General features: G+C 68.8%; 54 protein-coding genes and 1 pseudogene (1 of these 55 cut by a window edge). 37 read left to right on the forward strand and 18 right to left on the reverse strand.

From position 1 onward, the window contains the following. The 22 genes and pseudogenes from ACUH78_RS13430 to ACUH78_RS13535 all read left to right on the forward strand — a co-directional run. Positions 1-524: pseudogene (locus ACUH78_RS13430) on the forward strand (hypothetical protein); the annotation flags it as partial. Further along, positions 517-1,707 carry a Ni/Fe-hydrogenase cytochrome b subunit gene (gene hybB / locus ACUH78_RS13435; protein WP_418364466.1) on the forward strand — a complete coding sequence of 397 codons (1,191 nt, stop codon included), beginning with the start codon at positions 517-519 and terminating at the stop codon, positions 1,705-1,707. The pseudogene ACUH78_RS13430 and the gene hybB, both read left to right, overlap by 8 nt. Before the next feature lie 13 nt (positions 1,708-1,720). Continuing rightward, positions 1,721-3,433, forward strand: coding sequence for a nickel-dependent hydrogenase large subunit (locus tag ACUH78_RS13440; protein WP_445333711.1), 1,713 nt, complete (start codon positions 1,721-1,723; stop codon positions 3,431-3,433). 10 nt (positions 3,434-3,443) lie between these two features. Continuing rightward, positions 3,444-4,028: a hydrogenase maturation protease gene (locus ACUH78_RS13445; protein ID WP_445333712.1), complete on the forward strand. Its 585-nt coding sequence runs from the start codon at positions 3,444-3,446 to the stop codon at positions 4,026-4,028. Then, positions 4,028-4,321 (forward strand): HypC/HybG/HupF family hydrogenase formation chaperone, encoded by a 294-nt coding sequence (locus ACUH78_RS13450; protein ID WP_418364463.1) that lies wholly within the window; start codon positions 4,028-4,030, stop codon positions 4,319-4,321. Before ACUH78_RS13445 ends, ACUH78_RS13450 begins: the two co-directional genes overlap by 1 nt. Beyond that, positions 4,318-4,881, forward strand: coding sequence for a [NiFe]-hydrogenase assembly chaperone HybE (hybE, locus tag ACUH78_RS13455; protein ID WP_445333713.1), 564 nt, complete (start codon positions 4,318-4,320; stop codon positions 4,879-4,881). Before ACUH78_RS13450 ends, hybE begins: the two co-directional genes overlap by 4 nt. A gap of 5 nt (positions 4,882-4,886) precedes the next feature. Continuing rightward, on the forward strand, positions 4,887-5,969 hold the full coding sequence (locus ACUH78_RS13460; protein ID WP_445333714.1) for a hypothetical protein: 1,083 nt from the start codon (positions 4,887-4,889) through the stop codon (positions 5,967-5,969). Further along, positions 5,962-6,303 (forward strand): hydrogenase maturation nickel metallochaperone HypA, encoded by a 342-nt coding sequence (gene hypA / locus ACUH78_RS13465; RefSeq protein ID WP_418364460.1) that lies wholly within the window; start codon positions 5,962-5,964, stop codon positions 6,301-6,303. Before ACUH78_RS13460 ends, hypA begins: the two co-directional genes overlap by 8 nt. A gap of 131 nt (positions 6,304-6,434) precedes the next feature. After that, entirely contained in the window at positions 6,435-7,442 is a 1,008-nt protein-coding gene (gene hypB / locus ACUH78_RS13470; protein WP_445333715.1) for a hydrogenase nickel incorporation protein HypB, read from the forward strand. Next, on the forward strand, positions 7,439-8,614 hold the full coding sequence (locus tag ACUH78_RS13475; RefSeq protein WP_445333716.1) for a Kae1-like domain-containing protein: 1,176 nt from the start codon (positions 7,439-7,441) through the stop codon (positions 8,612-8,614). The genes hypB and ACUH78_RS13475 overlap by 4 nt, the downstream gene beginning before the upstream one ends. A gap of 2 nt (positions 8,615-8,616) precedes the next feature. Beyond that, the gene (locus ACUH78_RS13480) at positions 8,617-8,883 is read left to right on the forward strand and encodes a HypC/HybG/HupF family hydrogenase formation chaperone (RefSeq protein ID WP_445333717.1); all 267 of its coding nucleotides are present in this window, start codon (positions 8,617-8,619) and stop codon (positions 8,881-8,883) included. A 37-nt stretch (positions 8,884-8,920) separates the two neighbouring features. Then, a complete protein-coding gene (gene hypD / locus ACUH78_RS13485) occupies positions 8,921-10,099 on the forward strand; it encodes a hydrogenase formation protein HypD (protein ID WP_445333718.1) in 1,179 nt (392 codons plus the stop codon). Then, entirely contained in the window at positions 10,096-11,157 is a 1,062-nt protein-coding gene (gene hypE / locus ACUH78_RS13490; protein WP_435751421.1) for a hydrogenase expression/formation protein HypE, read from the forward strand. Before hypD ends, hypE begins: the two co-directional genes overlap by 4 nt. Then, complete coding sequence (locus ACUH78_RS13495; protein ID WP_445333719.1) at positions 11,157-12,959, forward strand: hydrogenase maturation protein; 1,803 nt, start codon at positions 11,157-11,159, stop codon at positions 12,957-12,959. Before hypE ends, ACUH78_RS13495 begins: the two co-directional genes overlap by 1 nt. A 17-nt stretch (positions 12,960-12,976) precedes the next feature. Next, positions 12,977-14,485, forward strand: a complete 1,509-nt coding sequence (locus tag ACUH78_RS13500; RefSeq protein ID WP_445333720.1) for a sigma-54-dependent transcriptional regulator — start codon at positions 12,977-12,979, stop codon at positions 14,483-14,485. Further along, a complete protein-coding gene (locus ACUH78_RS13505) occupies positions 14,482-15,480 on the forward strand; it encodes an NADH-quinone oxidoreductase subunit B family protein (RefSeq protein ID WP_435751418.1) in 999 nt (332 codons plus the stop codon). Before ACUH78_RS13500 ends, ACUH78_RS13505 begins: the two co-directional genes overlap by 4 nt. Before the next feature lie 10 nt (positions 15,481-15,490). Beyond that, positions 15,491-16,969 carry a nickel-dependent hydrogenase large subunit gene (locus ACUH78_RS13510; protein WP_445333721.1) on the forward strand — a complete coding sequence of 493 codons (1,479 nt, stop codon included), beginning with the start codon at positions 15,491-15,493 and terminating at the stop codon, positions 16,967-16,969. A 35-nt stretch (positions 16,970-17,004) separates the two neighbouring features. Beyond that, on the forward strand, positions 17,005-18,405 hold the full coding sequence (locus tag ACUH78_RS13515; protein ID WP_445333722.1) for a sensor histidine kinase: 1,401 nt from the start codon (positions 17,005-17,007) through the stop codon (positions 18,403-18,405). A 154-nt stretch (positions 18,406-18,559) separates the two neighbouring features. Further along, complete coding sequence (locus tag ACUH78_RS13520; protein WP_435751416.1) at positions 18,560-19,150, forward strand: HupE/UreJ family protein; 591 nt, start codon at positions 18,560-18,562, stop codon at positions 19,148-19,150. A gap of 263 nt (positions 19,151-19,413) precedes the next feature. Beyond that, positions 19,414-20,217, forward strand: coding sequence for an amino acid ABC transporter substrate-binding protein (locus ACUH78_RS13525; RefSeq protein WP_445333723.1), 804 nt, complete (start codon positions 19,414-19,416; stop codon positions 20,215-20,217). Positions 20,218-20,300: 83 nt separating this feature from the next. Further along, entirely contained in the window at positions 20,301-20,951 is a 651-nt protein-coding gene (locus tag ACUH78_RS13530; protein ID WP_445333724.1) for an amino acid ABC transporter permease, read from the forward strand. Positions 20,952-20,973: 22 nt separating this feature from the next. Continuing rightward, entirely contained in the window at positions 20,974-21,726 is a 753-nt protein-coding gene (locus ACUH78_RS13535; protein WP_418364627.1) for an amino acid ABC transporter ATP-binding protein, read from the forward strand. Between the two features lie 35 nt (positions 21,727-21,761). Here the strand turns inward: ACUH78_RS13535 and ACUH78_RS13540 are convergent, their stop codons facing one another. From ACUH78_RS13540 to ACUH78_RS13550, 3 genes are all read right to left on the reverse strand, one after another. Then, positions 21,762-22,841 (reverse strand): TolB-like translocation protein, encoded by a 1,080-nt coding sequence (locus tag ACUH78_RS13540; protein ID WP_445333745.1) that lies wholly within the window; start codon positions 22,839-22,841, stop codon positions 21,762-21,764. Continuing rightward, the gene (locus tag ACUH78_RS13545; RefSeq protein ID WP_418364446.1) at positions 22,735-24,066 is read right to left on the reverse strand and encodes a DEAD/DEAH box helicase; all 1,332 of its coding nucleotides are present in this window, start codon (positions 24,064-24,066) and stop codon (positions 22,735-22,737) included. Before ACUH78_RS13545 ends, ACUH78_RS13540 begins: the two co-directional genes overlap by 107 nt. A gap of 555 nt (positions 24,067-24,621) precedes the next feature. Then, complete coding sequence (locus ACUH78_RS13550; RefSeq protein WP_510497566.1) at positions 24,622-24,897, reverse strand: HU family DNA-binding protein; 276 nt, start codon at positions 24,895-24,897, stop codon at positions 24,622-24,624. A gap of 221 nt (positions 24,898-25,118) precedes the next feature. Here ACUH78_RS13550 and ACUH78_RS13555 point away from each other — a divergent pair, with 221 nt between their 5' ends. Further along, entirely contained in the window at positions 25,119-26,282 is a 1,164-nt protein-coding gene (locus tag ACUH78_RS13555) for a hypothetical protein (protein WP_418364445.1), read from the forward strand. Positions 26,283-26,300: 18 nt separating this feature from the next. On the opposite strand, the gene ACUH78_RS13560 is transcribed toward ACUH78_RS13555, so the two are convergent. Then, entirely contained in the window at positions 26,301-26,798 is a 498-nt protein-coding gene (locus ACUH78_RS13560) for a flavin reductase family protein (RefSeq protein ID WP_418364444.1), read from the reverse strand. Positions 26,799-26,927: 129 nt separating this feature from the next. Here ACUH78_RS13560 and mutY point away from each other — a divergent pair, with 129 nt between their 5' ends. Then, a complete protein-coding gene (mutY, locus tag ACUH78_RS13565; RefSeq protein ID WP_418364626.1) occupies positions 26,928-27,992 on the forward strand; it encodes an A/G-specific adenine glycosylase in 1,065 nt (354 codons plus the stop codon). Between the two features lie 16 nt (positions 27,993-28,008). Here mutY and ACUH78_RS13570 read toward each other — a convergent pair whose 3' ends face one another. From ACUH78_RS13570 to gdhA, 9 genes are all read right to left on the reverse strand, one after another. Next, on the reverse strand, positions 28,009-28,611 hold the full coding sequence (locus tag ACUH78_RS13570) for an LON peptidase substrate-binding domain-containing protein (RefSeq protein ID WP_418364443.1): 603 nt from the start codon (positions 28,609-28,611) through the stop codon (positions 28,009-28,011). A 31-nt stretch (positions 28,612-28,642) separates the two neighbouring features. Then, complete coding sequence (locus ACUH78_RS13575) at positions 28,643-29,278, reverse strand: flavin prenyltransferase UbiX (protein ID WP_418364442.1); 636 nt, start codon at positions 29,276-29,278, stop codon at positions 28,643-28,645. A 4-nt stretch (positions 29,279-29,282) separates the two neighbouring features. Beyond that, on the reverse strand, positions 29,283-30,440 hold the full coding sequence (locus ACUH78_RS13580; protein WP_445333725.1) for an ABC transporter substrate-binding protein: 1,158 nt from the start codon (positions 30,438-30,440) through the stop codon (positions 29,283-29,285). A 100-nt stretch (positions 30,441-30,540) separates the two neighbouring features. Then, the gene (locus tag ACUH78_RS13585) at positions 30,541-30,771 is read right to left on the reverse strand and encodes a hypothetical protein (RefSeq protein WP_418364440.1); all 231 of its coding nucleotides are present in this window, start codon (positions 30,769-30,771) and stop codon (positions 30,541-30,543) included. A gap of 78 nt (positions 30,772-30,849) precedes the next feature. Further along, positions 30,850-31,791 (reverse strand): branched-chain amino acid ABC transporter permease, encoded by a 942-nt coding sequence (locus tag ACUH78_RS13590; RefSeq protein WP_445333726.1) that lies wholly within the window; start codon positions 31,789-31,791, stop codon positions 30,850-30,852. Between the two features lie 44 nt (positions 31,792-31,835). Continuing rightward, positions 31,836-32,711, reverse strand: a complete 876-nt coding sequence (locus ACUH78_RS13595; RefSeq protein ID WP_418364438.1) for a branched-chain amino acid ABC transporter permease — start codon at positions 32,709-32,711, stop codon at positions 31,836-31,838. Positions 32,712-32,768: 57 nt separating this feature from the next. Continuing rightward, the gene (locus ACUH78_RS13600; RefSeq protein WP_445333727.1) at positions 32,769-34,922 is read right to left on the reverse strand and encodes a hypothetical protein; all 2,154 of its coding nucleotides are present in this window, start codon (positions 34,920-34,922) and stop codon (positions 32,769-32,771) included. Between the two features lie 141 nt (positions 34,923-35,063). Next, positions 35,064-35,705, reverse strand: coding sequence for an MBL fold metallo-hydrolase (locus ACUH78_RS13605; RefSeq protein WP_418364436.1), 642 nt, complete (start codon positions 35,703-35,705; stop codon positions 35,064-35,066). A 166-nt stretch (positions 35,706-35,871) separates the two neighbouring features. Then, positions 35,872-37,215 carry an NADP-specific glutamate dehydrogenase gene (gdhA, locus tag ACUH78_RS13610; RefSeq protein WP_418364435.1) on the reverse strand — a complete coding sequence of 448 codons (1,344 nt, stop codon included), beginning with the start codon at positions 37,213-37,215 and terminating at the stop codon, positions 35,872-35,874. 270 nt (positions 37,216-37,485) lie between these two features. Between gdhA and lysM the strand changes: the two genes are divergently transcribed. The 7 genes from lysM (at position 37,486) to ACUH78_RS13645 (ending at position 43,660) form a co-directional block, all read left to right on the forward strand. After that, the gene (lysM, locus tag ACUH78_RS13615) at positions 37,486-37,968 is read left to right on the forward strand and encodes a peptidoglycan-binding protein LysM (RefSeq protein ID WP_418364434.1); all 483 of its coding nucleotides are present in this window, start codon (positions 37,486-37,488) and stop codon (positions 37,966-37,968) included. 95 nt (positions 37,969-38,063) lie between these two features. Further along, entirely contained in the window at positions 38,064-38,486 is a 423-nt protein-coding gene (locus tag ACUH78_RS13620; protein ID WP_445333728.1) for an acyl-CoA thioesterase, read from the forward strand. A 31-nt stretch (positions 38,487-38,517) separates the two neighbouring features. After that, positions 38,518-39,879 (forward strand): TIGR03862 family flavoprotein, encoded by a 1,362-nt coding sequence (locus tag ACUH78_RS13625; protein ID WP_445333729.1) that lies wholly within the window; start codon positions 38,518-38,520, stop codon positions 39,877-39,879. 27 nt (positions 39,880-39,906) lie between these two features. Next, complete coding sequence (locus ACUH78_RS13630) at positions 39,907-40,539, forward strand: trimeric intracellular cation channel family protein (protein ID WP_418364431.1); 633 nt, start codon at positions 39,907-39,909, stop codon at positions 40,537-40,539. 68 nt (positions 40,540-40,607) lie between these two features. Beyond that, on the forward strand, positions 40,608-42,026 hold the full coding sequence (trhP, locus tag ACUH78_RS13635) for a prephenate-dependent tRNA uridine(34) hydroxylase TrhP (protein ID WP_445333730.1): 1,419 nt from the start codon (positions 40,608-40,610) through the stop codon (positions 42,024-42,026). A 46-nt stretch (positions 42,027-42,072) separates the two neighbouring features. Next, a complete protein-coding gene (locus ACUH78_RS13640) occupies positions 42,073-42,744 on the forward strand; it encodes a DsbA family oxidoreductase (protein WP_418364429.1) in 672 nt (223 codons plus the stop codon). A 67-nt stretch (positions 42,745-42,811) separates the two neighbouring features. Next, a complete protein-coding gene (locus ACUH78_RS13645; RefSeq protein ID WP_418364428.1) occupies positions 42,812-43,660 on the forward strand; it encodes an EcsC family protein in 849 nt (282 codons plus the stop codon). Between the two features lie 68 nt (positions 43,661-43,728). On the opposite strand, the gene ACUH78_RS13650 is transcribed toward ACUH78_RS13645, so the two are convergent. Next, the gene (locus tag ACUH78_RS13650) at positions 43,729-46,296 is read right to left on the reverse strand and encodes an EAL domain-containing protein (protein WP_445333731.1); all 2,568 of its coding nucleotides are present in this window, start codon (positions 46,294-46,296) and stop codon (positions 43,729-43,731) included. Between the two features lie 171 nt (positions 46,297-46,467). Between ACUH78_RS13650 and ACUH78_RS13655 the strand changes: the two genes are divergently transcribed. The 4 genes from ACUH78_RS13655 (at position 46,468) to ACUH78_RS13670 (ending at position 50,500) form a co-directional block, all read left to right on the forward strand. Further along, the gene (locus ACUH78_RS13655; RefSeq protein WP_445333732.1) at positions 46,468-47,649 is read left to right on the forward strand and encodes a glycosyltransferase; all 1,182 of its coding nucleotides are present in this window, start codon (positions 46,468-46,470) and stop codon (positions 47,647-47,649) included. A 93-nt stretch (positions 47,650-47,742) separates the two neighbouring features. Beyond that, the gene (locus ACUH78_RS13660; RefSeq protein WP_418364425.1) at positions 47,743-47,946 is read left to right on the forward strand and encodes a heavy-metal-associated domain-containing protein; all 204 of its coding nucleotides are present in this window, start codon (positions 47,743-47,745) and stop codon (positions 47,944-47,946) included. Positions 47,947-48,051: 105 nt separating this feature from the next. Beyond that, positions 48,052-49,455, forward strand: coding sequence for a 3'-5' exonuclease family protein (locus ACUH78_RS13665; RefSeq protein ID WP_445333733.1), 1,404 nt, complete (start codon positions 48,052-48,054; stop codon positions 49,453-49,455). A gap of 124 nt (positions 49,456-49,579) precedes the next feature. Then, on the forward strand, positions 49,580-50,500 hold the full coding sequence (locus ACUH78_RS13670; RefSeq protein ID WP_418364423.1) for a DMT family transporter: 921 nt from the start codon (positions 49,580-49,582) through the stop codon (positions 50,498-50,500). Positions 50,501-50,618: 118 nt separating this feature from the next. Here the strand turns inward: ACUH78_RS13670 and ACUH78_RS13675 are convergent, their stop codons facing one another. Genes ACUH78_RS13675 through ACUH78_RS13690 form a run of 4 tightly spaced genes read right to left on the reverse strand, consistent with a single transcriptional unit; the run spans position 50,619 to position 53,586 of the window. Beyond that, positions 50,619-51,959 (reverse strand): DASH family cryptochrome, encoded by a 1,341-nt coding sequence (locus tag ACUH78_RS13675; RefSeq protein ID WP_445333734.1) that lies wholly within the window; start codon positions 51,957-51,959, stop codon positions 50,619-50,621. Beyond that, positions 51,959-52,213: a DUF2256 domain-containing protein gene (locus ACUH78_RS13680; protein WP_445333735.1), complete on the reverse strand. Its 255-nt coding sequence runs from the start codon at positions 52,211-52,213 to the stop codon at positions 51,959-51,961. Before ACUH78_RS13680 ends, ACUH78_RS13675 begins: the two co-directional genes overlap by 1 nt. Then, a complete protein-coding gene (locus ACUH78_RS13685) occupies positions 52,128-52,601 on the reverse strand; it encodes a deoxyribodipyrimidine photo-lyase (RefSeq protein WP_445333736.1) in 474 nt (157 codons plus the stop codon). Before ACUH78_RS13685 ends, ACUH78_RS13680 begins: the two co-directional genes overlap by 86 nt. Next, the gene (locus tag ACUH78_RS13690; RefSeq protein ID WP_445333737.1) at positions 52,570-53,586 is read right to left on the reverse strand and encodes an NAD(P)/FAD-dependent oxidoreductase; all 1,017 of its coding nucleotides are present in this window, start codon (positions 53,584-53,586) and stop codon (positions 52,570-52,572) included. The genes ACUH78_RS13685 and ACUH78_RS13690 overlap by 32 nt, the downstream gene beginning before the upstream one ends. Before the next feature lie 229 nt (positions 53,587-53,815). Here ACUH78_RS13690 and ACUH78_RS13695 point away from each other — a divergent pair, with 229 nt between their 5' ends. Together ACUH78_RS13695 and ACUH78_RS13700 are read left to right on the forward strand one after the other, a co-directional pair. Beyond that, complete coding sequence (locus tag ACUH78_RS13695; protein ID WP_418364421.1) at positions 53,816-54,274, forward strand: DUF3429 domain-containing protein; 459 nt, start codon at positions 53,816-53,818, stop codon at positions 54,272-54,274. Positions 54,275-54,315: 41 nt separating this feature from the next. Further along, positions 54,316-55,483: the 5' portion of an ABC1 kinase family protein gene (locus ACUH78_RS13700; protein WP_445333738.1), read on the forward strand. 218 nt of this gene lie beyond the right edge of the window; only the first 1,168 of its 1,386 coding nucleotides appear in the window; the start codon lies at positions 54,316-54,318; its stop codon lies beyond the right edge, outside the window.

The following is a 55,483-nucleotide window of genomic DNA, read 5'->3' on the forward strand; positions in this document are numbered from 1 at the left end:
CTGCGCCGCGGCTATCCGGTCGCGTACAAGCCGGTGGCCTAACTAAACGGCATTGCCTGCCCGAGGGCAAGTACGCCGCCTGCGCAGAGGTCTGCCCCACCGGCGCGACGCTGTTTGGCAAGGTCTCCTCGCTCAAGGCCGAGGCCCACCGCCGGCTCGCGCTCGAGGAAGGCGCCGCCACCGTATGGCCGCGCGGCAACCTCGACACCGCCGACCAGCCCGCCTGGGAAGGCCCGGCGCCGCACTATGTGCAGCACGTCTATGGCGAGAAGGAAGTCGGCGGCACGCAGATGTTCAAGCTCTCCGCGGTCGCCTTTGACAAGCTCGGCCACAAGCCGCTGCCCGAACGCTCCTTCTCGTCCCAGTCCGAAACCCTCCAGCACACGCTCTACGGCGGCCTCGTGCTGCCGCTCGCCGTGCTCGGCGTGATGAGCTGGGTGGCCAAGCGCAACGTGAAGCACGACGACGAAATTCACGACGACCCGATGCACGACACCCAAGACGGGGGCAAGCGCCATGAGTAATCACACCCACGCCGCGCCCGCACCGGTCGGCGGCCGGCTGCTGACGCCGGTGACCTTCACCTGCGGCGTGCTGATCCTCGCCGCGCTCGCCATCCTCGCCGTGCGATTCATCTACGGCCTGGGCGAGGTCACCCACCTCAACGACGGCTACCCCTGGGGCATCTGGGTGGTGGCCGACGTGGTGATCGGCTCCGCCTTCGCCTGCGGCGGCTTCTCGATCGCGATGCTGGTGTACATCTTCAACAAGGGCGAATATCACCCCCTGGTTCGTCCGGCCCTGCTCGCCAGCCTGTTCGGCTACACCCTGGCCGGCGTCGGCGTGATCTTCGACCTCGGCCGCTGGTGGAATTTCTGGCACATCCTCAGCCCGAGCTACGCGTCGCCCAACTCGGTGATGTTCGAAGTGGCGCTGTGCATCTCGCTCTACATCATCGTGATGTGGATCGAGTTCTCGCCGGCCTTCCTCGAGAAGTGGGGCATGAAGGACGCGCGCCGCAAGCTGAACAAGGTGATGTTCTTCTTCATCGCCCTGGGCACCGTGCTGCCGATGATGCACCAGAGCTCGCTGGGTTCGCTGCTGATCGTGTTCGGCACCCAGATCCATCCGCTGTGGCAGACCATGCTGCTGCCACTGATCTTCCTGCTCTCGGCGATCACGATCGGCTATGCGGTGGTGCTGTTCGAGTCCTGCCTGGCCGCGGCCGGCTACCGACGCTCGATCGAGATGCACCTGCTGACCCCGCTGGCGAAGATCATGCTTGGCGTGCTGGCGGTTTTCATGATCGTGCGCTTCGGCGATCTCATCGTGCGCGGCGCGCTCGGCCACGCCTTCACCGCCGACTTCCGCGCGTTCATGTTCTGGCTCGAGACCGCCTGCTTCCTGTCGCCCTTCGTGCTGCTGCGCACCGAGGCCCAGCGCCGCAACCCGGCCCGGCTCTTCGTCGGTGGTGCGCTGCTGATGATGGGTGGGGTGCTGCTGCGCATCAACGCCTTCCTCATCGGCTACGACACCGGCGAGGGCTGGTCCTACTTCCCGTCCGTTTCCGAGCTGCTCGTCACCTTCGGCATGTTCGCCATCGAAGTGCTCGGCTACATCGTCATCACCCGCCGCTTCCCGGTTCTGCCGCGCGAAGACGCGCCTCACACCCCTGCCGCCGCAGCCCTGCGCGCCGCCACCCGCTAAGGAGACCCAGCACATGAGCCAACGTATCGTCATCGACCCTGTCACCCGCATCGAAGGCCACCTGCGGGTGGACGTGGAGGTCGCCGACGGCCGTGTCGCCAAGGCCTGGGCCTCGGGACAGATGTGGCGCGGCGTCGAGAACATCCTGACCGGTCGCGACCCGCGCGACGCGTGGGCGATCACCCAGCGCATCTGCGGCGTGTGCACCACGGTGCACGCGATCTGCTCGGTGCGTGCGGTGGAGAACGCGCTGAAGCTGGAGATCCCGCTCAACGCCAACTACATCCGCAACCTGATCATCCTCGCCCACGCCATCCACGACCACATCGTGCACTTCTACCACCTGTCGGCCCTCGACTGGGTGGATGTCACCAGCGCGCTCAAGGCCGATCCGGCCAAGGCTGCTGCGCTGGCAGAGAGCCTGTCGACCTGGTCGGGCAACTCGAAGCACGAGTTCGCCAAGGTCAAGGAGCGCCTGTCGGGCTTCGTCGGCACCGGCCAACTCGGCATCTTCACCAACGGCTACTGGGGCCACCCCGCCATGAAGCTGCCGCCCGAGGTGAACCTGATCGCGGTGTCGCACTACCTGCAGGCGCTGGAAGTGCAGCGCTACGCCAACAAGATCGTCTCCATCCTCGGCTCCAAGACCCCCCATATCCAGAACCTTGCGGTCGGCGGCGTGGCCAACCCGCTCGCTGTCGATGCGCAGTCGGTACTGACCGTCGAGCGCCTCATGGCGATCAAGGGCTGGATCGACAAGCTGGACGACTTCGTCAAGAACGTCTACCTGGTCGACGTCGCGGCGATCGGCGCCTTCTACCCCGAGTGGACCCAGATCGGCCGCGGCATCGTCGACTACCTCGCCGCCCCGGACATCCCGCTCGACGGCAAGGGCGAGACCTTTGCGCTGCCCGGTGGCCACATCGCCAACGGCGATCTGGGCCAGTTCACCGAGATCCGCAGCTTCGCCGACGAATACCTGCTCAAGGGTGTCAGCGAGGCGGTCAAGCACTCCTGGTACGAGTACAAGGCGGGTGACGCTGCCACGCTGCACCCCTACGACGGCGAAACCTCGCCGAAGTACACCGACTTCCAGGACGAGGGCAAGTATTCCTGGCTGAAGGCGCCGACCCTGTACGGCAAGCCGATGCAGGTCGGCCCGCTGGCGCGCGTGCTGACCATGCTCGCCGCCGGTCACGAGCCCACGACGAAGTACGCCACCGCCACGCTCGAGCGCGTGTCGTCCATCGCCGGCATCCAGGTCGGCCTGGACGCCCTGCACTCCACCATCGGCCGCCACGCCGCGCGCGCAGTGTCGTGCGCGGTGCAGGTCGATGAACTCGCGAAACAGTGGGACCTGCTCCTCGCCAACATGGCCAAGGGCGACCTCGACACCTTCAACGCTCCGAGCTTCCCGCGCGGCGAGCAGCGCGGCATGGGCTTCCATGAAGCACCGCGTGGCATCCTGTCGCACTGGGTGGTGATCGAGGACGGCAAGATCAAGAACTACCAGTGCGTCGTGCCCACGACCTGGAACGCGGCGCCACGCAACGAGAAGGATGAGCCGGGCGCGTACGAAGCCTGCCTTGTCGACACGCCGGTCGCCGTGCCGGATCAGCCGCTGGAGGTGTTGCGCACGGTGCACTCCTTCGACCCCTGCCTCGCCTGCGCGGTACATGTGCTCGACACCGAGCAGGCCGAGGTCGTACGGGTCAAGGCTGCCTGAGGGGAACGCCATGCAAGCCGAGACGGACGCGAGACAGGCTCACAACCCGCCGGCCGAGGCCAGCCACGTCACCCCGGCCACGGCGGGCAGCAGTGCCGGCGCCCACGGGCGCGCCGTGCTGCTCGGGGTCGGCAACATCCTGCTCTCCGACGAGGGCGTGGGGGTGCGTCTGGTGGAGCGCCTGATGGTCGGCCACCGCATACCCACCGGCCTGCAGGTGCTGGACGGCGGCACCTGCGCGATGGAGATGCTCGAGGATCTCGAGCACCTGGATCTGCTCGTGATCGCCGACTGCGTGCGCAGCGGCCGCAGCCCGGGCAGCGTCGTGGTGCTGCGCGACGACGAGGTGCCGACCTTCTTCCGCACCAAGCTCTCGCCGCACCAGGTCGGACTGGCGGATGTGCTCGCGACCCTGCAGTTCGTCGGTCGCGCACCGCGGCGCACCGTGGTGGTCGGCGTCGAACCGCAGTCGCTCGCCACCGGCATAACCCTGTCCGCGCCCGTGCGGGCCGCCCTGGCCGAGGCGGAGGCTGAACTGCTCGACGCGCTGGCAGGCGGCGGCTACGGCCTGGAAGCCCTGCGGGAGGCTGCCTGATGTGCCTCTCCGTGCCGATGCAGATCCTCGCCCTCGAGGCCGACGGCGACATCGCCGTGGTCGGCCGTGGTGATCGGCGGGAGCGGGCGAACATGATGCTGCTCGGCCCGCAACCGGTCGGCACCTGGGTGCTGGTGTCGCTCGGCTTCGCCAAGGAGGTGGTCGCCGAGGAAGAGCGCGCGCTGATCGAAGAGGCGCTGGCTGCACTGGCTGCCTCGCTCGACGGCGACTACCACCCGGAAGACTTTTTCAGCGACCTCGATCGCGAACGCAGCCGGAGCGCCGCCACATGATGGAGCAACTGCGCCGCCCAGCGCGTACACCCCCACCCGCTTTGCACGCGCAGGCCTGGGACACGTCGCCCATGGCCGCGGTGCAGCAGTGGTTCGAAAGCGTGCTCGCCGAGCGCATGTCCGGCCTGCCCTTCCTGAATCCGGCGCTCTCGGTCCATGCCTTCGATTTCCGGCGCGTGGAGGGCGACTGGCTGGGCGGCGTAGTCACTCCGTGGAGTGTTCAACTGATGCTGCTGCCTGGCGGCGGCGAGCTGTGGACGGACACGCCCGCGGGCAGCCGGAGCCTGGTGACGCTGCCGGTCGGCACCCTGCCCTTCATCGCGGACGAAGGCGACGCCCGCCTTCCCGCGTTCCAGTACTTCCCCCTGCTCAACACCGTCACCGGGATCGCGGACGACCAAGCCGCACGCGCGCTGGTGCAGGATGCCCTGGCCACCGCCTGCCAACCGCCTGCCGCAGCCACCGGCCCGGCCCCGGCGGACACGCCCGCATCCTCATCACCGGTCGATACGAGCCGCCGCCGCTTCCTGCGCTTTGGCGGCACACCCGCGGGGCGCTGACGACGATGGCCACGGCTGCCTCGATCGATGCGGGCGCGCTGGAGGTGCACGCGCGGCTCGGCCCCAAAGGCCTGGAAGCCCTGCACCTGCGCAACACGCGCCCGGTCGCCGTGCGCGCACTCGAGGGCAGGTCACCGGCCGATGTGCTCGCGCGTGTCCCGCGCCTGTTCTCACTGTGCGCCATGGCCCAGACGGCCGCTGCGCGCGCCGCCCTCGACGCGGCCGGCTGCGGGCAAGGCGACACCGTCCCGACGCCGGGCCGGATACACGACGAGCTCGTGGTCGCGGCCGAGACCGCGCAGGAACACCTGTGGCGCCTGATGCTTGACTGGCCGGCCCTGCTCGCCCTGCCCGCCGCGCAGCGCACCGAATGGCGCACCCGCTTCACCGCGATATACCGCCGACTCACGACCATGCGCCAGGAGGGACAGGGCGCGCCCGACACCGAACTCTCCGCACTTGCACACGAGATCGCAGCCCCCCTGCTGGATGCGGTCGGCGGCGAACTCGACCCGGCCCTCACGACCGCCCAGGCCACCCCGCTGCTACCCATGCTGGGCGCACGCGCATGCGTCGAGCAGTTCGACTTCGGCCGCGCCTTCTCGCGGGCGCCGGAGCTCGACGGCGCCGCCCACGAAACCGGGGTGCTCGCACGCCACGCGGCCGATACCGAAACCGCCGCCCGCCTGCGGCAGGGCCAGCGCATCCGGGCACGGATCGCGGCGCGAATCGCGGATCTGCGCGAATGCGGGCAGGTGCTGTCCGCCTCGCCACGCCCGGATCGCACGCGCATCGACGCCTTCTCCCCGACGCCCGGCACCGGCCTGTCCTGCGTGGCCAGCGCGCGCGGGCTGCTGATTCACCGTGTACGCGTGGACGAAACCACCTCGGGGCCGCGGGTCATTGAGTACTCCGTGATTGCGCCGACGGAATGGAACTTCCACCCCCGGGGCGCCTTCGTCCGCGAAGCCCTGGCCGCGCCGCAGGGAACCCCGGCTGCACTCGAACGCAGGCTCCGCGCACTGGCTCTCGCGCTCGATCCCTGCGTGGCGGTAAGCTGGGCCATCGAGGAGAAACTGCATGCATGAGATGTCGCTGGCCGAGGGCGTACGCACGATCATCGAGGAATCGGCTGCCGCGAACGGGTTCGAAAAGGTGCGCAGCGTCGTGCTCGAGATCGGCGCGCTCGCCTCCGTCGAGGTCGACGCGCTGCGCTTCTGTCTCGACGTGGTACTGCAGGGCACGGCGGCCGAGGGCGCGCGCATCGAGGTCGAGCCGGTCGCCGGGGCCGGCTGGTGCCTGGCCTGCGCGAAGACCGTGCCCATGCACGAGATCTACGACGCCTGCCCCGCCTGCGGCGGCTACCAGGTTCAGCTGACCGCGGGGAAGGAGATGCGCGTCAAGGCGCTGGAGGTGGATTGACGCTAGCCTGCGCAGCAATCGAAACATCACCGCGGGCGAGAGACGCCCGTAAGGCAGCGACCGCACCCTACAGCCCCCCCTCGAGGGGAGCGGGCGCGGACGTTTTTGAATGGACACTGGAGTTTCTGAAGATGTGCACCGTTTGTGGATGTGGTACCGGTGAAACCCGGATCGGCGCGCTGGGCGGCGGCAGGCGCGGTGGACATGGCCGACCCGCGCACAGGCCGACACGCGCCTGGCGCGCGCTCGACACGGCCACTGCGGCCACAGCCACAGACGTGAAGCGCTCCGACCTGCACCACGCCGATGTCCCCCACGCCGACCTCCACCACACCGACGAGCCCCCCGCCGACACCCCGCAGGCCGGCAAAACGGTCGCAGACGACGCCCACATCCACCACGGCCATCACCACCTGCACTTCGGAACCGGGCCCGCACATGCACACGCACCGGGCCTGAGCCAGGCACAGATGGTGAAGATCGAGCGCGACATCCTCGGCAAGAACGACGCCCGCGCCGACCAGAACCGCGCCTGGCTGCGCGCGCACGGCATCTTCGCGCTGAACCTGGTGTCCAGCCCGGGCTCGGGCAAGACCTCGCTGCTGGTGAGCACGCTCGAGGCGCTGGCCGGACGGATTCCGGCAGCGGTGATCGAAGGCGACCAGCAGACCGAATTCGACGCCGAACGCATCCGCGCCACCGGTGTGCCCGCGCTGCAGATCAACACCGGCAAGGGCTGTCATCTCGACGCCGACATGGTCGCCCGCGCGCTGCCGCGCATGGGGCTCACCGACGGCAGCCTGCTGCTGATCGAGAACGTCGGCAACCTGGTGTGCCCGGCCGCCTTCGACCTCGGCGAAGCGCACAAGGTCGCCATCCTGTCTGTGACCGAGGGCGAGGACAAACCGCTGAAGTACCCCGACATGTTCGCCGCTGCGAGTGTGATGCTGCTCAACAAGGTCGACCTGCTGCCCTATCTGCGCTTCGACGCGCAGCGTGCCATCGAGTACGCGCTGCGGGTGAACCCTGCCCTGCGCGTGATCCGCAGCTCGGCCACCACCGGCGAAGGCCTGGACGAATGGCTGGCGTGGATCGAGGCCGGCCTGGGCGCCGCACGCGCCACCGCGCCGCAGGCATGAAGCTCGCGCTGAACGAGCGGGCGCAGCAGCTGCCCATCCTCGCGCTGGGGGCGTGGTTCAAGCACGCCTCCTGCCTGCTCGAAACGGACGGCGCGGCCTTCGGTCCCAACCTCGGCGACCTCGACAACGCCGACGCCTGTCGCCGCGTCGCCCCCGCGGCCGAGGCGCTGATCGCGCAAGCGGGCGGGCCGCTGCGCGCCATCGCTCACGACCTGCACCCCGACTTCCACTCCACCCGCGTCGCCACCGAACTTGCCGCCCGGCTCGGCGCGCCGGCGATCGGCGTCCAGCATCACCATGCCCACGTCGGCGCCGTGCTCGCCGAGCATGGCCGCTTCAACGCACGGCCGGTGCTCGGCCTCGCCCTGGATGGCGTCGGTCTGGGCACCGACGGCGAGGCCTGGGGCGGCGAACTGCTGTGGGTGGCGGGCAGCGAGTTCGTGCGCCTCGGCCACCTTCGCCCGCTGCATCTGCCCGGCGGCGACCGCGCCGCGCGCGAACCCTGGCGCATGGCGGCGGCGCTGCTGCACGCCTGCGGGCGTGGCGACGAAATCCCGCGCCGCTTCGCCCACCAGCCCGCGGCGGCCATGCTGGGCCATGTGCTGGCACGCCCCGCGCTGTCTCCGGCGACCTCCAGCCTGGGCCGCCACTTCGACGCCGCGGCGGGCCTGCTCGGCATCTGCGAGGTCATGCAGATGGAGGCCGAGGCCGCCATCGCCCTGGAGCAGCTCGCCAGCCGCGCAAGCGCCCCAGCGGTGGCGCGCACCGACTGGCAGCTCAACACCCGCAGCACTGCAGACGGTGGCGCCACGCAGGCCGTGCAGCCCGGAACGCCTCCCAAGGGCATCACCCTCGAACTCGACCTGCACCCCCTGCTGCTGCGCCTCGCCGACGAGCACGACGCAGTGCGCGGCGCCGCCCGCTTCCAGGCCACGCTGGCCGCCGCGCTGGCCGACTGGGTCGCCGCCGGGCGCCAACTGACCGGCTGTGACACCGTGGTATTGTCCGGCGGCTGCCTGCACAACCGCCTGCTCTCGGACGCGCTGCACGCCAGCCTGCCGGCGAGCGGCCTGCAGGTGCTCGGCGCCCGCCAGCTGTCGCCCGGCGATGCCGGGCTCGCGCTCGGCCAGGCCTGGGTCGCCATGCATCATCTCGCCGCAAAGGAAACCTGAGCATGTGTCTCGCCATCCCCGCCCGCATCGTCGAACTGCTGCCCGACGACCAGTGCCGCGTCGAACTCGGCGGCGTGCGCAAGGACATCTCGCTCGCGCTCGTCGATGGCGCGGCCGTCGGCGACTACGTGATCGTGCATGTCGGCTACGCCCTGACCCGCCTCGATCCCGAGGAGGCCGCACAGACCCTGGCACTGTTCGCCGAGGCGGGGATCGACCCCGAGGCCGCATTCGCAGACGACGCCACAGCAGCGGCCACTGCGCAATGAGGGCGCAGGGCAAGCCCATGAAGCACGAGGCGATACGATGAAGTACGTGGACGAATTCCGCGACGGCACGCTCGCCGCGGGGCTGGCGCGGGCGATCGCGCGCGAGGCCGACACCGGCCGCGACTACGCCTTCATGGAGTTCTGCGGCGGCCACACCCACGCCATCTCGCGCTACGGCGTCACCGACCTGCTGCCGCCCAACGTGCGCATGATCCACGGCCCCGGCTGCCCGGTGTGCGTGCTGCCGATCGGCCGCGTGGACATGGCGATCCGGCTCGCGCTCTCGCGCCCCGAGGTGATCCTGTGCACCTACGGCGACTGCCTGCGCGTACCCGCCTCCGACGGCCTGTCGCTGCTCAAGGCCAAGGCCCGGGGCGCCGACGTGCGCATGGTCTATTCCGCCGCCGACGCGCTCGCGCTTGCCGCACGCGAGCCGGCGCGCGAGGTGGTTTTCTTCGCGATCGGCTTCGAGACCACCACGCCACCCACCGCGCTGGTGCTGCGCCAGGCCGCGGCACAGGGCGTTACCAACTTCAGCGTGATCTGCAACCACGTGCTCACGCCGTCGGCAATCTCCACCATCCTCGAGTCGCCCGAGGTGCGCCGGCTCGGCACCGTGCCGCTGGACGGCTTCATCGGCCCTGCCCACGTGTCCACCATCATCGGCAGCCAGCCCTACGCGTTCTTCGCCGAGGAGTATCGCAAGCCGGTGGTGATCGCCGGCTTCGAGCCGCTCGACGTGATGCAGGCTATCCGCATGCTGGTGCGCCAGGTCAACGAAGGCCGCGCCGAGGTCGAGAACGAGTTCACGCGCGCGGTGGTGCCGGACGGCAACCTCAAGGCCAAGACCCTGGTCGCCGAGACCTTCGAGCTGCGGCGCAGCTTCGAATGGCGCGGCCTGGGCCTGGTGCCCTACTCCGCACTGCGCATCCGCGCCGCCCTCGCGCCCTGGGACGCGGAGGCGAAGTTCGGCCTCGACTACCGCCCGGTGCCGGACAACCGCGCGTGCGAATGCGGCGCGATCCTGCGCGGCGTGAAGAAGCCGACCGACTGCAAGCTGTTCGGCACCGTGTGCACCCCGGAAACGCCTATGGGCTCGTGCATGGTGTCCTCCGAGGGCGCCTGCGCCGCACACTACAACTACGGGCGCTTCCGCGACGTGCCGGTGCGCGTCGTCGGCGCCGCACCCCTGAACGCAAACCAGGAAACTGCATGAACACCGTCAAACCCGGCTACGTCCGCCCGCTGGACCTGCGCAACGGCCGCGTCGATCTGGGCTTCGGCGCCGGCGGGCGGGCGATGGCGCAGCTGATCTCCGAACTCTTCGCGCGCGCCTTCGCCAACGACTTCCTCGCCCGCGGCGACGACGGCGCCGTGCTGCCCGCGCCGGCACCGGGCGAGCGCCTGGTGATGGCGACCGACGCCCACGTGGTGAGCCCGCTGTTCTTTCCCGGCGGCGACATTGGCAGCCTGTCGGTGCACGGCACGGTGAACGACCTCGCGGTGATGGGCGCGCGCCCGCTCTACCTGGCCGCCAGCTTCATCCTCGAGGAAGGCTATGCGCTCGCCGAACTCGCCCGCATCGTCGATTCGATGGCCGCCGCCGCACGCGCGGCCGGAGTCATGGTGGTGACCGGCGACACCAAGGTGGTCGAGCAGGGCAAGGGCGACGGGGTCTTCATCACCACAACCGGGGTGGGCGCGCTGCCGGCCGGGCGCGATCCGGGCGGCGCACGTGCGCGGCCCGGCGACGTGGTGCTGCTGTCCGGGCGCATCGGCGACCACGGCATGGCGATCATGGCGCAGCGCGAATCGCTGGCCTTCGACTCCGAGATCGTCTCCGACAGTGCGGCACTCAACGGCCTCATCGAGGCGCTCTATGCCGCGGTGCCGGCCGAGGCGGTGCACGTGCTGCGCGACCCCACCCGCGGCGGCCTGGCGACCACGCTCAACGAGATCGCCACGCAGTCGGGCGTGGGCATGGAGCTCGACGAGGCGGCGATCCCGGTATCGTCCCAGGTGCACGCGGCCTGCGAACTGCTCGGCCTGGACCCGCTCTACGTCGCCAACGAGGGCAAGCTGGTCGTGCTGTGTGCGCCCGAGCACGCCGAGGCCGCGCTCGCCGCATTGCGTGCCCACCCGCTCGGCGCCGAGGCCACAAGGATCGGTGCCGCCACCGCCGACCCGCAGCACTTCGTGCAGATCCGCACCGGCTTCGGCGGGCGACGCATGGTGGACTGGCTCGCCGGCGAGCAACTGCCGAGGATCTGCTGATGGCCGCGGCGCTGCGCATCCTGCTCCTCACCCACAGCTTCAACGGCCTGGCCCAGCGCCTGTTCGCCGAGCTCGGCGCCGACGGTCACGAAGTCTCGGTGGAGTTCGACATCGCCGACAGCGTGACCGAGGAAGCAGTGGCGCTGTTCGCGCCCGACGTGATCGTGGCGCCCTTCCTCAAGCGTGCGGTGCCCGAATCGGTCTGGCGCCGCCACCTCACCCTGATCGTGCATCCGGGCATCGTCGGCGACCGCGGCCCCTCCGCGCTCGACTGGGCGATCCAGGAAGCCGAGGCTGAGGGTGGCGACAAGCGGTGGGGCGTCACCGTGCTGCAGGCCGAGGCCGAGATGGACGCCGGTCCGGTGTGGGCGAGCCGTGAGTTCCCGCTGCGCGCAGCGGCCAAGGCCGACGTCTATCGCAACGAGACCACCGCCGGCGCGCTTGCCACGGTGCGCGAGGCGCTCGCCCGCGTGCCCGACTGGCGCGCGGGTCGCTGGCAGCCGCGCCCGCTGGCGGAAATCAGCGATGCGCGCGGCCGCCTGCGCCCGCTGATGTGCCAGGCCGATCGCGCGCTCGACTGGGCGCGCATGGGCAGCGCCGAGATCCTCGCCCGCATCCGCGCCGCCGACGGCTTCCCCGGCGTGGCCGACGCGCTCTTCGATCAAGCCTGTCATCTCTTTGACGCCCACCCCGGGCGCCGGCCGGCCGGCTGCGAGCACGCCGCGCCCGGCACGCTGCTCGCCCGCCGCGACGGTGCATTGCTGCGCGCCACGGCGGACGGCGCGGTGTGGATCGGCCACGTGCGCCGCGCCGACAGCCCGCATCCGTTCAAGCTCCCAGCCACGCTCGCCTTCGCCACCGAGGCAGCCACGCTGCCGGAACTGCCCGCCACGCTGATGGCGCCGCCCGGCGCCGATCCGGCGACGCTCGGCTACCGCGAGCTCGCCTACCGCGAGACGGACGATGGCGCGCTCGGCGTGCTGTCCTTCGCGTTCTACAACGGTGCGATGTCCACTGCGCAGTGCCGCCGCCTGCTCGCCGCAATCGCGTTTGCCCGCAGCCGCCCGACGCGGGTGCTGGTGCTCGACGGCGGCGCCGGCTTCTGGTCCAACGGCATCCACCTCAACACCATCGAGGCGGCGCCCTCGCCGGCCGACGAGTCCTGGGCCAACATCGAGGCCATCGACGACGTCTGCCTGGCGCTGCTCGGCCTCACCGACCGCCTCACCGTCGCCGCGCTGCGCGGCAACGCCGGCGCCGGCGGCTGCTTTCTCGCCCTCGCCTGCGACCTTGTATGGGCGCGCGAAGGGGTGGTGATGAACCCGCACTACAAGAACATGGGCAACCTGTTCGGCTCCGAGTACTGGACCTACCTGCTGCCGCGCCGGGTGGGCGAGGAGGCCGCGCGCGCGATCATGCGCAACCGCCTGCCGCTGCTCGCCCGAGGGGCCGCGGCGCAAGGGCTGATCGACGACTGCTTCGGTAGCGACCGCACCGACTTCGCCGCGGCGGTGGAGGCGCGTGCACGCGCGCTCGCCACCGACCCGGCGCTCGCCGCACGCATCGCCGACAAGGCCGGCCGCCGCGCCGCCGACGAGGCCGAGAAGCCGCTCGCCGCCTATCGCGCCGCCGAGCTCGACATGATGCGGCGCAATTTCTACGGCTTCGACCCGAGCTACCATGTGGCGCGTTTCCACTTCGTGCTCAAGAGCGCGCAGTCGTGGACGCCGCGCCACCTCGCCCGCCACCGCGACCTGGGCTGGCAGATCCCGCGGCCCCGGGAAACGATCCTCACCCCCTGAAGGAAGCTGCGCCCTCCATGCCCACCCCGACCCTGCCCACCGTTCTCGTCGTCGATGATGAGCTGCGCTCGCAGGAGGCCTTGCGCCGCACGCTGGACGAGGACTTCGAGGTGTTCACCGCCTCATCGGCCGACGAGGCGCTGGAGATCCTGTCGCGGGAGTGGATCCAGATCGTGCTCAGCGACCAGCGCATGCCCGGCACCTCGGGCGTAGCGCTACTGCGCGAGGTACGCGAGCGCTGGCCGGACGCGGTGCGCATCATCATCTCCGGCTACACCGACTCCGAGGACATCATCGCCGGCATCAACGAGGCCGGTATCTTCCAGTACTTGCTCAAGCCCTGGCAGCCCGAGCAGTTGCTGCTGACCCTGCGCAACGCCGCGCAGATGCAGCGCCTGCAGGCCGAGAACGAGCGCCTGGGGCTGGACCTCAAGGTGGCGGCGCCGGTGCTGCGCCAGCGCGTCGCCGGCAAGCGCGAGGCGGTGCGCGACCGCCAGCGCGGCGGTGCCCTGCTGCGCGCGCCCGACTCGCCGATGAACGCCATCTGCGCCCTGGTCGACAAGGTCGCCGGCTACGACATCCCGGTGCTGCTGACCGGCGAGTCCGGCACCGGCAAGGAACTGCTCGCACGCGCGCTGCACTATGGCAGCCCGCGTGAGAACAACGCCTTCATCGTGGAAAACTGCGGCGCCCTGCCCGACACCCTGCTCGAGTCCGAGCTCTTCGGCGCCCGCCGCGGCGCCTACACCGGCGCCACCGAGGATCGCGAGGGCTTGTTCCGCCAGGCCAGCGGCGGCTCCATCCTGCTCGACGAGATCGGCGAAACCTCGGCCGCCTTCCAGGTCAAGCTACTGCGCGTGCTGCAGGAGGGCGAGGTGCGGCCGGTGGGTGCGCCACGACCGGTGCCGGTGGATGTGCGCGTGATTGCCGCCACCAACCGCAACCTTGAGGAAGAGGTGCGCGCCGGCCGTTTCCGCGAGGATCTCTACTACCGCCTCGCCGCGATCACCGTACGCGTGCCGCCGCTGCGCGAACGGCCGATGGACATCCCGCTGATCGCGCAGCATTACCTGCAGGACAACGCGGCCGCGCTGGGGCTCGCACTCGAACCACTCGACGACGAGATCCTCGGCCGCCTGCGCGCCTACCGCTGGCCCGGCAACGTGCGCGAGCTGCGCAACGAGGTGCTGCGCATGATCGCGCTCGCCGAAGGCCCTCGCCTGTCGGCCGCGCACCTGTCGCCGCGCGTACTGCATGCCGCAGCCGAGGAGGACGAGGCCACGCTGTCCTGGCTGGGCGGCCTGGAAGGTGACCTGCGCAGCCGGCTCGATGCGCTCGAGGCGCGCATCGTACACGCCTGCCTGATCCGCCACCGCTGGAACAAGACCCGCACGGCCGCCGAGCTCGGCCTGTCGCGCGTCGGCCTGCGCAGCAAGCTCGCGCGCTGGGGCCTGGACGACCGGGCAGACTCCGCCGAGGGCAGCGAGGAAACCGATGCAACGGATGCCGCGGGAGCCGCGCAATGAACCTGCTCTGGCTGCAATCCGGCGGCTGCGGCGGGTGCACGATGTCGCTGCTGTGCCACGACGCCGGCGATCTAGTGGGCACGCTGGGGGCGGGCGGCATCGAGCTGCTGTGGCATCCCTCCCTGTCCGAACAGACCTGCGTGGAGGCGACCGACCTTCTGGAAGCCTGCGCCGAAGGCCGCCAGCGGGTCGACATCCTGTGCGTGGAGGGCGCGCTGCTGCGCGGCCCCAATGGCAGCGGCCGATTCCACCTGCTCGCCGGCACAGGCAAGCCGATGATCGAATGGGTCAGCGCCCTCGCCGCACGCGCACGCCATGTGGTGGCGGTGGGCAGCTGCGCGGCCTTCGGCGGCATGACGAGTTCGGGCCTGAACCCCACCGACGCCTGCGGCCTGCAGTACGACGGCGACCTGCCCGGCGGCCTGCTTGGCGCGGACTGGCGCTCGCAGGCGGGGCTGCCGGTGATCAACGTTGCCGGCTGCCCCACCCACCCCGGCTGGGTGGTGGAAACCCTGCTCGGGCTGGCTGCGGACGCCTTCGAGGCGGCAGACTTCGACCCCCTCGGCCGCCCCCGCTTCTATGCCGACAAGCTCGTCCATCATGGCTGCAGCCGCAACGAGTACTACGAGTTCAAGGCAAGCGCAGCGGAGCTTTCCCAGCTCGGCTGCCTGATGGAAAACCTGGGCTGCATGGGCACCCAGGCACACGCCGACTGCAACACCCGGCTGTGGAACGGCGCGGGCTCCTGCCCCGAGGGCGGCTTTGCCTGCATCGGCTGCACCGAACCCGGCTTCGAAGACCCGGGCCACCCCTTCCACCAGACGCCCAAGGTGGCGGGCATCCCGATCGGCCTGCCCGCGGACATGCCCAAGGCCTGGTTCGTCGCGCTCGCCGCGCTGTCCAAGTCGGCGACCCCGCGCCGGGTAAGGGAGAATGCTCGTTCCGACCACCCGGTCGTGCCGCCCGCGATTCGCGGCAACGGGCGGAAATACTGACGGAGATTGCATGCGCCGCATCGTGCTCGGCCCCTTCAATCGCGTCGAAGGCGACCTGGAGGTGAGCCTCGAAGTCGCAGACGGGCACGTGCGCAGCGCGCAGGTGACCGCACCGCTATACCGCGGCTTCGAGAACGTGCTGCTTGGCAAGACGCCGCTCGACGCGTTGGTGTTCGTGCCGCGCATCTGTGGCATCTGCTCGGTGTCGCAATCCGCCGCGGCCGCTGCCGCGCTGCGTGCGGCGATGGGCATCGTGCCTGCCCCCAACGGCGAGCTCGTTTCGGCGCTGGTGCTGGCCGCCGAGAACCTCGCCGACCATGTCACCCACTTCTATCTGTTCTTCATGCCCGATTTTGCGCGCGAAGCCTACCGCACGCAGAACTGGCATGCCGCCGCCCGCGCCCGCTTCGAAGCCGTGAAGGGAAGCGCGACCGCCGAGGTGCTGCCGGCACGCGCCGCCTTTCTCGAGCTCACCGGCACGCTGGCGGGCAAATGGCCACATACGCTGGCCCTGCAGCCCGGGGGCAGCACGCGTACGGTGGCCAAGAACGACAAGCTGCGCCTGCTCGCGCTGCTGCGCCGCTTCCGCCTGTTTCTAGAGCAGCGCCTGCTGGGCGACAGCCTCGAAGCCTTCGCCGCGCTCGACTCCGAAGCGGCGTTGTGGCGTTGGGCCGATGCGCGCACCGCACACGAGGGCGATTTCCGCCATTTCCTGCACATCGCACGCGCCCTCTCGCTCGCATCGCTCGGCCGCGCTGGCGATCGCTTCCTGTCCTTCGGCGCCTACCCCCTGAACGGGCAAGCGCTGTTCGCGTCCGGCACCTGGCAAGAGGGCATGGCAGCGCCGCTCGACCCGCAGGCGATCACCGAGGACGGACGCCACGCCTGGCTGCGGGACGACCCGGGCAGGCACTCCCCAGGCGCGCCCCCCACAGGCGCACACCCCTTCTCTGCGCGCACCGAACCGGTCGCCGACAAGGAGGGTGCCTACTCCTGGTGCAAGGCGCCGCGGCTCGACGGCCAGACACTCGAATGCGGCGCGCTCGCACGCCAGTTGATCGACGGCCACCCGCTGGTCCGCGACCTGGTCGCCCGGGGCGGCGGCAACGTGCTCAGCCGCGTCACCGCTCGTACGCTGGAGCTCGCCCGCGTACTGCCCGCGATGGAGCACTGGGTCCAGGCCATCGTGCCCGGCGAACCTTTCTGCATGCAAGGCGAGATGCCCGAGCAGACGCGCGGCGCGGGGCTGGTCGAGGCCGCGCGCGGCTCGCTCGGCCACTGGCTGGTGGTGAACAAGGGCGTGATCGCGAACTACCAGATCATCGCCCCCACCACCTGGAATTTCTCGCCGCGCGACGGCGCCGGCCAGCCCGGCGCGCTGGAACAGGCGCTCGCCGGCACGCCGGTCGGCGAGGATGAGCGCGTGCCGCTCGCCGTCCAGCACATCGTGCGCTCCTTCGATCCGTGCATGTCGTGCACGGTGCATTGACCGAACCGCCCGTCTGCCCGACCGGAGACCCGATCATGTCCCAGGACGACAGCCCGACCCCGCCGCTGCAGCACACCGCCCACCCCGGCGAACTCGTCGGCGTGAGCGAGGACGTGTGGCTGGAGGTCATCGACAAGATGGACGAGGTGTACTCCGACCTGCTGCAGTACGAGGTCGCGCTCGAGCAGAAGAACGCCAAGCTCGAAGAGTCACAGCAGTTCATCTTCTCGGTGCTCACCTCAATGTCCGACATCATGCTGGTGTGCGACCGCAACGGCGTGATCCAGGACGCGAACCGCTCGCTCGAGGCCTTCTGCGGGCGCAGCATCGACGACCTGCGCGGCACGCCGATGATGGAACTGTTCGCGGATCCGCAAGCCGCCGCCGAGGCGCGCCGACGCCTGCTCGAACAAGGTCCCAGGGAAGTGCATGACTGCGAGCTGCCGCTGCGCGCGCGTGACGGCAGCGCCGTGCCGGTGTCGCTGAACTGTACGCCGCGCTTCAGCGCCGTCGGCAAGTCGCTCGGCATGGTCATCACCGGGCGGCCGGTTGGGGAGCTGCGTCGTGCCTACGAGGCGCTGCATCAGGCACATGAAGATCTCAAGCGCACCCAGCAGCAGTTGCTCCATGCCGAGAAGATGGCCTCGCTCGGACGCCTGGTTGCAGGCGTCGCGCACGAACTCAACAACCCGATCAGCTTCGTCCTCGGCAACGTGCATGCGCTACGCCGCTACGCCGAGCGCCTCTCCGAATATATCGGCCACATTCACGGCGGCGCCGGTGCCAAGGAGATCGACGAGGCGCGACGTACGCTGCGCATCGACCGCATCCTCGCCGACCTGCCCTCGCTGATCGAGGGCACCCTCGAAGGCGCCGAGCGCACGCGGGCGATCGTCGACGGTCTGAAACGCTTCTCCGTGATGGACCGCGACGAGGCCGAAGACTTCGATCTGGTCGCGGTCATCGAGCGCGCAGTGCGCTGGGTGTGCAAGGCCGCACGCGAGAGCTTCCGCATCGAACTCGCGTTACCGCGGTCCATACCGCTGCACGGATCGTCCGGGCGCATCCAGCAGGTCGTCACCAACCTGATCGAGAACGCCTGGGACGCCGCCACCCAGGGCGACGGCCCGCCCACCCTTCGCATCGGCGCCACGCTCCGCGAGGGCCAGGTGGAACTGCGCTTTCACGACAACGGGCCGGGTATCCCCGAGACGGTGATCGGCCGCATCTTCGACCCCTTCTTCACCACCAAGCCGGTAGGCAAGGGCACCGGGCTCGGGCTGTCGATCAGCTATGGCATCGTCGAGCGCCATGGCGGGCAACTGCTGGCCGAAAATGCCCCGCAGGGCGGCGCGGTCCTGGTGCTGACACTGCCCCTGGCTCGAACGCAGGACAAGAGCACGCCTGGTCAATCGGCTGCCGGTGACGCCCAGTAACCGGAAAGCATTCGACCATCTCTTGAACACTGCAGACCCTGCAGCCTGCGGATTCCAGGTCCGACGCAGACCTGGCACGCATCTTGATAGCAGTCATGCGTCCTCGCTGACTCAGCCTTGTTCCTCGACCGCACGCCGCAAAGGAATCACACTCATGCACGCCACCTGTCGCAACTTCGTCCGGCCGCTGACCCTCCTGGCCCTCCTCTCGGCTACCGCACCGGTATTCGCCCACCCTGGCCACGACGCTGCCAGCCTCGCAAGCGGCCTCTCCCACCCGATCGGCGGTCTGGACCACCTGCTCGCAATGCTGGCCGTCGGCCTGTTCGCCGCCCTCCAGCAGAAGCGCGCACGCTGGATGCTCCCTGCCAGCTTCGTGCTGGCGATGCTCGCCGGCGCAACCCTCTCGGCCCTCGCCATCGAATTGCCTGCAGTGGAAGCAGGCATCGCCGCCTCGGTGCTGGTCCTCGGCCTGCTGATCGCCTTCCTGGCCCGCCTGCCGCTCCCCGCCGCGCTTCCGCTGGTCGCCGGCTTCGCGCTTTTCCACGGCCATGCACACCACGCCGAAATGGGCGATGGCTCGGTGCTCGCGTACACCCTTGGCTTCGCCCTCGCCACCGCCGCCCTTCACCTGATCGGCTTTGCGCTCGCCCGACTCGTTCCGGACAGCGCGCTCGGCCGCACGGTGCTGCGCATCAGCGGCGGCGCCATCGCCGGCACCGGCGCCCTGCTGTTTGGCGCCTGAGACCGCCTTCGGGCGCCCAAAATCGGGAGCAGGGCCTCTCTCTCACCCCCTCGGCCAACCGGTCTTGCGCTCACCCGCCACCCGCTTCCACGGGTGGCGGGTTTCTTTTATGTCTGCACGCAGCCGTGGCGCAGTGGTTGCCCGATCACGGCTTCACGGGGAGAATCGCGCCTTTGCGTGCCGCGCCGCAGCGTACGGTCGGTTCACGGGCGCACGCCCATGCGGGTGCAGGCGCTCTTTCCCAGTCCTTTCCGAGTCGGATCATGAACAAATTCTCTTCCCTGCTGATGCTCTCCCTCACCGCCGGCGCCCTGCTGACCGGTTGCGGCAACAACGACAGCGCCCCCGCCGCGCAGTCCGCCGCCCCCGCGCCGACCGCCCCCACGAAGATCGTCATCGGCCTCGACGACAACTTCCCGCCGATGGGTTTCCGCAACGAGAAGAACGAACTCGTCGGCTTCGACATCGACCTCGCCAAGGAAGCCGCCAAGCGCCTCGGTATCGAAGTCGAGTTCAAGCCGATCGACTGGAGCGCCAAGGAGGCGGAGCTGAATGGCAAGCGCGTCGACGCGCTGTGGAACGGCCTCACCATCACCGAAGAACGCCGGAAGAACATCGGCTTCACCACCGCCTACATGGAAAACCACCAGATCATCGTGGTGCCCGCCAACTCGGCGGTGAAGACCAAGGCCGACCTCGCCGACAAGATCATCGGCATCCAGGACGGCAGCAGCGCGATCGACGCGGTGCAGAAGGACCCGATCGCGGCTTCCTTCAAGGAGCTGAAGAAGTTCGGCGACAACGTCACCGCGCTGATGGACCTGACCACCGGCCGCCTGGACGCCGTGGTGCTGGACGAGGTCGTGGGCCGCTACTACACCGCCAAGAAGCCCGGCGACTACGTGGTGCTCGACGACCACTTCGGCACCGAGGAGTACGGCGTCGGCACGCGCAAGGACGACACCGAGTTGCTGGCCAGGCTGCAGAAGGCGATGGACGACATGAAGGCCGACGGCAGCGCGGCGCGCATCTCCACCGAGTGGTTCGGCAAGGACATCATCAAGTAAGTCCATTCGGGCCGTGCGGGCAGCCGTGATTCGGCACGTCCGCCGGCCTCGCGCGACGCGCGCGCCCTGCCCGGAATTCCCTCATGGACTACATCCTCAGCATCCTCGGCCCGCTCGCCGAGGGCTCGCTGGTCACGCTCAAGCTGTTCTTCATCACGCTCGCACTGGCCGTGCCGCTCGGCCTGGCGCTGGCGCTGATCCGTATCTCGCGTTTCACCGTCGCCAGCCAGGCCGTCAATGGCTACATCTGGCTGATGCGCGGCACGCCGCTGATGCTGCAGATGCTGTTCATCTACTACGCGCTGCCCTTCGTGCCGGTGGTGGGCATCCGCCTGCCCGACTTCCCGGCGGCGATCGTGGCCTTCGCGCTCAACTACGCGGCCTACTTCGCCGAGATCTTCCGCGCCGGCATCCAGTCCATCGACCGCGGCCAGTACGAGGGCGCCAAGGTGCTCGGTTTTTCCTACGGCCAGACCATGCGCCGCATCGTGCTGCCGCAGGTGGTCAAGCGCATCCTGCCGCCGATGAGCAACGAGACCATCACCCTGGTCAAGGACACCTCGCTGATCTACGTGCTTGCGCTCAACGACCTGCTGCGCGCCGCACGCGGCATCGTGCAGCGCGACTTCACCATCACGCCTTTCATCGTCGCCGCGGGCTTCTACCTGCTGATGACGCTGGTGCTGACCTGGTTCTTCCAGCGCCTGGAGAAACGCCATGCCGTCTATGACTGAGGCCGCGTCGATGAGCGAACCGATGATCCTCGCCAACGGCATCCACAAGCGCTTCGGCGCCAACGAGGTGTTGAAGGGCGTTTCGCTGACGCTCGCGAAGGGCGAAGTGGTCGCGGTGATCGGCCCCTCGGGCTCGGGCAAGAGCACCTTCCTGCGCTGCCTCAACCACCTCGAGACCATCGACGCCGGGCGCATCGTCATCGAGGGCGACGTGCTCGCCCACGACGACGCGAGCGGCCGCGCACACTACGTCGCCGACGCCGAGGTGCGCCGGATCTGTGCGCGCATGGGCATGGTGTTCCAGCACTTCAACCTGTTTCCGCACCTGACCGTGCTGCAGAACGTGATCGAGGCGCCGATCACGGTGAAGGGCATGAAGCGCGAGGCCATCCTGCCCAAGGCCGAGGAGTTGTTGAAGAAGGTCGGCCTCTTCGACAAGCGCGAGGCCTATCCGTCACGGCTCTCGGGCGGACAGAAGCAGCGCGTGGCGATCGCGCGTGCGCTGGCGATGGAGCCGGACATCATGCTGTTCGACGAGCCGACTTCCGCACTCGACCCGGAGCTGACCGGCGAGGTGCTGCGCACCATGCGCCAGCTCGCCGACGAGCACATGACCATGCTGGTGGTGACGCACGAGATGGGCTTTGCGCGCGAGGTGGCAAGCCGCGTGGTGTTCATGGACGGCGGTGAACTGATCGAGTCGCGCCCGGCGGCGGAGTTCTTCGCCAATCCCGAGCATCCGCGCACGCGGGCCTTCCTGGAAAGCATGCTCTGAAACGAGCACGCGGAGCGACCGCGCGGACGCGCTCTTCAGCGGGAATGGTCAGGTAAGGCGGATGGACGCAGACAGGCAGCGCTGGCGCGTTCACCGCGGGTCAGCTCCGCCGCGCGGCCACCATGCCGCTCGATACGATAGAGACGAAAGGGATCGGTTTCCTGCGCCTGCCCGGCCCGGTAACCGGAAAACACCAGACTGCGCCCATCGGGCACCCAAGTGGCATCCACCACCACAGTGTCTTCATCGCTCAGGCGCAGGTTTTTCCCCTTGCCCACGAAACGGTCATGCAAGAAGAGCGCGCTGCCCGGTTCGTGCAGCACGCGTTGAAGACGCTCAGAGCCTTGAGCCATACGAGTAAAGGCGAAAAGCTGGGGATCGTCCGGAGCCGGTCTGACGCGGTCGCTGCTGCTCATAGCGTCCGGCGGGATGCCGAGCTTGAGCAGCGGTTCACGGTGCCGTTCGCCGGTCCGATGCTCAATCGTGTGGAGCCGCTGCATGTCATGGACGGTGAGCTGCTCGCCGTCGGCGAGCCAGCCCAGGCTCCACCACTGCGGGTCTTCATCCACTGACGCGCTGGCGATGCGATCGACACGGCCATCGCGCCAAACCAGCAGGTGGCTGCGGAAATGGGCATCGGTCAGCAGAAAGGCCAGACGCTGCCCATCCGGCGACCAGGCGGCCTCGCTGATGAAAGCTCCCTCCGGCGCCTCGTAGGCACGCTCGCGCTCGACGCGGCTGCCAGCCCCCAGGGGCAGGATCCAGAGCACGCGTGCGCGCCAGTCCTCCTCATCGGATGGTGCGCACCAGGCCAGCCGCCGGGCCATCGGATCAAGCGCTGCGCATCCGCCTCGCCCCACCTCCCTCACCCCGGCTGCGGCCGACCACAGCTGAATCGCTCCGTTGCGCTCCACGGCAAGCATCAGCTCGCAGTCCCCGGTCGCCGCCGCGCCCGCAAGGGCGGGCATCGCGGCGAGCGAAAGCGCAAGGAGGGCGCGCGCAAGAAGATCAGTCACGGCCGGCGCGCTGACGACGCTCCCCGCCGTACGCTTGGCGATCGCCGTGGTTGCGCTCGTTGCGCGAGGGGTGGCCGTCGCGCCCTGGGCCGCGGCCACCGTTGCCACCCGGACGAGCGTAGCCTCCGCCACTGCCGAAGCGACGGCCGCCATTGCCGCCCGGACGCGGGCCGGACGGCTTGCGCGGCGAGGGCTCCATGCCGGCGATGGTGTGCACTTCGAGGCGGCCGCCCGTGAAGCGCTCGATGGCGCGGATCAGACCCGTTTCGCGCGGACCGGACAGCGTGATTGCGATACCGTCGCGACCGGCACGGCCAGTGCGACCGATGCGGTGCACGTAGTCCTCGGCCTGGCGCGGCGGGTCGAAGTTGATGACGTGGCTGATACCGGCGACGTCGATGCCGCGCGCGGCGACGTCGGTCGCCACCAGCACGCCGATGCGGCCCTGGCGCAGGCGGTCGAGGGTGCGGTTGCGCTGGGTCTGGTGCATGTCACCGTGCAAGGCGGCGGCAGCGATGCCCTTTTCCTGCAGGGAAAGCGACAGTTCATCAGCACTGCGCTTGGTGGCGGTGAATACCACCGCCTGGTTCATCCCGTCCTCACCGAGCAGGGCGTGGAGCAAGCGGTTCTTGTGGCCGAGATCGTCGGCGAACATCAGTCGCTGCTCGATCTGGCCGCGGTCTTCCTTGGCGACTTCGATCTCGATACGCTGTGGATCACGCGTCATGCGGGAGGCCATGCTGCCAACCACACCATCGAGCGTGGCCGAGAACAGCAGGGTCTGACGCTTGCCCGGGGTCGCGGCAACGATGGCATCGATGTCCTCAGCGAAGCCCATGTCGAGCATGCGGTCGGCTTCATCCAGGATCAGCACCTCGACGTCCGAGAGCTTGATCTTGCGCCGGTTGAGGTGGTCGAGCAGGCGGCCCGGCGTAGCGACGACGACATCGCACTGCCGCTGGAGCTGCTTGACCTGCGCAAACATCGGCGCACCGCCGACAAGGCAGGCGGTGTTGAGCCAGCGCAGCGCCTTGCCGTAGGTCTGCACCGCCTTCTCGACCTGCTGGGCGAGCTCGCGAGTGGGCGTCAGCACCAGCACGCGCGGGCCGCTGCCCGGTGTCGGACGACGGCCGACGATGCGCTGCAGGGCAGGCAGGGTGAAGGCGGCGGTCTTGCCGCTGCCGGTATGGCTGGAAACGAGCAGGTCACGGCCCGCGATCGCTGCCGGAATGGCCTGGAGCTGCACCGGAGTCGGGGTGGTGTAACCGGTCTGCTCGACGGCCTTGAGGAGTTCGTCGGCAAGGCCGAGGCTTTGGAAAGTCATGGTTCTTCCTGTCTTGCTGTCCGCACCGGCAAGCGGTGGGACGGATCGGGATCCGTGGGAGACGGATCGCAAAGGCATCGCGCCGTACCGGTGGGAACCGGCTACGGTATCGCAGCGGCAATCGCTGCATGACGGACGCGACGGGCGTGGCCGGTCGATCTGCGACGGCGTCGGAGAAGGACCGCGCATCGGCACCAACCGGTTGTCACGCAGCCAGACGATCTGAAGAACGCATGGAACGCTCGGTTTCAGGAGAAACCGGCGACGGGAGGTCGGGGGCGATGGGGCTGTGGTTACAGTCCCTTGGGCCGGTTTTCGGCGGATGTCCTCATCCGCAGCGGAATGGATACGGCCCTTTGCTGCATTGCACAACTCGGCAAGTATAGCGGCTTTTCCAGCCAAGGTGCAGAAATCTTTACCGCGAAGCGCCAACAAGGCCTTGCCCGGCAAGGGAAATCGGGGAGCGCTTCGGGAAGGCCGTGAACGAAAAAGCGGGCCGATACCCCAAGTATGGCCCGCCCAGCCGGAGTCGCCCCCGGGGAGTCCGGAATGCGCTTACTTGTTGACCGCGGCCTTGAGCGTTGCACCAGCGGTGAACTTCGGCACGCTGGATGCGGCGATCTCGATCGTGGCGCCGGTCTGCGGGTTGCGACCCGTGCGGGCGGCGCGCTTGGAGACCTCGAAAGAGCCAAAGCCGGTGAAGGCAACCTTCTCGCCCTTGCCCAGTTGCTCGGCGATGATGTCCAGCACGCCCGACAGCGCACGGTCGGCCTGAGCGCGGGAAACATCCAGACGGTCAGCCAGGGCTTCGACGAATTCACCTTTGTTCATGCTTTTCCTCGATTGGTGTGAGTGGGATTTTGGGTAGTCCGATCTACTCGCCGGATTCTAGCACCGTCGCGGATTCTGGGGCATTTCACGATGTTCTGCCGTGACATTCGACATGAGTGTGGCGTATTTTTTATTGCTGCTATGCAGCAATCGGGGTCACCGATCGGGTCGTCATGGGGGTATCCTTGCGGCTATCCGCGCCCTCCGAGCGAAAACAGACAATGAACACCCCAGCCGCCATGGCAAGCGACCGCATTCACATCCTTGCGACCCATCGCCAGGGCGTCGTGGCGTCCGTACGGGTCACACTCCCTGAGGTTGCCTGGATGGGGCGCTCATTGATCGGCATGACCCCGGAAGCTGCTGTCGAGCATGCGCAGGCGCACGCGCCCATCAGCCCGCGCGCGCACGCTACCGCGGTTCGCCTGGCCTGTGCCGCTGCGCTCGGGCAGCCTGCGCCGGGGCGCGAGGAAGCCCTTGCCACCGAGCGCTGGCTCGCCGCTGAGGTGATCGATGCGCATCTGCACCGCCTGCTGCTGGCGTGGCCGGCACGGCTCGGTTTCGAGCCGCGCCACAACCGTTACACCGAATTTCACCGCCGCCTGATGCATTGCGCCGACGCCGAAAACGCGATGGCGCTGGGCGGGGACGTGCTCGATCTGGTGGCGCGCGAACTGCTCGCCGGTTTCTTCACCCGCATCCGCATGCCGCACGGCATCGGCGAGTTTCTCGACCGCCTGGAGGCCGGCGGCAGCCTGAGCTCGGTGATGGCCGCGCTGATCAGCCTGGGCGCGGCGACGCCCGCGAAAGAAGGCACCGTTCCGCTGCTCGGCACACTGAGCGCCGCAGCCTGGACAGCCAGTGCCGGGCATTGGCCGACGGAGGAGTTCGTCCGTCGCCCCACCCAAGGGGGCTCACCCGCCGAAACCGGCGCGCTTGCCCGACATGCAGCCTCGCAGCTGGTCAAGCTGCTGCTCGACCGCGGCCACCGAGTTTCGGCGCGCCTGTTCGCGCGCGCAATCGACCTGGCCGACTGCGCCAGCCGGATGCGCCACCCCGAAAGCGACGAGGTCGCCCCACTGAGCGACGTCAGCGCACCGGAGCCAGGCATCGGCCTGGCACGGGTAAGTGGCGCGCGCGGTGTGCTGCTGTGCTGGGCGAAGGTGGAAGATGGCGCGATCGCGGACTGCGCGATGGTGCCGCCCGAAGCGTGGAACTTCCACCCCGACGGCCCCTTCTGCCGCGAAGCCCTGACGCCCCGCGAGAAACCGGAGGACGAAGAGGGCGTGCGCCTGCGCCTGTCGGTGCTGGCGCTGGCGCTGGACCCGGCGCGCGATTTCGAGATCGAGCTCGTCGAAAAGAGCGCGGCGCGCAAGCGCAAATAAAGCCGACCCGCGCCGCCCTCAGGCGGCCAAGCGCCGATAGGCGCCGCCAAAATAGATCAGCGGCGCGCGCTCGTGACGCTCGAAACCGAGCACCTCGCTGATGAAGACCAGATGGTCCCCCCCCGGATGGCGGACGGTGTTGCGACATTCGAAACGGGCGCAACACCCCCGCAACAGCGGCACACCGCCGACGCCTTCGTCAAACGCCAGACCGTCGAACTTGTCGTCGAGCCGGCTGGCGAAGCGTTGCGAAAGCTCTGCCTGGTCCTCCGCAAGCACATTGATCGCGTAGTATTCGCAGGCTTCGAACACAGGCTTGCTGGGCAGGCTGTTCGACAGGCTCCAGACGACCAGCGCCGGGTCGAGCGATACCGAATTGAAGGAGTTGACCGTGAGACCGATCGGCTCTCCACCCGGGCCACGTGTGGTCACCACGGTGATCCCGGTGGCAAACATGCCGAGCGCGTTACGGAAGCGGCGCGAGAAGTCCTCGTCCGCAGGATGCTGTTGGGTCATGGGGAATGTCCGACACGTCGGAAGCGCGTCGTTGGAATGTTGGAGAACGCGTGATTATCCCTGCCCGGGGGTGCAGCGTCGAGAACCCCATCACCGATCCACCGCAGGTCACGCATGAATATCCCTCGCCTGAACGACTTCGCCCACCGCCTGTGCGCCTGGCAGCGCACGCACGGTCGCCATGGCCTGCCCTGGCAGCACGGTCGCGACCCATACCGCATCTGGCTGTCCGAGATCATGCTGCAGCAGACGCGAGTGGAGACGGTGATCCCGTATTACGAGCGCTTCCTCGCGCGCTTTCCCGACGTAGGCAGCCTGGCGGTGGCCCCGGTCGAGGACGTCATGGCGCTCTGGAGCGGGCTGGGCTACTACGCCCGCGCGCGCAACCTGCACCGTGCCGCATGCATGATCATGGCCGACCACGCCGGCCAGTTCCCGCACAGAGCCGCCACGATCGCCACCCTTCCCGGGGTTGGGCGCTCGACCGCCGCCGCCATCGCCGCCTTCGCCTTCGGCGAGCGTGTCGCCATCCTCGACGGCAACGTCAAGCGCGTACTGTGCCGCCTCTTCGGCGTGGACGGTTTTCCGGGCGAACGTGCGGTCGAAGAGCGCCTGTGGGCCCTGGCCGAGTCCTTGCTGCCCGAGCGCGACATCGGCCGCTACATCCAGGCGCAGATGGATCTTGGTGCCACGGTATGCACACGCAGCCGCCCAGCCTGCGCGCACTGCCCGTTCCAGCACGACTGCGTGGCCTATCGGGAAGACCGCCTAGCCACACTGCCCGCCCCACGCCCGAAGAGAGCGGTACCACGGCGCAGCGCGCGCTACGCGGTGATCCTGCACGAGAACGCCGTGCTGCTGGAACGCCGCCCTCCTGCCGGCATCTGGGGCGGCTTGCTCGCGCTGCCGGAAATACCGGACACCACAGACGATATCAGCGCCTGGGCGATGGTACGCTTCGGGCTCGAGCGGGCGCAGCCCTCGCCCCTCACCCCGTTCACCCATGCCTTCACGCATTTCGTGCTCGAATTGCAGCCCGTCCTGATCCGCTCCGCAACTCGGCCCCCCCTGTGCGCCGACGCAGCAGCGCTGCAATGGCTGGCGCTGGACGCTCGAGAGGGCGCCGCGCTGCCCGCGCCAGTAAGGCGCATCGTAGACGCCCTCGCCGCACCCGGTTTGTTCACGCTGGGATGACGCCGGCTACACGCCCTCAGGCGGTGTTCGAAAGCAGGCCATGCTCGCGCAGGAACTTCTGCACGATCTCCAGACGACTCAGGGGATCATCCAGTTCCAGGAGCTTCTGCTTGGCGAGCAGCGGAATCGGCAGCAACTCCACATAGCGCGCGCCCACCCAGGCCAGATCGTCGAAGCGGTGCGGAGGCGGCAGGCGTTCGCCGAGTTCGGCCACGATCGCGCGCAGCAGCGGCAGCACCTCGGCCTGCGCCTCGGGAACGCCCCCGGAAGGCGGCTCATCCTGCCAGCGCACGCGCGCCACCAGCAAGCCATCGCGCTCGACTTCGTGATCTTCGACACGGAAACGCCGCCCGCCACGCGTGACCAGGCTCAGCACACCGGCCTGCTCCATGTCCCAGGCCTCGATACACGCCTCGGTGCCCACCGGGTGCGGGACCGCCGTCTCGCCCACCTCCTCGCCAGCGGCGATCAGACACACGCCGAAGCTGCCGCCCTCACGCATGCAGCCCGTCACCATGTCCATGTAACGCGGCTCGAAGACGCGCAGCGGCAACACGCCACCAGGAAAAAGCACGGTCTTGAGGGGAAAGAGGGGCAGTCGCTCACAGACCTCGCTCATGGTGTTCTCCAGTGGCGCCGCAGCGCCAGGCTCAGCACGCCTGTACCGGCCCGATACGCGCCTCGCCCCAGCGAGCCACCAGCGCATGCGGCACGCCGAGCTGGTCGAGGATGCGCGCAACGACGAAATCGATCAGGTCCTGCACCGTCTGCGGGTGGTGGTAAAAACCCGGGTTGGGCGGCAGGATGCACACGCCCAGGCGGGCAAGTTCGAGCATGTTCTGCAGATGGATGGCCGAATACGGCGTCTCGCGCGGCACCAGCACCAGCTTGCGGCCTTCCTTGATGACCACGTCGGCGGCACGCTCGATGAGGTTCTGGCTCAGACCATTGGCGATCGAGGCCAGCGTGCCCATCGTACACGGACAGACCACCATGGCGTCCGGCGGGTTGGAACCGGAGGCCGGCGGGGCAAACCACTCCTCGCGGCCGAACACCCTCAACTGGCCCGGCGCGGCATGGAAGCGCGCGGACAGCTCGGCCTCGACCTCGGCCGGGCGCGCAGGCAGTTGCCAGTCCATCTCCTGGCGCGCGACGATCTGTGCCACTTGCGAATACAGCAGCCACACCTTGCAGCCGGCCTGCAGCAGGCACTCGACGAGGCGCACCCCGTAGGGCAGGCCGGAAGCCCCCGTGAAGGCAACGGTGACGGTGGCGGGCGCGTTCACCGGATCATTCCAGATAGTCGGTGATGGGAACCCAGCGCCCACCTCGAATCTGCGCAAGACGACCATGGCGGTTACCGAGGTGGTCTTCCGCACTGAAGCGGTATGCCGGGCTGCCGAAGAAGTCAGGCGGGAAGGTGATGCGCTCCAGCGTGCGCGCGAAGGCTTCCTGCGTGAGCGCGGGTCCGGTGGCCGAGGCGGTACGCACGAAGAGGTCGGCCAGGGTATAGCCCATCACGCTCCAGACATTGGGCTCAGCGTTGAAGCGTGCGCGATAGCGCGTGATCCAGTCGGCAAGCTCGGGGCGGGCGCCTTCGGCGTAAGGGTGAGGCAGAACCGAAACACCGTACAGCCCCTCCACCGCGTCGCCGCCCAGTTCGTGGGTCTGCGCCGAATAGCCCGAGGCGGTGACCAGCATGTCCACCTCCCAGCCGATCTTGCGCGCCTCGGCCATCGCAGCCACCGTCTCGCGTACCACGGTGGCGAGCACCACGAACTCACATCGCGCTGCACGCAGTCGCGCGATCTGGCTGGAGAGGTCGGTCGCGCCGCGCTTGTAACTGGTGCGCTCGACCAGTTCGCGCCCCTGCTGCTTCAGCCCGGCTTCCACGCCCTTCATGACCTCGAGACCGTAGTCGTCGTCCTGGTACAGCAGGCAGGCGCGCGCATAGCCTTTCTCGCGCACCATGTGCGCGGTCGCGGCCTTCATGTAATCGTAGTAGGGCGCGAAGTTCTGGAACTTGAGCGGATGCAGCGGCTCGTAGGTCGCCCGGTGCGGCGAGAACGGGAACAGGTGCAGACGGCCCGCATCGACGATGATCGGCATCGTGGCCATCACCACGGGCGTGCCCATGTTGGCGATGAAGGCGAAGGTCTGGTCGTGCTGCACCAGCTTGCGCGCGGCGAGCACTGCGCGCTTGGGGTCGTAGCCGGCATCCTCGACCGCCAGCCGGATGCGCCGGCCGTGCACACCGCCCGCGGCATTAACCTCGTCGAAGCGCATCAGCATGCCGTCACGCACCGGCACGCCGAGCATGGCAATCGGGCCCGAGAGGTCGGAAATGGTGCCGACGACGATGTCTTGGTCGCTTGCGGCAGCCGGGGCCGAGCTCAGCATGGAAAGGCTGGCGAAGAGCGGAAGCGCAAGGCGGCGCAGGAGGCTCATGAAGGACCTGCTCCGAAAGCTGCTGCGAGTGGAGGCAATTGGAAGCAAGTGGAGACGAGCTGAGGCGAAGTGGGGCGAAGTACCGGTGCGCATGCCACGCTCAGAAGGGCAGACGGCGGCGCGGCGCGGGCGCGGCCTTGCTGGCCTGCGTGCGCTCGGGCCGGACGTCGGCAACGGGCGCCTTCACCGGCTTTCTCGGCTGGTTCAGCTCCTCGCGGGCAAAACGCACCTTGCCTTCGAGTTCGCAGCCACGCATGCCGGGTTCGCAGATCGCGCCGCGTACCCGCTGGCAGATTCCGTTCAGATCGTGGGGACAACTCCAGGCACTCATCGCGTTCGGGCTCCGGAAAGGGCGTTGCAGGGAAGTTCTAACTATCGTCTGCTGCAACGCAAAATTCAAGCGCCGCGCTCAATCCTTCCCGGCGAGACCGGCCGGGCGCAGCAGCACCACGGCGACGATCACCGCGCCGAAGGCCACCATCTCGAGCCCTGCCGCACGCGCCCACTCTCCCGGCAGCAGATCGCGCAGCAGCGCGATGGTCGGCGGAATGGCGACGATCACCAGCGCCCCCCACACCGCACCCGCCAGCCGGCGCGCACCACCAATGAAGGCGAGCATCAGCAGTTCGAAGGAGAACACCAGGCCGAACTGCTCCGGACTGATGAAGCCGATCCAGTGCGCGTACAGCGCGCCTGCCAACCCCGACAGCGCACCGCCGACCAGAAAGGCCTGCATCTTGGTCGCTGCGGGCGAAATGCCACAGGCCGCTGCTGCTGCCTCATCGTCGCGCACCGCCCGCCACGCCCGACCATGATGCAGATCCAGCAGGCGCCGGCAGGCCAGCAGCGCCAGCAACAGCGCAGCCAGGCTCACCAGCGCCTGCGCCGCTGTCGTAGTAGCTTGCCAGCCGAAGATACCGAAGGCCCCGACCGCCACGCCCGCCGCACCATGGGTAACCGACTCCCAGCGAGCGAGGCCCTCCTCGACGATGAGCGCGAAGGCGAGCGTGCTCATGCCGAAATAGAGCCCGCCGAGGCGGCGCGCAGGCAGGCTCGCGAGGACGCCGCCCAGCGCCCCGGCCAGCACCGCCGCCGGCACCGCCAGCAGAGCCGGCACGCCATGACGCACCAGCACCGCCTGGGTGTAGGCACCCAGCGCTACCAGGGCTGCCTGACCGAGCGCGATCTGCCCCGCCTGGCCAACCACGATCACCACACCCAGGCCTGCGATCGCATAGGTCAGCACCAAGGTGGCCTTGCCTAGCGCGTAGTCGACACCGAGCGCCAACCCCGCCACCAGGGCCACCAGCGCCCACGGCAGCGCCGCGCGCGCCACGTCACGCACATCCATGCGCCGGCATGAAGCAGGAAGCAGTGCGCCCCGCACTCTCGGTCTCACACGCTGGCGCGGGCCGCTCGCCCAGCACCCAACCCTTGCGGAAACAGCAGCAGCGCAAGCAACAGCAGCGCATACGGCACCATGTCCTTGACGCCTTCCGGCAGCACCAGACCGGCGACCGCCTCGACCACGCCCAGGAACACGCCGCCCAGCAGCGCCCCAGGCAGGCTGGTGAGTCCGCCCAGCACTGCGGCGGGGAACGCCTTGAGCGCGATGAACCCCATGTTCAGGTGCACGAAGGTCACCGGCGCAAGCAGCAGTCCGGCGACCGCCGCCACCGCGGCACCCAGCCCCCAGGCCAGCGTGTGCATGCGCGCCACCGGCCAGCCGAGCAGCGCCGCGGTACGAGCATCCTCGGAGCAGGCACGCAGCACGCGCCCGGTGCGCGTGTGATGGAAGAAAGCCGCAAGCGCGCCTGCGAGGAGAAATGTGGCGCCCACGACCCAGAGGTGGCTGGAAGCCAGCACGAGCGGGCCAAACGCGACCGTATCCGCGGCAAAGGGCAGGCGATAGGTATCCTGCGCTGCGGCCGGCACCGAGGCCACACCGCCGCGCATCATCATCCCCAGGCCGAAAGTGAGCAACACTGCGACCAGATGCGGCTGCCCGATCGCGCGGCGCAGGGCAAGGCGCTCCAGCGCTGCCCCCAGCGCTCCGGCGGCAGCCACCGCGACGGGCGCAGCGAGCCACAAGGGCCACCCCAGGCCCAGGTGGAGCGCCAGCGCAGCAAAGGCCCCGAGCATCAGCAGGTCGCCCTGCATGAAGCTGACAGTCTCGGTCGCCTTGTAGATCAGCACGAAGGAAAGCGCGACCAGGCCGTAGACACAGCCGATCGCGATTCCACTGGTGAGGACCTGGATGAAGGCGAGCATGGGGCCGAAGCATAGCCGATCCTGGCCGACAGAAGCCCCATGCCACCGGGGAGCCGTTCAGCCCAGGAAGCGCGCCAGCAGACCCTGCTGCCACGCGGCCACGACAGCAGCCGCGACGATGAGCAGGAAGATCCAGGTGCCCCAGGGAGAGCCCTTCTCCGCATAGGGGTCGGACAAAGAACGCGAGGCCCCTGCGGGCAGCGCGGCCACCCCGGTCAAGGCAGCACCGAAGGGGATGTTGATGCGCGCACGGGTGTTCACTGCCCAACCGTTGGCATCGAGCAGCGGACCGAGGTTGCGCTGGCGAAGCTTGAGCCAGGCGAGCAGCATCGACGGGCCGGAGATCAGCAGCACGATGCCGACGACGACCAGCGGCATCTGCCACGCAGGCAGCGACAGGAAGCCGGACACCACGGCCGCAAGCGCCGTGCCCAGCGCGCCAAGCGCGAGGCCAATGGCGGCGAAGATCCCCGCAAATTTGGCGATGTCGAAGGCCGGGGCGGGGGCCGGAACCGGAGGTGCCTCCACCTTGGCGCCGGCTCCGGCAACGCCCGCCGCAGCGCGCTCGTCCACGGCCTTCTCGCGCGCCGCGGCGAACTTCTGGATCTGCTCGCCGATCATGCGGCCGATGCGCTTGTAAGGCGACCAGAAGGCCTGGCGCACGCTGATCGGAGCCTCGACCACCTTGACCACACTGGCATTCCAGTCGCGCCCCTGGCGGTCATAGAACACGCCGTTGCGCCCCGGCACCATCATCTCGTCGGCATCGCCCCCGGTGAGCGCTGCGACGATGGTCATCGGGGCCTCGCCCTGGCGGACGCAGTCGCAATAGACCAGGTAGGTGCCGGACAGGGGTGCGAGCGCCGCATGCCGACCCATGTCGGTCACGCGCAGGCAGAGCTCGCAACTGCGCTGGTCGAGATACAGCGTACCGGCCTGGAAGATCGCCTTCTCGCGCGTTCCATAGAAATCGCTGAGCGTCACGAAGTTGCGCAGCAACTGCACCAGGTCGCGGTTGTAGCGCACCAGACGCTCGAGCGCGTCGACCTGGGCGGCAGCGGTTTCGGCGCCGAGGTCCTGCTGGATCAGCGCATCGAGTGCAGCGCGCACGCCGCTGTCGAGCAGCACGCGCAACTCTGCGATCTCCATCGCCGCAAGCGGGTTGGTGGGCTTTGCGGCCATCCAGGCGCGGTAGGCGTCGAAGCGCCGGGAGAGCGCCTGCCATTCGCTCCAAGACAGCGACTCGCGCACGCCGAAAACCGGCTGCACCACGGTATCGCGCAGGCGGGCGATGCCCGCCTCCCAGGCGGGGTTCAGGCCCACCTCGAGGGGCAGTGCGCGTCCCGGCCCGACCATGGCCAACGGTAGGGCCGCGACGCCCTCAGCAGCGGCGTCGAGCGCCTGCACGGCAAGGCTCGCGTAGGTCTCATCGGCCGGGTTGAGCGCCGTCACCGCGCGCTCATCGAAAGCGGCGAGGCGGCAGCGGGTGAAATAATCCTCGACCTTGTCACGCACCGCCTCGAAAACCGCGGCAGCGGCCCCGGTGTCCGCGCCGAGCGGCAACAGGGTCGCCGCGTCTGCCTCGGCCTGCGCCTGCCAGTCGGACAAGGCCTGCGCCGCAGCGAAGAAGGCATTGACACGCTCTGCATCGACGCCGGGCTTGCCGCTACGGTCGTCGGCCGAGCCGAAGCCGTCGATGATCAGGCCGATGGCCCTGACGAGGGTGGCGTCGGTGGTGAGTTCGGCGGGCACGATGCCATCGCCGTTGAGATGATCGGGAGCGAACAGCCGGCTCGTGTCGGTCAGATCGGAGACCGCGATCTGCTCCGCATCCGCCTTGTCGAGGTAGGCCAGCACCTTCCTCGCGGTCGCAAGCAGGCGAGCGCCCTCCGGGTGGTCGGGGTCAATCGCAGCCAGTGGCAGGCCGTCTACGCCACGGAACAGTACCTCGGGCTCCCGCAGCACTGCGCATACCCAGTTCGCCGCTGTGACAATCTCGGGCACACGGATGCGGCCATCACCGTCGGCGTCGAGCAACTGCAGCGTGCGGGAGTCGAACTCCAGCCCAGAAGTGGGACAGGCCAGCGCCGACCACAGCTTCTGGTCGAGCTCGCCAAGGTGGCGAAGGTCGTCCGCCGTCTCGATACGCACCTGATCGAAACCGCCCGAACGGAAAAACCGCCACGGATGGCCCTTCTTGTCCTTGCTCATCGTACTCTCCCTGTCTAGGCGCACCGGGGCGCTTCCACGGCGCACACAACACGGGAATATTGCGCCGGAATTGGACTGGGAACAATCGGACTGGGCACACGCGCGCCCCCATCGCCCGCGGCCGGCCGTGAGCGGCAGCGCTCAGCCGTAGGCGCCGACGAAGGGATTGCTGTCGCGCTCTTCGCCGAAGGTCGAGGTGGGCCCGTGCCCGGGGATGAAGGTGATGTCGTCGCCGAGCGGGAAAAGCTTCTCGCGGATCGAGCGGATCAGCGTCTGGTGGTCGCCACGCGGGAAGTCCGTGCGACCGATCGAACCAGCGAACAGCACATCGCCGACGATGGCCAGACGGGCGCCCTCGTGTACGAAGACGACGTGCCCCGGCGTGTGCCCGGGCGTATGGATGACCTTCAGCGTCTCCTCGCCGACGGTGACCGTGTCGCCGTCATGCAGCCAGCGGTCGGGCTCGAAGGATTCGACGTCGGGAAAGCCGAACATCTGGCTCTGCTGCGGCATGCCTTCAATCCAGAAGCGATCCTCCTCCTGCGGCCCCTCGACCGGCACGCGGAGTTCGCGCGCAAGCTTGACCGTCCCCCCTGCGTGATCGATATGACCATGGGTAATCAGGATCTTCTCCACGCTGACCCCGAGCTTGTCGATCGCAGCAAGGATGCGGTCGATGTCGCCGCCCGGGTCGACCACCGCCGCCTTCTTCGTTCGATCGCACCACAGGATGCTGCAGTTCTGCTGGAAGGGGGTGACCGGGACGATGGTGGCCTGGATCATCGGGAGAGCTCCTGTAGAGGTGGATTCGGCCCGGAGTTTATCCGATGAGCGGACACGTCCGGCGCGTGAACGCAGGAGCGGACTTGCCCGCAAAGCAGCGTCCGATCAGGAGCCGCTTCGCGGGCAAGCCCGCTCTCACCGTTGCCGACCTGAAGCCGACGTTCGATCAGACCACGCCTTGGGCGAGCATCGCGTCGGCGACCTTCACGAAGCCGGCCACGTTGGCGCCATCGGAGTAGCTCACGCTGCCGTCCTCACGCTCGCCATACTTCAGGCAGGCGGCATGGATGCCGAGCATGATCTCCTTCAGGCGGGCGTCGACCTCGTCGCGGGTCCACGACATGCGCATCGCGTTCTGGCTCATCTCCAGACCCGAGGTGGCCACGCCTCCGGCGTTGGAGGCCTTGCCCGGCGCGTACAGCACGCCGTTGTGCTCGAAGATCTTCACGGCTTCCATGGTGCTCGGCATGTTGGCGCCCTCGGCCACGGCGACGACGCCGTTCTTGACCAGGGTGGCGGCATCGTTGCCGTCGAGCTCGTTCTGGGTCGCGCACGGCAGGGCGACCTGCACCGGCACGTGCCAGGGGCGAACGCCCGGCTCGAAGCGAGCACCGACGCGCTCGGCATACTCGGCCACGCGGCCGTAGTAGTGGTTCTTGATCTCCATGAGGATCGCCAGCTTCTCGGGGGTGAAGCCCGCCTCGTCGATCACGGTGCCGCTCGAATCGGAGCAGGTGATCGGCTTGGCGCCGAGTTCCATCAGCTTCTCGATCGCGTACTGGGCGACGTTACCCGAGCCAGACACCGAAACACGCATATCCTTGATGTCGCGGCCAGCGTGACGGAGCATGGCGTCGGCGAAATAGACGGTGCCATAGCCGGTGGATTCGGGGCGGATCAGCGAGCCGCCGAAGGACAGGCCCTTGCCGGTAAACACGCAGGCGGCGTTGTTCGACAACTTCTTCATCATGCCGGCCATGAAGCCGACCTCGCGGCCGCCCACGCCGATGTCGCCCGCCGGCACGTCGGTGTCCGGCCCCACGTGGCGGTACAGCTCGCTGATGAAAGCCTGGCAGAAGCGCATGACTTCACCCGGGCTGCGGCCCTTGGGGTCGAAGTCCGAGCCGCCCTTGCCGCCGCCCATGGGCAGTGTGGTGAGCGCGTTCTTGAAGGTCTGCTCGAAGGCAAGGAACTTCAGGATCGACAGGTTCACCGAGGGATGGAAGCGCAGGCCGCCCTTGTACGGGCCGATGGCCGAACTGTGCTGGATGCGGTAGCCGCGGTTGACCTGCACGTCACCCTTGTCGTCCACCCACGAGACGCGGAACATGATCACGCGCTCGGGCTCGATCAGTCGGTCGAGGAGAGAGTGCTCGGCGTAGCGTTTGTTGGCCGAAATGAAGGGCCACAGGCTCTCCATGACCTCGCTGACCGCCTGCAAGAACTCGGGCTGGCCAGGGTTGCGCTGTTCAACGTAGGCCAGAAACTCCTCGAGGGACTGATATTTCATGATGTTGGACCCATGGATTGGTTGGACACGAAAAAACTAACGGACACGCGCACGCGATGGCCTCGGTGTGACCCGAAGCCATCGCAATGGTTGCCGTAATTATGCATCAAACCCACCAAAACAGTGCATGATCTGCATCAAACAGGCACGATTTAGCCAATATGGATGAGCGCGCACCATTTCGGGGCGAGCGGATGCTGCGCTGGATGGATCTTCAGCCTGCTGGGGGTTTATCCTCCATCCTGCATATCCCCAGCACAGGAGAATCACATGGGTCTGTTCGCGTTCATCAAAGAAGCCGGTGAAAAGCTCTTCGGCACCGGCACGGCCAGTGCTGCAACCCCCGCAGCCGACCCCGCTGCTGCCAATGCAAAGGCAGCCGAGGCCATCCACAACTACATCCTTGCGCTCAAGCTCGCACCTGCCGACCTGGGCGTGAGCTTCGATGCGACGCAGTCGCTGGTCACGATCACCGGCACCGCTCCGGACCAGGCGACACGCGAGAAGATCATGCTGGCCGCGGGCAACGTGGCAGGCGTAGCCGAAGTGGAAAACCGCATGTCGGTTGCCCGCCCCGAGCCCGAGGCGCAGTTCCACACCGTGGCGCGCGGCGACACGCTTTCGGCGATCGCGAAGAAGTTCTATGGCAACGCCAACCAGTACATGGTGATCTTCGAGGCCAACAAGCCGATGCTCAGCCACCCGGACAAGATCTACCCCGGGCAGGTGCTGCGCATTCCGCCGCAGGCCTGACCCCCGCGCAAAGGTCGCGCCCGCGCGCGGTGCTTGCCCCCGAGAGGCCCGGACCAGTACGCTCGGGCCTCTTTCCGTTCACGCTTCCGCCCGACATGGCCCGTATCCGTATCGAACTGCCGGCGCAGTTTCCCTTCGCCACCGAGGTCCCGCTGCTGATCTCGCACATCAACTACCAGGCTCACCTCGACCATGTGCAACTGCTCGGCGTGGTGTCGGAAGCGCGGGCGCGCTTCCTGAAGTCCATGGGCTACTCGGAGATGGACGTGGAAGGCTACGGCATCATCGTCGCCGATGCTTCCGTGCAGTACCGCTCCGAAGCCTTCCATGGCGAAGTGATGCGCATCGAGCTTGCCGCAACGGACTTCCACGCCCACGGCTGCGACCTCGTCTGGCGCATGTCGGATGCCGACAGTGGGCGTGAAGTCGCGCGCGGCAAAACCGGGATCGTATTCTTCGACTACGCAGCCCGCCAGAAGGCGCCGGTGCCTGCCGGCTTCCATCGCCATTTTGCCTGATCCCCCCGTTCCGTCCGCGCCCCACGTTCCCATGTCGAGCCCTGACCGACCGGACGGCGACCGGCCGCAGGTCCGCCCGCATTGCGGCGGGCTCGCCCCGTGCCCGCACGTCGCCGTCATCGGCGGCGGCCCGGCCGGGCTGATCGCGGCAGAGACGCTCGCCCAGGCCGGCCTCGCCGTCACGGTCTTCGACGCCATGCCTTCGGTCGGCCGCAAGTTCCTCCTTGCCGGGCGCGGCGGGCTTAACCTCACCCATGGCGAGGCGCTGGAAAAATTCGTGTCGCGCTATGGCGCGCGGCAGGCGCTGATAGCGCCCATGCTCGAACGCTTCGGCCCGGACGCGCTGCGCATCTGGGCCCGCGAATTGGGCATCGACACCTTCATCGGCAGTTCGGGGCGCGTTTTTCCGACCGAAATGAAGGCTGCACCGCTGCTGCGCGCCTGGCTCGCCCGTCTGCGCTCGCACGGCGTCGCCTTCGCGGTGCGGCATCGCTGGCTGGGCTGGGTCGGGCCGGCCCCCGACCAGCGGCTGCGCTTTTCCACGCCCACCGGCGAGCGCATCGTCGAAGCCGACGCCGTGCTGCTGGCACTGGGCGGTGGAAGCTGGGCCAGGCTGGGCTCGGACGGAGCCTGGGTGCCGGTACTGCGCGGCGCCGGGGCGGACGTAGCGGAGCTGCTGCCGGCAAACTGCGGCTTCGACGTCGCCGGCGCGGCCGGCCCAGGCTGGAGCGCGCATTTCGGCGAGCGCTTCCGTGGTCAACCGCTGAAATCCGTGACCGCACGCTGCACGGACGCGGGCGGAACGGTGCACGAGCGCGCCGGCGAGTGCCTGATCTCCGCGACCGGCATCGAGGGCGGGCTGATCTACGCCTTGTCTGCGCCCCTGCGCGACACTCTTCGCGCGCTCGGCGCCGCCACGCTGCATCTTGACCTGGCCCCCGGGCGCAGTCCGGAGCGCCTCGCCGCCGAACTCGGGCGTCCGCGCGGCAGTCGCTCCATGGCGAGCCATCTGCAAAGCCAGGTTGGCATCAAGGGGGTCAAGGCGGGCCTGCTGCGTGAATGCCTGGCGAAGTCGGATTTCGACGACCCCGCACGGCTGGCCGTGGGCATCAAGGCCCTGCCGCTGCGCCTGATCGCCACCCGCCCGATCGACGAGGCGATCAGCACCGCGGGCGGAGTGCGCTTCGAGACGCTCGACGCGCACCTGATGCTGCAGGCCTGCCCCGGGGTCTTCGTCGCCGGCGAGATGCTGGACTGGGAAGCCCCCACCGGCGGCTACCTGCTGACGGCCTGCTTCGCCACCGGCGTGGCTGCGGCACAGGGAGTGCTGCATTGGCTGGGACGAGACGGAACAAGCACGGCGGCGCCCAGCCGCGCTAGCATGCAGACATGACCAGCCCCGCATCTGCGTGAAGCGTCCATGAACCTGCACCCCTTCCTCATCGCCATCGAAGTCGGCGGCACCATCGCCTTCGCCATGTCCGGCCTGATCGAGGCCACGCGCAAGCGCATGGACATCGTCGGCGTGTTTTCGGTCGCCTTCGTCAGCGCCTTCGGCGGCGGCACGGTACGCGACATCCTGCTCGATCGCCGGCCCTTCTTCTGGATCCAGAGCCAGGAATACCTGTGGCTGGTGCTCGCCATGGTCCTGACCACCCCGCTGTGGCTGAAGACCTTGCGCCACAAGTTCGGCGGCCACCTGATGGAATTCGCCGACGCCTGCGGCCTGGGGCTGTTCGCGATCTCCGGTGCCACCATCGCGCTGGCCGCCGACATGCCGGTGCTGGTGGCGATGATGATGGGCGTGATCACCGCGATCTTCGGCGGCGTGTCGCGCGACGTGCTGTGCAACGAAGTCCCCAAGGTCTACAGCGACCACCGCCCTTATGCGCTGTGCGCGCTGTTCGGATGCGGCGTCTTCGTCGCCCTGGACACGGTCGGCCTGCCGCTGCCGATTTCCACTCTTTCCGGCATTGGCGCGGCGACCGGCTCGCGCCTGCTCGCCGTCGCGCTCGATCTGCGCCTGCCCGCCTGGCCGAAGCCGACGGATTGAGCCCGCCGCCGCGCGGGCCATCCGTGGCAGCACGGGTAGAATGCCGTTTTGCCCGATCCAGCCACCCGATGCCCGCCCTGCCGAAACCTCCGCGCCACCCCGAACTGCTCGCCCCCGCCGGGACTCTGGACATGATGCGCACCGCCTTCGCCTACGGCGCGGATGCGGTCTATGCCGGACAGCCGCGCTATTCGCTGCGCGTGCGCAACAACAGTTTCGGTCAGCTCGAAACACTCGCCGCGGGCATTGATGAGGCCCACGCCGCCGGCAAGCTGTTCTACCTGGTCGCCAACATCTACCCGCACAACGCCAAGCTGCGCACCTTCGAGGAGGACATGGCACCGGTGATCGCGATGCAGCCCGACGCGCTGATCATGGCCGACCCGGGACTGATCATGATGGTGCGCGAGCGCTGGCCGGAGGTGCCGATCCATCTGTCGGTGCAGGCCAACACCACCAACCACGCGTCAGTGCGCTTCTGGCAGTCGGTGGGGGTCAAGCGTGTGATCCTGTCGCGCGAACTCTCGCTCGACGAGGTCGCCGAGATCCGCGACGCTTGCCCGGACATGGAGCTGGAGGTCTTCGTGCATGGCGCGCTGTGCATCGCCTACTCCGGGCGCTGCCTGCTGTCGGGCTACTTCAATCATCGTGACCCGAACCAGGGCAGCTGCACCAACTCCTGCCGCTGGGACTACACACTGCATGAAGCCGGGGAAGATGGCGCAGGCGACGTACAGGCCTGCGGCAGCACGCCGATCGGCAACCCGAAGGCAGCTGGCGCGGTCGGCACGGCAACCCGCGACCGGCAGCACACCGCGACGAACCTCGCCTTGGGTGGCGGACCGCGCCACATCGGCGGCAGCAAGGTGTGGCTGCTGGAGGAAGGCACCCGTCCGGGCGAGCTGATGCCGATCGAGGAAGACGAGCATGGCACCTACATTCTCAACTCCAGGGACCTGCGGGCGATCGAGCACGTGCAACGCCTGGTGGAGATCGGCGTCGATTCGCTGAAGATCGAAGGCCGCACCAAGAGCCCCTACTACGTCGCCCGAGCCGCCCAGGGTTACCGTCGTGCGATCGAGGATGCAGCGGCCGGTCGCCCCTTCGATCCACGCCTGCTTGGCGAGCTCGAAGGCCTGGCGAGCCGCGGCTATACCGACGGTTTCTACCAGCGCCACGCGACCCCTGAGCACCAGAACTACCTGCGCGGCCACTCCGAGTCCGGCCGCAGCCTGCTGGTGGGTGAGGTGGTCGGCTTCGATGCCGCGCGCGGTCTGGCCGAAGTCGAGGCGAAGAACGGCTTCGGCGTAGGCGACCGGCTCGAGTTCATTCAACCCGCCGGCAACTTCGCGCAGCCGCTCGCACACCTGCTCGCTGCAGACGGTGGAGCCATCGACCGCGTTCCCGGCAGCGGCCGTCGTGTCTGGCTGCCGCTGCCCGCGGACGCCGATCCGACCCAGCCCTGCTTCATCGCCCGCTTCCTGTAACCGGGGGCACATGCGATGGAGCCCCCCTGAAATCCGGGAGCCCTTCATGATCCTGAACATCGACCTCGTTTCCGACTTCGTCTGCCCCTGGTGCTTTCTTGCCAAGGTCAGGCTCGACCGTGCGCTGGAGGAACTGAAGGCATCCCGCCCCGACCTCGAGCCCAGGGTGAACTGGCTGCCTTTCTTCCTCAACCCGGACACCCCCGCCGCAGGCGAGCCGTATCGCGAATTCCTCGAAAGCAAGTTCGGCGGGCCGATCAAGACCGAGGCGGCGCTCGACAAGGTGCGTGAAGCCGCTTCGGCCGACGGGCTGCACTACGCCTTCGAGCGCATCACACTGCGTCCGAACACCCTGGACGCACACCGCCTGATGTACCGCGCCCAGGCCCAGGGGCAGAAGCCTGAGCGCATCCGGACGCTGGCACACGCGCTGTTTGCCGCCCACTTCCAGGAAGGCCGCGACATCGGCGATCGCGACACGCTGGCCGGGATTGCCGCCGCCAGTTGCGGTGAGCGCAGCGAGACGGTTCGCGAGTGGCTGGACGGTCGCGGTAGCATCGAAGCCGTCGAACGCATGGCGGCCGGCGCACGCAAGCAGGGGATCGAGGGCGTGCCCTTCTTCATCCTCAACCGTCGCATGGCGGTCTCGGGCGCGCAGTCGGCCGCGGTGCTGGGCGCAGCCGTTCTGCAGTCGCTCGAGACGGGCAAACCGTCCTGACCACGGGGAACGCCGCGCGGCTTGCGTGCGTCTGACCACGCAGCACACCGACTGGAACCGCAGCGCAATGAACGATTCCTCCCTTCTCACCGACACCGATCTGCGCGCGCTGGCCAAGGCGAGGGCGCTGCTGGAACGGCCCAGCCTGGCCGCGCGGCTGTCGAGCTTCATCGGCAGCCCGCTCGAAAAGGGCATGGCCCGACTTCCGGCGAGCTGGCGCGGCAAGGTCGGCGCGCTCGCACATGACGCGCTGATGAAGGCGATGGACACCGCCGCACGCACGCTGGAGCCCGCGCCCAGAGAAGCCTCGCCACGGCTGCACAAGCTGCTCGGCTCGGTGAGCGGCGCAGGCGGCGGCGCCTTCGGCGTGGCCGGGCTGACCGTGGAGATCCCGCTGTCGACGGTGCTCATCATGCGGGCCATCCTGGACATCGGGCGTGGCGAGGGCGAAGACATCTCCGATGCGCGGGTGCGGCTGGCCGCGCTCGAGGTGTTTGCACTCGGCGGCAACGCGAGCAGCGACGACGCAGCCGAATCGGGTTACTACGCGGTACGGGCAGCGCTGGCGGGCACGGTGTCGGAAGCGGCACGCCATTTCGCGCAGAAGGGGCTGAGCAGCGAGGGGGCGCCCGCGCTGGCGCGGCTGATCACCATGGTGGCTGCGCGCTACAAGGTACAGCTCACGCAGAAAGCGGCCGGCATGCTGGTGCCGGGCATCGGTGCAGCAGCCGGAGCGACGATCAACCTGATGTTCATGGACCACTTCCAGGACGTGAGCCGTGGCCACTTCACCGTACGCAGGCTGGAGCGCCACTACGGCCGGGACGCGGTGCATGCGGCGTGGCGGCGCCTGGAGGCCGAGGATGCGCGCGTGCGCGAGGCAAGGCGCGCGTTCCACACCCGCTCCTCGCGCTGAAGCTGCACGCAGTACGAAGCGCGGCAGGCGGACGCGGAGCGGGATCTTGATCCGGCTGCGAACCTCCCTCAGACCGACCCGCCAAAATCCTCCACGAACTGCGCCCACGGCAGCGGCCGGCTGAAGTGGAAGCCCTGCGCGAGATCGCAGCCCTCGCTCTGCAGCACCTTCAGATGACCGGGTGTCTCCACGCCTTCGGCCACCACCCGCAGCCCCAGGCTGTGGCCCAGCGAGATGATCGCCGACACCAGCGCGGCATCCCGGGCGTTGCGATCGATGCCGCGCACGAACAGGCGGTCGATCTTGAGCTCGTCGATCGGGAAGCGCTTGAGGTAGGCCAGGGAAGAATAGCCGGTGCCGAAATCGTCGATCGCCAACCCCACGCCCAGCGCACGCAGCTGCTCCAGGCGGGCGATCGCACGGTCAGTGGCATCCATCAGCATGCTCTCGGTCAGCTCGAGGGTCAGGCACTCCGGCGGCATGCCGGTTTCGGCGATGACGCTGCCCACCATCGCCACGAACCCCTCATCACGAAACTGGCGCGCCGAGATGTTGACCATCATGCGCAGCGATCCGCCGCCGGACTCGCGCCATTCGCGGTGACGCTCACACGCGTTGCGCAACACCCATTCGCCGATCGGCACGATCAGCCCGGTGTCTTCGGCGAGCGGAATGAAATCGGCGGGCGACACCAGGTCCAGGTCGGGGTGCTGCCAGCGCAGCAGCGCCTCTACCGCCTCCGGCCTGCCCGTGGCCGGCTCCACCAGCGGCTGGAAATGCAGCAGCAACTCGTTGCGTGGTAGCGCACGGTGCAAGGCGGTCTCGAGCGCGAGGTGCTCCAGACTGCGCGCATTCATCGCCGGCTCGAAGAGCTGGAAGCTGTTGCGCCCCTCATCCTTGGCGCGGTACATCGCAACGTCCGCGTACTTGATGAGGGTGTTGGCATCCTGCGAATCGTCCGGGTAGATGCTGATCCCCAGGCTGGTCGTTACCACAAGCTCACGGCCCTCGATCTGGACCGGGCGACGCAGGGCGCCCACCAGCCGGCGCGCCATCATCGCGGCCTCGTCCGGCCCGGCGAGGTTGTTGAGAATGACGAGGAACTCGTCCCCCCCCATGCGCGCCACCGTATCATCCTCGCGCAGACTGCCGCGCAGGCGCTGCGAGATCTCGACCAGCAGCCGGTCGCCGACTTCGTGGCCAAGGCTGTCGTTGATACGCTTGAAGCGGTCGAGGTCCACGAACATCACCGCCAGCCGGCAGCGCAACCGCGCGGCATGCGCCAGTTCCACCTGCAGGCGGTCTTCGAGCAGGCGGCGGTTGGGCAAGCCGGTGAGCGGGTCGTAATAGGCCAGGTCGCGGATGCGCGCCTCGGTCTCCTTGAGCCGGCTGATGTCGGTGAACAGCGCGGCGTAGTGCGTCAGCTGCCCCTCTCGGTCGCGGATCGCGGTGATGTGCAGCAACTGCGGGCTTACCTCGCCACTCTTGCGCCGGTTCCACACCTCGCCCTGCCACTGGCCCTCCTGCAGCAGGCTCTCCCACATGCGCGCATAGAAGGCGGGGCTCTGTCGGCCAGAGTTCAGCAGCGAGGGGTTGAGCCCGATGACCTCTTCCGCGGTATACCCGGTCATGCGCGTGAAGGCGGGGTTCACCGACAGGATGCGGGCGTCCGCGTCGGTCACCAGAATGCCCTCGAGCGAGCTTTCGATGACTTTCTCTGCCAGATACAGGTTGCGCTGGGAGCTGCTCAGCGCCTGGTCGCGTGCGCGCAGCGCGTGCTGCAGCTCGTGCACGTACGCCAGCTCCATGCCACTGAGGATATCCTTGAAGCTGATCAGGTCAATCAGCGCGCCATCGGCACCGAGCACGCCGATATGCCGGATGCGCCGTTCGGCGAGCCGGGCACGCACCCCGTACAGGCTTTCGGTGTCGGCGCAGACCACCAGAGGCCGGGTGGCAAGCTCACCCAGCGGACAATCGCTCACGCGGCTCGCGACGAGGCGGGTCACGTCGCGCTCGGTGAGGATGCCATACCGCCCCTCGGCACTATCGCCGGCCTGCTCGCCAAAATCCACCGCCACCGCATCGAGCCCGGCCTCGCGCATGCAGCGCGCCGCCTCTCCCAGGCCGGCAGAGGCCGGCAGCGCGCTGAGCCTGCCCTTGAGCAGGGAGTCGATCCGGCGCAGCTTCAGGTAGTGCTCGATGCCCTGGTTCAGCACCACGTCGGACTGCGAAACGATGCCGATGCGGCGCCCGTCCTCATCCACCACCAGCAGATGGCGCAGGTGCTCCTCACGAAAGCGCACCGCGAGATCATGCAGCGGCACCGCCTCGGATACCGTGCGCACCGGAGCGTTCATGACCGCGCCCACGGCGAGCTCGAAGGTCTCGGGGTCGTCGAAATCCACCGCAAGCGCATCGCGCTCGGTCCAGATTCCCAGCACGGCGTCGCCTTCGACCACCAGGATGGAGCCGACACGGCGCTCGCTCATGCGACGCGCGGCCTCGTGCAGCGGAACATCCGGGCTGCATTCGAGCAGGTCACGACAGATGACGTTGCCGACGCGCACTTCCTCCGCGTAGGGGAAGGGGAGACGCTCGTCGACAAGGGAGTCGATGGATTCTGGGTGATTCATTTGACGGACAGAAGGTGCGGCGTGGCCCGGAACCCGGTGGCAATGGCCGGCCCGCCACGACCCGTGGCATTAAAAATTCCATTGTCGCACCGATACGCCGCGAACCGTGTCGACGAGATCACACCCTGTGCAATTCACTGCCCGGTAACACGTGCCGCGCATGCTGCACTCATGATCCGGGTATTGATGATTTCCGACGTCTTCTTTCCGCGGGTGAATGGCGTCTCCACGTCGATCGCGACCTTCCGCAACGCCCTTTCCGCCTTCGGCGTCGAGGTGCGCCTGATCGCGCCACGCTACGGCAACGAAGCCGAAGCCCCGGGGATCGTGCGCATCCCCGGCCTGCGCCTGCCCTTCGACCCGGAAGACCGGCTGGTTCGCGCTGGCGCAATGCACAAGGCCGCGCTGCGCGAGGCAGCCGGCTGCGATCTTGTGCACATCCAGACCCCCTTTGCCGCCCACCGCGCCGGCCTGCGCGCCGCACGTGCCCACGCCCGCCCGGTGCTGCTGACCTATCACACCTTCTTCGAGGAGTACCTGCACCACTACGCCCCCTTCCTGCCCGCTGGCGCCTTGCGCGCGCTGGCACGGCGCGTGTCCCGCGCCCAGTGCAACGCGGTCGACAGCGTGGTCGTGCCTTCTACCGCGATGCACGAGCGGCTCGCCGGCTACGGCGTTCATACGCCGATGGAGATCCTGCCCACGGGCGTTCCGGTGCGCGATTTCGCTGCCGGCGACGGGCTTCACTTCCGCCGTCTGTACGACATCCCCGAGCACGCCCCGATGGCGCTCTACATCGGACGCGTCGCGCACGAGAAGAACATCGGCTTCCTGCTTGAAGTTGCCGCCCTGCTCCGCGCCCGGCACCCGGGCTTCGTGCTCGTCATCGCCGGCGAAGGCCCGGCCGCGCCAAGCCTGCAACAGCGCGTGCTGCGCGACGGGCTCGCACGCACGGTGCGCTTTGTCGGCTATCTCGAGCGCCGCAAGCGGCTGCCCGACTGCTACGCCGCTGCCGACGTGTTCGTGTTCGCCTCGCGCACCGAAACCCAGGGCCTGGTCCTGCTCGAAGCGATGGCTGCGGGGCTGCCGGTGGTGGCGCTGGCCGCGATGGGCACCACCGACATCCTCTCCCCCCAACGCGGCACACGGACCGCGCCCGATCACCCGGCAGGCTTCGCAGCCGAAGTCGAAGCGGTGCTCGCCGACCTCCGGCTGCGCAGACAGCTCGCCGCCGCAGCGCGCCTCCACGCCGCCGAGTGGGGCGACCAGATGATGGCCGCACGCCTCGCCGATCTGTATCGACGCCAACTCGCGCACCACACCGCGGATTCGGCGGCAGGCACGTCAGCCTGACCCCCAGGCGGCCTGTCGGCGGCCTTGCCGCCGCCGACCGCCACAGACAAGATGTGGGGAACCCAGTTCATTCCTCACAGTCGGATTCGCACCATGCAGACCACCACCCTCACCATCACCGGCATGCGCGACGAGCAGTGCCTTCGCCTCGTGACCAACGCCATCCAGGACCTGCCCGGCATCGGCTATCTCGAGATCGCGCTCGACACCGGCGCCGCAAGCATCGAGCACGGCGCCCTCGTGTCCGAGTCCGACATCCACCAGGCCATCGAGGATGCCGGCTTCGGCGTGCGCTGAAGTAGTACCCGCAGCGCCGCCGGATCGACCGCGCCCCGCCGGAATGGCAACGGCAAGCCCGTGCCCACAGCGCCTTTCCTCCACAACTCTTTCCGCCCGCGCGACTTGAACGCCTTCCCCCGCTACGTCCCCGGCGGCCTCGCCTTCGTCGACATCGAGACCACCGGCGGCCCCGCCCAATGCGAATCGATCACCGAGATCGGCATCCTCCAGGTCGACGAGGACGGCATGCGCGAGTGGTCCACCCTGGTGCGTCCCGAGTCGCGTATTCCCGAGTACATCCAGCGCCTCACCGGCATCGACGACGCCATGGTGGCCGACGCGCCACGCTTTGCGGACATCGCCGGCGAGGTCTTCGACCGCCTCGACGGCCGCCTTTTCGTCGCCCACAACGCTCGCTTCGACCACGGTCACCTGCGCGCCGCCTTCCGCCGCGCCGGGCTCGACATGCGGCCGCAGGTGCTGTGCACCGTGAAGCTGTCGCGCCGGCTGTTCCCCGAACACCGCCACCACGGCCTCGACCACCTCGTCGAGCGCCACGGCCTCATGGTCGCAGACCGCCACCGCGCGCTCGGTGACGCCCAGCTGCTGTGGCAGTTCTGGCAGAAGATTCACGAGCGCTTCCCGCCCGGCTACCTCGAGGCCATGGTGCGCGAACTCATCGGCCGCCCCAGCCTGCCGCCCCACCTCGACCCCGAACAGATCGCCGGCCTGCCCGAAACGCCCGGCGTGTATCTGTTCTACGGCGAACGCGGCGGCGAGACCGATGGCGAACTGCCGCTCTACATCGGCAAGAGCACCCGTCTGCGCAGCCGCGTGCTGTCGCACTTCGCTGCCGACCACCAGAGCGACCGCGAGCTGAGCCTCTCGCAGCAGGTGCGCCACATCGAGTGGATCGAGACCGCCGGCGAGATCGGCGCGCTGCTGGAGGAAGCCCGCCTCGTCAAGCGCCTGCAGCCCACCCACAACCGCCAGCTGCGCCGCAACCGCGAGCTGTGCACCTGGCGCCTCGCCACCGACATCGTCGGCGACTGGCGGCTCGAGCTAGTGCATGCCGCCGACCTCGACTTCGGCCGCCGCGACGACCTCTACGGCTTCTTCCGCACCCGCCGCGAGGCGACAAACCGCCTGCGCGCCCTCGCGCGCGACCACGCCCTGTGCCCACCCCTGCTCGGCCTGGAAAAAAAACCCCAGGGCGCGCGCTGCTTCGGCTTCCAGTTGAAGCGCTGCCGCGGTGCCTGCCACGGCGGCGAATCCCCCCAGGCCCACGCCCTGCGCCTGATCGAGGCCCTGCACACGCTCAAGGTCGAGCACTGGACCTGGCCCGGCCCGATCGGCCTCCGCGAGGGCGAGGCACTCCACGTCATCGACGGCTGGCGCTGGCTCGGCACCGCCACCGACGAAGCCATGCTCGCCAACATTCTGGAGTCCGGCCGCCCGACCTTCGACCTGGACATCTACAAGATCCTGATCAAGGCGGTGAAAAGGCTCCCAATTCTGATGCTCTGACCATCCAGGCCACGCCGGCCACAGGCCCCTCTCAGCCCGATCACACCCTGTCAGCGCCGATACGCACTGTGCTGCCGGCGAACGAACGGTTACAGTCGCACCCCCGACGCTCCACGGACCCAAATTGCCCCACAACCACCCCTCCCACGCCGACGCCGTCCGCGGCCTGCTCGCCGCGCTCGCCGTGGTGGTGTTCTGGTCCGGCTTCAACATCGTGTCGCGCTTCGGCGCCACCGCCAGCTTCACGCCCTTCGACATCGCCGCGCTGCGCTTCGGCGTATCGGGCGCAATCGCGCTCCCGCTCTACCTGTATTTCGTGCCGCGCCGGGACTGGCCGCGCCACATGGTGCTCGCGGCGGTGGCCGGGCTGGGCTACGGCATCCTGGTCTATTCCGGCTTCGCGTTCGCGCCGAGCGCGCACGCCGGGGTGTTCGTCAATGGTGGCATCCCGTTCTGGACCATCGTGATCATGGCGGTGACGAGCGGCTTTCGCATCGCCCGCCCCACCGTTATCGCGCTGTTGCTGTCGACCGCCGGCCTGCTGCTGATCGGCTTCGAGAGCCTGCTCGCGCCCGCGCACGGAAGTGAATGGGTCGGCGACCTGCTTTTCCTCGCTGCCGCGCTGTGCTGGGCGGTGTTCGGCCTGCTGATGCGGCGCTGGCAGGTCAAGCCGCAATACGGGATGCTGGGCATCGCCACATTCTCGGCGCTCGCCTACCTGCCGGTATATCTGCTCTGGCTGCCGGGCAATCTGGCCGCCCAGAGCTGGGGCGCGATCACGCTGCAAGGCGTGTACCAGGGCGTGATCGCCGCGCTGGTGGCTGGCGGCTTCTACAGCTACGCGGTGCAGAAGGTGGGCGCGAGCGAGGCCTCGATGATGCTGGCGCTGGTGCCCGCCGTCACCGCCGTGGGCGCCTTCCTGATCCTGGGCGAGGCGCTCGGCCTCACCACCATCGTCGGCATCATGGTGGTGTCGGCCGGCGCACTGCTCGGCGCGCTGCCGCCTGCGGCGCTCTCGCGCTTGCGCGGATTCCGCTCACGCTGAACGCCGGAAAGGGCCGCCACGCAATTGGCGGCACGCGTGGCCCGTCGCCGCGGAGCGGGGCCCGGGCAAGATCGAAGGGCTTGCGCGCGGCACGCTCGCGACTGACGGGCGCGCGCGTTCAATCGCCAGCACGCCGACCAGGCTCGGCCCACCGCGCCCGGTAGGCACCGTCGGCGTCGTATGTGGCCGCCTGCTTGTCCGGATCGAAGCGCCGTCCGCCGCGCGGATCGGTGCCGCGGCCGGCGATATAGAGCCAGTTGCCCTGGTTGCTGTAGACGTCGTAATCGACCAGCTGCGCCTCGAACCACGCCGCGCCCGCGCGCCAGTCGCAGCCCAGGTCGTAGATCAGGTAGCTGGCAACCACCTGGCGCATCCGGTTCGACAGCCAGCCGGTTGCCGCGAGCTCGCGCATGCCGCCGTCGATGAAGGCGTGCCCGGTGCGCCCCTCGCACCACGCCGCGAACGCCGCCGGGTCGTGCGCGGGCATCGGCGCCTCCTCGTTCAACCCGCGCGCCCGGTACAGCCTGCGGCCGTGCTGAAGGTGTAGGAAACGAAAGTAGTCCCGCCACAGCAGTTCGAACCACAGCCAGTAGGTCCCATCGCTTGCGCCCTGCTCGGCCTCGTGTCGGCGCAGCGCAGCAAGGGCCACCCGCGGCGACAAGGCCCCCTGTGCCAGCCAGGGCGAGAGCTTGCTGGAGAAATCGACCCCGCTCAGCCCGTTGCGCGTCGCCTTGTAGTGCCTCGGCAGATCGCCGGCGAAGTAGCGCGCCACATGCGCCAGCGCAGCCCGCTCGCCCCCGGCGAACGCCGGCTGCCACCAGGGGAAGGACGCCTCCTCGAAACGCTCGGCGCCCGCCTCCACCACGGGCTCGCTGCGATCGCCGCAGCCCGCGATGAGCGCCTCGTCCAGCGACGCGAGCGGCGGGCAAGGCGGCAAGGCCTCGGGCGCTGCCAGGGGCGCGGCCGGCAGCACACCCGCCGACTCCACCACCTGGCGGAAGGCCGTGAACACCTTCGGCAGATGCGCCACCGCAAACGGCAACCCCGCCGGATCGAGCAGGCTCGACTGCCACACCGTCTTCACCCGCAGCCCCGCCGCACGCAGCGCCGCGACCTCGTCCTCTTCCTCCGGCGCGGCGATCGCCTCACACACCACCCGCTCCGCCCCCAGCGCCCGCGCCAGCGCGGGCAGAACCGCGCCCGGCACCCCACGCAGCTGCAGCAAGCGGCTCTCCCGCGCACGCAGCGTCTGATCCAGATCCGCCAGCGCCGCAGCGAGGAGGGCACGCCGATGCGGCCCTCGGCGCGCAAAGCCCCAGCGCGTCGACGCCTCGGCCGCCGGGTCATGGCAATACACCGGCAGCACCCGCCCAGCCGCCCCACACGCCTCGACCAGCGCCAGGTTGTCCCCCAGGCGCAGATCGTTGCGAAACCAGAAGATCACGAGCTCCGAACCCATCAGCCCAGCTCCGCCCTTGGGCGACTCCGTCGGCAACGCTCCGAGCAGTACCGCACCTCGTCCCACACCCGTTCCCATTTCTTCCGCCACGCGAACGGCCGCCCGCAGCCCGCGCACAGCTTGGTCGGCAGATCCCCCTTGCGCCGCATTCCCATCGCCCTGCCACCCTCAAAACTCCAGATCCAGCTGCGCCGCACTGCCAGCACTCGCCGCCGCCTTGCGCCGCCGCCCCTCCGACCGCTTGCGCGAGCCATGCCGCTCCACGATCGCCGCCTTCGCCGCCCGCACCTCCGGATGCGCCCGCAGCGCATGCACGCGCGCCTTGGCCGCGCGCGTCGCCACCACCGCGCCCTGCTGCGGCCAGGCCGCGCACTCGCCCGGCTGCAAGGACACCGGCAGCGACACGAACTGCAGTCGCGACGGCTCGGGCAGCACGGCCCCGACGCGGCGCAGCTCGGCGTGCAGCTCGCGTGCGCTCTCGAGCATGAACGCGTAGTGCTGGCGTGCGGCATCCGGCTGCGCCCACAGCGTGGGCTCGACGATGACCACGCACAGCACCGGACCCTGGCGCGCCGCCGCGGCGAGCGCGCCATGATCGGCGACGCGCAGATCACGCTTGAACCAGACCAGGCTGAAGTCCATCGCGCACACTCGCAAGCACGCGCTGCGCCAGCGCGTGGCCGCTCAGCCAGGCGCCTTCCACGCGGCCGCCGTTCAGCCAGTCGCCGCACAGACCGATACTGTCCTCGGGCGCCCATACGCAGCCGCCCTCAACCGCCGACTCGGTGATCGCGTAGCGCCAGCGGTGCGCCGACCACGCCAGGGGCGCCTCGCCGCCGAGCGCGCGGAAGGCCGCGAGCAGCGCCGCGGCCACCTGCTCGGGGCTGTCCTCGAGATGGGTCTCGCTCCATTCGGCGCTCGCGTGCAACGTCCAGGTTTCCGGACCCTCGCGCCCAGGCTTGCTGCTGTCGCGAGCGATCCAGCGCAGCGGGCCGTGATTGACGAAGGCCGCATCGAAGTCAAGCGCCAGCGGCGCCTCGAAGCGCGCCATCAACGCCCAGCAGCCCTGCATGCGCGCGGCCCGAGCCACCTCGGCGAGCGCCGGCACCACCGGTCCCAGCAGCGGTACTGCCTGCGGCGCGGGCACGGCGAGCAGTACGCCGTCGAAGGCCTCGGGCATCAGCCCGCGCTCAGCGCTGGCGAGCTCCCAGCCGTGCGGATAACGGTCCAGCGCATTCACCGTGGCCTGCAGGCGCAGGTCCAGACCTTCGGCCAGCAGGCGCGCCGGGGCCGTCATGCGCGGCGTGCCGACGAAGCGAGCCTCGTCGCCACCGCCCGCGCGCCGGCCGTCGGCCTCGAGCACGGTCAGCCGCGCCTGCCAGGCATCCGCAACGCCGGCGGCCCGCCAGCGCGCCACCTCGGCCTGGAACAGCGGGTCACGCGCCGTGAAGTACTGCGCGCCATGGTCACAGGCCCAGCCCTCACCACGGCGGGTACTCATGCGCCCCGATGGGCCACGACTCTTGTCCAGGACAGTTACGCGAACACCGGCTTCAACAAGTGCCCGTGCGCAGCGCAGGCCGGCCATGCCGGCTCCGATCACGGCGTAATGCAAGGGAGGCTTCATGATCACACCCACGGTATTTGACGACCGCGATTGGGGTCGTCTCTTCTCGCGCCAAAGATACACCTTTTGTCCTGGACAACCTAGGTCCTCGCGGCTAGCATCCGGCAACGATCGAGGCGCGTGAAGGTGATCTAGTGGCGCACGTCACCGCCTCGTCCACGTCAAACCGATTCCGCGCAGGAACGTGTCCGCCTCCTCCGCACCCACGCAACTCGACCGGTCACCGCACATGAACGCTCCGTCCGACGCCCTTCGCAGCACGGCCCACCGGCTCGGCTATGCCGGCCTGGTCCCCTTCGTGATACTGGCCCCCGCCAGTCTGCTCGACCCAAACCACGGCCTGACCTGGAGCGATGCGCTGTTCGCGTACGGCGCGGTAATCCTCAGCTTCGTGTGCGCCCTGCACTGGGGGTTCGCCATGACGCTCCCAGGACTGGACGACACCCGCCGCACGCGCACCCTGCTGTGGAGCGTGGTGCCCTCGCTGCTCGCCTGGCCGGCACTGCTGCTCGTGCCCGCCGATGCGGCAATCCTGCTCGTGGCAGGCTTCGTGCTGCATTATGTGCAGGACAGGCGCCTTGCCCGGCATGCGCGACTCCCGGCGTGGTACCTGCCACTCCGGCTGCAGCTCACCACGGTGGCCTGCATCGCGCTGGTCGCCGGGGCATTCGTGCAGTGGCCATACTGAACCCGGCCGGCCCTGTACACCCACCCACGATGAAGGTCCTCATGAACCCCAACGCCACCGAGTCCGAAGCCACCCCCCGAAGCACCGCCGTACCCGGCGGCCGGCTATCGCGCCTTGCTCGCCTCGGCAGCCTCGCTACCGGCGTGGCGGGCGGCATGCTCGCCGAAGGGGCCCGTCAGCTCGCCGCCGGCAAGCGCCCGACGGCACGCGAGCTGGTCCTGACCCCCGCCAACGCGCGCCGCGTCGCAGATCAGCTCGCACAGTTGCGCGGAGCGGCTATGAAGGTCGGTCAGCTGATGTCGATGGACGCCGGCAGTCTGCTTCCGGCCGAGCTCACCGGGATCCTCGCCCGCCTGCGCGAGGACGCGCGCACGATGCCGATGAGCCAGGTGGTCGAAGTGCTTGAAACGCACTGGGGCAAGGGCTGGGAGCAAGGCTTCGAGCGCTTCTCCTTCACCCCCTGCGCAGCGGCCTCGATCGGCCAGGTGCACCGGGCACGCACCCACGACGGTCAGGAACTGGCGATCAAGCTGCAGTATCCGGGCGTGCGCCGCAGCATCGACAGCGACGTGGACAACGTGGCGACCTTGCTGCGCGTCTCGGGCTTGCTACCGAGATCGCTCGATCTCGAACCACTGCTCACCGAAGCCAAGCGCCAGCTGCACGAGGAAGCCGACTACCGGCGCGAGGCGGAGAACCTGCACCGCTTCGGCCGACTGCTCGCAGGCGAGACCGACTTCGTGCTACCTCGCGCGGTCGACGCACTGACCCGCAGCGACATTCTCGCGATGAGCTGGGTGGACGGTGTAGCGGTGGAGTCACTCACGGACGCCGACCAGTCGGTGCGCGACCACCTGGCAAGCCGCCTGATCGGGCTGCTGTTCCGCGAGCTGTTCGAATTCCGCCTGATCCAGACCGACCCCAACTTCGCCAACTACCGCTTCGAGCCAGAAGGCGGGCGCCTGGTGCTGCTCGACTTCGGCGCCACCCGGCCCTACGCTGAAGCGGTGGTCGAGGCCTATCGCCGCTTGATCGCAGCGACGATCGGCGGCGACCGCGCAACCATGGCCGAGGCGGCGGAGGCCATCGGCTACTTCCAGGGCAATATCCACGCCGCCCAGCGCGAAGCGGTGATCGACCTGTTCTCCACCGCCTGCGAACCCTTGCGCCATGCCGGCCCCTACGATTTCGGCACCAGCGGCCTGGCGC

The organism is Thauera sp. ZXT1-4 (genome assembly GCF_052598215.2).

What these genes read in the sequence shown, in the direction of transcription:
- ACUH78_RS13570 (WP_418364443.1), bottom strand. Translation starts at nt 28,611, where the DNA reads ATGAGCGAGGTCTGTGAGCGACTGCCCCTCTTTCCCCTCAAGACCGTG.
- ACUH78_RS13630 (WP_418364431.1), top strand. Translation starts at nt 39,907, where the DNA reads ATGAACCTGCACCCCTTCCTCATCGCCATCGAAGTCGGCGGCACCATC.
- ACUH78_RS13600 (WP_445333727.1), bottom strand. Translation starts at nt 34,922, where the DNA reads ATGAGCAAGGACAAGAAGGGCCATCCGTGGCGGTTTTTCCGTTCGGGC.
- ACUH78_RS13685 (WP_445333736.1), bottom strand. Translation starts at nt 52,601, where the DNA reads ATGGACTTCAGCCTGGTCTGGTTCAAGCGTGATCTGCGCGTCGCCGAT.
- lysM (WP_418364434.1), top strand. Translation starts at nt 37,486, where the DNA reads ATGGGTCTGTTCGCGTTCATCAAAGAAGCCGGTGAAAAGCTCTTCGGC.
- ACUH78_RS13480 (WP_445333717.1), top strand. Translation starts at nt 8,617, where the DNA reads ATGTGTCTCGCCATCCCCGCCCGCATCGTCGAACTGCTGCCCGACGAC.
- hypE (WP_435751421.1), top strand. Translation starts at nt 10,096, where the DNA reads ATGAACACCGTCAAACCCGGCTACGTCCGCCCGCTGGACCTGCGCAAC.
- ACUH78_RS13695 (WP_418364421.1), top strand. Translation starts at nt 53,816, where the DNA reads ATGAACGCTCCGTCCGACGCCCTTCGCAGCACGGCCCACCGGCTCGGC.
- ACUH78_RS13590 (WP_445333726.1), bottom strand. Translation starts at nt 31,791, where the DNA reads ATGGATGTGCGTGACGTGGCGCGCGCGGCGCTGCCGTGGGCGCTGGTG.
- ACUH78_RS13585 (WP_418364440.1), bottom strand. Translation starts at nt 30,771, where the DNA reads ATGAGTGCCTGGAGTTGTCCCCACGATCTGAACGGAATCTGCCAGCGG.
- ACUH78_RS13500 (WP_445333720.1), top strand. Translation starts at nt 12,977, where the DNA reads ATGCCCACCCCGACCCTGCCCACCGTTCTCGTCGTCGATGATGAGCTG.
- ACUH78_RS13650 (WP_445333731.1), bottom strand. Translation starts at nt 46,296, where the DNA reads ATGAATCACCCAGAATCCATCGACTCCCTTGTCGACGAGCGTCTCCCC.
- ACUH78_RS13440 (WP_445333711.1), top strand. Translation starts at nt 1,721, where the DNA reads ATGAGCCAACGTATCGTCATCGACCCTGTCACCCGCATCGAAGGCCAC.
- ACUH78_RS13640 (WP_418364429.1), top strand. Translation starts at nt 42,073, where the DNA reads ATGATCCTGAACATCGACCTCGTTTCCGACTTCGTCTGCCCCTGGTGC.
- ACUH78_RS13520 (WP_435751416.1), top strand. Translation starts at nt 18,560, where the DNA reads ATGCACGCCACCTGTCGCAACTTCGTCCGGCCGCTGACCCTCCTGGCC.
- ACUH78_RS13515 (WP_445333722.1), top strand. Translation starts at nt 17,005, where the DNA reads ATGTCCCAGGACGACAGCCCGACCCCGCCGCTGCAGCACACCGCCCAC.
- trhP (WP_445333730.1), top strand. Translation starts at nt 40,608, where the DNA reads ATGCCCGCCCTGCCGAAACCTCCGCGCCACCCCGAACTGCTCGCCCCC.
- gdhA (WP_418364435.1), bottom strand. Translation starts at nt 37,215, where the DNA reads ATGAAATATCAGTCCCTCGAGGAGTTTCTGGCCTACGTTGAACAGCGC.
- hypD (WP_445333718.1), top strand. Translation starts at nt 8,921, where the DNA reads ATGAAGTACGTGGACGAATTCCGCGACGGCACGCTCGCCGCGGGGCTG.
- ACUH78_RS13690 (WP_445333737.1), bottom strand. Translation starts at nt 53,586, where the DNA reads ATGAAGCCTCCCTTGCATTACGCCGTGATCGGAGCCGGCATGGCCGGC.
- ACUH78_RS13450 (WP_418364463.1), top strand. Translation starts at nt 4,028, where the DNA reads ATGTGCCTCTCCGTGCCGATGCAGATCCTCGCCCTCGAGGCCGACGGC.
- ACUH78_RS13510 (WP_445333721.1), top strand. Translation starts at nt 15,491, where the DNA reads ATGCGCCGCATCGTGCTCGGCCCCTTCAATCGCGTCGAAGGCGACCTG.
- ACUH78_RS13620 (WP_445333728.1), top strand. Translation starts at nt 38,064, where the DNA reads ATGGCCCGTATCCGTATCGAACTGCCGGCGCAGTTTCCCTTCGCCACC.
- hybB (WP_418364466.1), top strand. Translation starts at nt 517, where the DNA reads ATGAGTAATCACACCCACGCCGCGCCCGCACCGGTCGGCGGCCGGCTG.
- ACUH78_RS13445 (WP_445333712.1), top strand. Translation starts at nt 3,444, where the DNA reads ATGCAAGCCGAGACGGACGCGAGACAGGCTCACAACCCGCCGGCCGAG.
- ACUH78_RS13550 (WP_510497566.1), bottom strand. Translation starts at nt 24,897, where the DNA reads ATGAACAAAGGTGAATTCGTCGAAGCCCTGGCTGACCGTCTGGATGTT.
- ACUH78_RS13605 (WP_418364436.1), bottom strand. Translation starts at nt 35,705, where the DNA reads ATGATCCAGGCCACCATCGTCCCGGTCACCCCCTTCCAGCAGAACTGC.
- ACUH78_RS13655 (WP_445333732.1), top strand. Translation starts at nt 46,468, where the DNA reads ATGATCCGGGTATTGATGATTTCCGACGTCTTCTTTCCGCGGGTGAAT.
- ACUH78_RS13505 (WP_435751418.1), top strand. Translation starts at nt 14,482, where the DNA reads ATGAACCTGCTCTGGCTGCAATCCGGCGGCTGCGGCGGGTGCACGATG.
- ACUH78_RS13560 (WP_418364444.1), bottom strand. Translation starts at nt 26,798, where the DNA reads ATGACCCAACAGCATCCTGCGGACGAGGACTTCTCGCGCCGCTTCCGT.
- ACUH78_RS13545 (WP_418364446.1), bottom strand. Translation starts at nt 24,066, where the DNA reads ATGACTTTCCAAAGCCTCGGCCTTGCCGACGAACTCCTCAAGGCCGTC.
- hypA (WP_418364460.1), top strand. Translation starts at nt 5,962, where the DNA reads ATGCATGAGATGTCGCTGGCCGAGGGCGTACGCACGATCATCGAGGAA.
- ACUH78_RS13475 (WP_445333716.1), top strand. Translation starts at nt 7,439, where the DNA reads ATGAAGCTCGCGCTGAACGAGCGGGCGCAGCAGCTGCCCATCCTCGCG.
- ACUH78_RS13525 (WP_445333723.1), top strand. Translation starts at nt 19,414, where the DNA reads ATGAACAAATTCTCTTCCCTGCTGATGCTCTCCCTCACCGCCGGCGCC.
- ACUH78_RS13460 (WP_445333714.1), top strand. Translation starts at nt 4,887, where the DNA reads ATGGCCACGGCTGCCTCGATCGATGCGGGCGCGCTGGAGGTGCACGCG.
- ACUH78_RS13645 (WP_418364428.1), top strand. Translation starts at nt 42,812, where the DNA reads ATGAACGATTCCTCCCTTCTCACCGACACCGATCTGCGCGCGCTGGCC.
- ACUH78_RS13660 (WP_418364425.1), top strand. Translation starts at nt 47,743, where the DNA reads ATGCAGACCACCACCCTCACCATCACCGGCATGCGCGACGAGCAGTGC.
- ACUH78_RS13535 (WP_418364627.1), top strand. Translation starts at nt 20,974, where the DNA reads ATGATCCTCGCCAACGGCATCCACAAGCGCTTCGGCGCCAACGAGGTG.
- ACUH78_RS13680 (WP_445333735.1), bottom strand. Translation starts at nt 52,213, where the DNA reads ATGGCTCGCGCAAGCGGTCGGAGGGGCGGCGGCGCAAGGCGGCGGCGA.
- ACUH78_RS13675 (WP_445333734.1), bottom strand. Translation starts at nt 51,959, where the DNA reads ATGGGTTCGGAGCTCGTGATCTTCTGGTTTCGCAACGATCTGCGCCTG.
- ACUH78_RS13625 (WP_445333729.1), top strand. Translation starts at nt 38,518, where the DNA reads ATGTCGAGCCCTGACCGACCGGACGGCGACCGGCCGCAGGTCCGCCCG.
- hybE (WP_445333713.1), top strand. Translation starts at nt 4,318, where the DNA reads ATGATGGAGCAACTGCGCCGCCCAGCGCGTACACCCCCACCCGCTTTG.
- ACUH78_RS13595 (WP_418364438.1), bottom strand. Translation starts at nt 32,711, where the DNA reads ATGCTCGCCTTCATCCAGGTCCTCACCAGTGGAATCGCGATCGGCTGT.
- ACUH78_RS13580 (WP_445333725.1), bottom strand. Translation starts at nt 30,440, where the DNA reads ATGAGCCTCCTGCGCCGCCTTGCGCTTCCGCTCTTCGCCAGCCTTTCC.
- ACUH78_RS13530 (WP_445333724.1), top strand. Translation starts at nt 20,301, where the DNA reads ATGGACTACATCCTCAGCATCCTCGGCCCGCTCGCCGAGGGCTCGCTG.
- ACUH78_RS13495 (WP_445333719.1), top strand. Translation starts at nt 11,157, where the DNA reads ATGGCCGCGGCGCTGCGCATCCTGCTCCTCACCCACAGCTTCAACGGC.
- hypB (WP_445333715.1), top strand. Translation starts at nt 6,435, where the DNA reads ATGTGCACCGTTTGTGGATGTGGTACCGGTGAAACCCGGATCGGCGCG.
- ACUH78_RS13555 (WP_418364445.1), top strand. Translation starts at nt 25,119, where the DNA reads ATGAACACCCCAGCCGCCATGGCAAGCGACCGCATTCACATCCTTGCG.